The following is a 57,671-nucleotide window of genomic DNA, read 5'->3' as shown; positions in this document are numbered from 1 at the left end:
CCCACGCGTTCGCTGATGATCCGGGCAAGATCCCCGACAGGCGGCGCAACTTTCTCCGAACGGGCCACGACGAAAACGACAATGCCCTGACCCTTCAGATCGTGACTGATCCCGACAGCCGCCGCTTCCGCGATGGAATGATCGGTCGCGACCGCATCCTCGATCTCGGCCGTGCCGATGCGATGCCCGGAGACATTGATCACATCGTCCATGCGGCCGGTAATCATCAGATTGCCGTATTCATCGCGGCGCGCGCCGTCACCGGAGAAATAACGGCCGGGGCTGAAGGTGAAATAGGTTTCGCGAAATCTTTTGTGATCGCCCCAGATTGTCCGCGCCTGTCCCGGCCAGGAGCTGTCGAAGCACAGACAGCCTTCCGCCTCACCTTCCGGGGTCACAACCTCGCCTTTTTCATTCGTGATCGAGGCGAAAAGACCGGGGATTGGTGTCGTGGCCCAGCCGGGCTTCAGAGGCTGCGCCCCGGCAATGGCGCTCAGCATGGGGCCTGCGGTTTCGGTCTGCCACCACATATCGATGACCGGGCAGCGTTTCTGACCGATTTCCTCATAAAACCATAGCCAGGCGTCGGCGCTGATCGGTTCGCCCGCCGACGCCAGACGGCGCAGGGAGGCGAGGGAGTAACGACGCGGCAGATCGTCGCCATCCCGCATCAGGGAACGGATGGCGGTCGGCGCGGTGAAAAAACTCGAGACGTTGTAACGGTCGATGATATCCCACCAGCGGCCGGCCTGAGGCCAGCCGGGCAGACCTTCGTAAATAAGGGTTGTGGTGCCGTTCGAAAGCGGACCGTAAACGACGAAGGTATGTCCGGTGATCCACGCGACGTCAGCCGTGCACCAGTGCGTGGTGTCCGGTTCGGAAGGGAAGGTGACGTCAACGGTGTAGGTGGCCCAGACCATGTAGCCACCGGTGGTATGGACGATAGCTTTCGGTTTTCCTGTGCTGCCGGATGTATAAAGCAGGAAAAGCGGATCTTCGGCCCGCATGATTTCCGGAACGCACTCAGGAGAAGCCTGTGCGACAAGCGCCGTGTAATCGTGATCGCGGCCCTCCTTCATCGGCACATCATCGCCGGTGACCCGCACGACGATGACATTCCGGACCGCTCCGATCGTACCCGCATGGCTCAGAGCGGCGTCAATCGTCTCCTTGTGCGGCACGCGTTTTGCGCCGCGCCGCGCGGTGTCGCAGGTGACAACGGCCACCGCGCCGCTGTCGATCAGACGTTCTCCGATCCCCTCAGGCGAGAACCCGCCGAACAGTACGACATGAACCGCACCAATGCGGGCGCAGGCCAGCATGGCGACGAACCCTTCCGTGACCATGGGCAGATGAATAGCCACACGGTCACCACGTCTGACGCCGAGACCGCACAGAACATTGGCGAAGCGGCAGACTTCCGAGTGCAGTTCACGAAATGTCAGTTTCCGGGAGATGGCGGCGTCATCCCCCTGCCAGATCAGCGCGGTCTGATCGCCACGCGTGGCCAGATGCCGGTCGAGACAGCTGACGGAGGCATTCAGAGTCCCGTCCTCATACCAGCGGATGGAGACATCGCCATCGAAACTGGTGTTGCAGGCGACAGTGGGAAACGTGTCCCATGCGATGCGTTTCGCCTGATCCAGCCAGAAACGATCCGGATCTGTGGCGACCTGTCTTCGCATGGCGGCAACCGCACGGGCCTTATCCGGGTCAACGCCTGTGATGTCCCAGAGTGTGGTGCGCTCCATCGTGTCGGACACTGGTCTGTTCTCCTGAAAACGGTCCGCGCGGCCTGTGAGGCCGCGCGGTGATCTGTACGGGTTTTTCCGGACTTTGCTGTTCTTATGTGTTTTCCGGAAAGACGCTGTTTTTATCTGTCGATCGTGGGCAGGACGGTTTCGACAATGCCGCGATCCAGCGCCTCGTATTCATGGTAGCGAAGCGTGCGGTAAAGCTCCTCCCGCGTCTGCATGCGGTCCACCATGCCTTCCGTGCTGTCATAGCGTTTCAGCGTGGCATAAAGCTCAGCCTGAGCCTTGTTGGCAACACGCAGGGAACTGACAGGCCAGATCACCATGCTGTAGCCCATGGACTCGAACTCACTGGCAGTGAAGAACGGCGTGCGTCCGAATTCGGTCATGTTGGCGAGCAGTTTCACGCCAGGCATGCGGCGGGCAAATTCGCGGAACATGTCCGCCGTGGTCAGAGCCTCGGGAAAAATCGCATCCGCCCCGGCCGCAACATAGGCTTTCGCGCGGGCGACAGCACCGTCGATCCCTTCGCTCGCCGCGGCGTCGGTCCGGGCGATGATGACGATATCGCGGGAAGCGCGCCGCGCGGCATCGACCTTCATCGCCATGTCATGAGCCGAAGCAAGCTTCTTGTCGTTCAGATGGCCGCATTTCTTGGGCAGAAGCTGGTCTTCGAGATGAACCGCGCCGGCGCCTGCATCCTCGAAAACGCGAACCATGTTCATGACATTCAGGATTTCTCCATATCCCGTATCGCCATCCACGAGCAGAGGCAGACCCGTCGCATGCACGATCTGCCGGATGAAGAACGCCACCTGATCAATGGTGATGATCCCGAGATCCGGCAGGCCCATGCTGGCCGTCATGGCCGCACCCGACAGATAAAGCGCCTCGAACCCGGCATCTTTCGCCTGCAGACCGGCCTGACCATTATGGGCGCCGGGCAGCCGGAGAATGCCCGGCCGTTCAAGAAGCGCCCTGAACCGCTGACCAGCGGGAAGATTCGGGCAGTCAGCCCCGACGAGATAGGTCATGCTGCTTCCTCCAGAGCGCTGCCGCGCTGATGCATGGGAACAAAGGCCCGGTCTTCGGGGCCAGTATATTCGGCTGACGGACGAATGATTTTTCCGTTTTCGCGCTGTTCGATGACATGCGCGCACCAGCCGGCGCTGCGGGCGATGACGAAAACCGGCGTGAACATCGCTGTCGGAATCCGCATCATGTTGTAAGAAACGGCGCTGAACCAGTCGAGATTGGGAAACATCTTCTTGGTGTCGGCCATGACGGTTTCAAGGCGAGCGGCGACGTTATAAAGCCGCATCGAACCGGCACGGCGCGACAGCGCATGTGCGGTGCGTTTGATGATCTCGTTGCGCGGATCAGCAATGGTGTAGACCGGATGCCCAAACCCGATGATGACCTCGCGGTTTTCGATGCGGCGACGGATATCCGCCTCCGCCGCATCCGGGGTGAGGTAACGCTGCTGAATTTCCAGCGCCACCTCATTCGCGCCGCCATGCTTCGGCCCGCGCAGAGCGCCGATGCCGGCGCAGAGAGCGGAATACATGTCCGACCCGGTTCCGGCGACAACACGACAGGCGAAGGTGGATGCGTTGAACTCATGTTCCGCGTAAAGGATCAGGGAGACATGCATCGCCCGGACCCATTCATCCGGCGGGGCCTCTCCATGCAGCAGGTGGAGAAAATGCCCGCCGATGCTGTCATCATCGGTTTCCACGTTGATGCGTTTGCCGTTGGTCGCGAAATGATACCAGTACAGCAGGATCGATCCGAGAGAAGCGATGCTGCGATCAGCGATTTCCCGCGCACCCACCGGGGTCATGTCACGGCGTTCGGGCAGAATGCAGCCAAAGGCGGACATGGCGGTGCGCATTACATCCATGGGATGCGCGGCGGCGGGAATATCCTCCAGCACACGCTTCACACCTTCCGGCAGACCGCGCAGGGAACGGAGATGGGCCTTGTACGCCGCAAGCTCCGCCGCGTCGGGCAGATGGCCGTGGATGAGAAGATGCGCCACCTCCTCATACTCGCAGTGCTCCGCAAGATCTTTGATGTCATAGCCGCGATAGTGCAGGTCGTTTCCGCTGTGGCCGACCGTGCACAGTTCCGTGGTCCCCGCCGCCACGCCGGAAAGCGCGACGGACTTCTTCGGGCGTTTGTCGTGAGAGGTATATGTCATCTGACGGCTCCTCTTTCTCGTTCTTCTGTCTCAGGATTCCGCCCCGAACCCCGCGAGAGGGCGCGGCCCCTTCAATCCCGGCCTGGTCAATAAACCGAGGTGCAGAAGGCGCGCCTTCTGCCGGAGGATGGGGCAGAGCCCCGTTGCTGTGGCGGCTCTGAACGCTGTGCTTACTGTCCGTATCCGAAGATTCCGGTATTGGAATTTTTCTTCAGTTCACCGGCAGGAAGCGCGATTTCAAGCCCGCACAGTTCCTCCGCCGTCAGCTCAGGCAGACGCTGGACAAGGGCAAGGAAGCGATCGGCCTCTTTCGGATCGATGATCCCTTCCGTCAGCGTGCGGAACTTTCTGATATAATCCGGGCGTGTCCAGGACGTTGCGCCAAGTGGATGAGCATTCGCGACAGCGAGTTCATCGGCGATGACGGAACCATCGTTCATCGTGATGGTGATGCGACCGCCAAAGGCTTTCACAGCCGGATCGGTCGCATGATAACGCTCCGTCCAGGCCGGGTCCTCGATCGTGTGGATTTTCTTCCACAGACGAACGGTGTCCGCGCGATGCGCTCTTTCAGGCGCATAGGATTTCACATGGTGCCAGGAGCCGTCCTGCAGAGCGACCGCGACAATATACATGATCGAGTGATCCAGCGTCTCGCGCGAGGCGTCCGGATCGAATTTCTGCGGATCGTTCGAGCCGGTGCCGATGACGTAATGCGTGTGATGGCTGGTCTCGATCAGAACATCCTTCACGTCGTCCCAGTTTTTCACCTGTTTACCCAGCCGGAAAGCCAGATCGATCAGAGCCTGGCTCTGATATTCCGCCGAATGCTCTTTCGTGTAGCTGTCCAGAATGGCGCGCTTCGGCTCACCGGCTTCCGGAAGACGGACGAAATAGCGCGCGTCTTTCCCATCCAGCATCCATGCGATGACGCCGTCCTCACCTTCATAGATCGGCGCAGGCGACGTTTCGCCGAGCATGGCGCGGTCCACCGCCTCGACCGCCAGCTTGCCCGCATGCGCCGGCGCATACGCTTTCCAGGAGGAAATCTCGCCTTTGCGGCTTTGGCGCGTCGCCGTCGTCACATGCAGCGCATGCTGAATGGACTGCAGGATCGTCTCCGCCGGCAGATCAAGCAGCGTGCCGATCCCGGCGGCGACGGACGGGCCGAGATGAGCGACATGGTCGATCTTGTGGGCATGCAGGCAGATGCCGCGCACAAGGTCGATCTGAATCTCATAGCCCGTGGCGATGCCCCGGATGAGATCTTTTCCGGATCGTCTGCACTGCTGGGCCACCGCGAGGATGGCGGGAATGTTATCGCCGGGATGCGAGTATTCCGCCGCAAGAAAGGTATCGTGGAAATCCAGCTCGCGCACGGCGGTTCCGTTGGCCCAGGCGGCCCATTCGGCATGAACGCGGATATCCGGACCGCAGCCGAAAAGCGTCGCGCCGCCGGGGCGGGCATGGGCAATGGCTTCGGCGCGGGCGGTGGTGACGGTGTGGCGGTTGACGGAGGCGATGGCGACGGAGGCGTTGTCGATGATCCGGTTGATGATCATCTCTGTGACGGCGGGTTCGACGGCGACGGGATCGGCGGCGACCTCCGCGATATACCAGGCGAGCTGCTTCTCGCGGGGAAGGCGGTCTTTTTCCGGATGAACCCTGATTTCGTAAGTCTGCATAGCGATGACGCCCTGTTCCTGAATACAGACCGGAGTATGACGGAGTTTGCGGCGCGGACTATGGTCAGTCGGGCGAATTCGAGCGAGTGTAACGACTGTTTTTGCGAAGGTTGCGAAGATGTCGAAACGTGCGGGAAAGGTGTTTGCGGGCTCCCGGATTCGCGAGCTTCGCAGTCGTGGCGGCCAGACACAGCAGGCGCTGGCGGCTGAGCTTGGACTGTCTCCGAGCTATCTCAATCAGATCGAAAATGACCAGCGGCCCGTTCCGGCACCATTAATGGTAAAACTTTGCAATCTGTTCGGTGTCTCCGCCGCCTGGTTCGGCGACAGCGATGAAATCCGTCAGATTCAGGCGCTTCGCGAGATTCTGGGCGATCCGCTTTTTCGTTCGGCCTCCCTGCGTCCGACGGATCTGCAGGCGGCGATCCGTGCGGCCCCGGCGCTCGCGGAATGTTTCGCGACGCTTTACCATGCGTATCGTGCCGCCCGTCATACCGGACATTCAGGTGCAGAGAGTCGCGTTTTCTCAGAAGCAGCGCGGGGAGCGGCAGGATTGCCTCCGGAAGAGCGGCCGGGTGCGGGACAGGTGCCGGTCGCGCCCTATGACGCCGTGGGTGACTGGGTTCAGCGCGAGAATAACTATTTCGATGAAATCGACCGCTGTGCGGAGGAACTTTACGAATCCGAGATGCTGCGGGAGGGAATTCTGGCCGCCAGTCTGGTGCGGTATCTGAGCGACCGGCATGGCATCCGCGTCGTGACCGATCCGGATCTGGACAGCCGGGCGGTGATCTGGCGTTTCGACCGCCGGGGCCGGCGTCTGCTGATGGCCGACGGCGTTCCGTCCGAAAGCAGCGTGTTCTGCATGGGGCAGGTGATCGGGCGCCTCGACTATGCGCGTCAGCTGGACCGGGCGGTCAGGCGCTCCGGGCTGGCGACGGCGGATGCGCGCGATCTGGCGCGTGTGGGGATGGGGAACTACTTTGCCGGCGCGCTTCTGCTGCCCTACCGCCGTTTCCGGCAGGCCGCCCGTGACCGGAAGCACGATCTCGATCAGCTTCAGCGCCAGTTCGGCGTGAGTTTCGAACAGGTCTGTCACCGCCTTTCGACCATGCAGCGACCGGGCGAGGAAGGCATCCCGTTCTATTTCATCAAAACGGATATTGCGGGCAATATTCTCAAAAGTCACAGCGCAACCCGATTCAGCCTGCCGCGCTTCGGCGGATTATGTTCGCTGTGGAATGTGTTCCGGGCATTTTCCGCCCCAGGACAGCTTCACGTGCAGGTGTCGCGCACGACGGATGACGCGGTGTTCCTGAACGTCGCCCGCACGGTCGGACATGCCGGTGTGTCGTATTTCGATCGCCCCCGCAGTGTCGCTGTCGTTCTGGGTTGTTCGGTCGCGCACGCGCCGGAACTGGTTTATTCAGCCGGGCTGGATCTGTCCGATGAGCGGATGATCATCCCGATCGGACCGGGTTGCCGGGCCTGCATCCGGACAGACTGTCGCCACCGCGCGATCCCGGCGGCCGGATTTCAGATCGATGCCGGCGGCGAGGAGCGCGGTGTTGTGCCTTACCATATGGCGCCCGCGCCGGGCTGACGGATGATGACCCGAAAGACGGCAGGACACTGAAGATCGTCAGCACCCGGCCAGGAGCGGGATGGTTGCCGTAAAGCCACACTGTGCCGGAGAAGGTGCGAATGTTCTCACTTCGGATTGATACGAAACCGGACGTTGTGTAGTTTTTGAGCCGTTGTGTTTCAGACTCCCGGGTATTTCTGAGGGGGGACGCCCGGGATGAAGAGGCACGGGTATTCGGGCATTTCTGCTCCTGGGGGGGGTCATGGCTGCTGTAAATTCGGTTCGTCGCCGGCGCATTCGTATGCGCTCGCTGCTCAGATGTTCGACGGGGCTTGCCTGTGCGGCCAGTCTCGTGTGGGCGGCCTCTTCGGCCTCCGCCGCCACGAAACCGGACACTTCGAAGCAGCCGCATCGTGTCGGTCATCATCCGGCGCAGGCATCCGGTAAGAATGTCCCGATGAAAGGGGCGCCTTCCGCCGTCCGGCATCGTCCGGACCATGTCGAATCGCAGGGCTCCGAGGATGTGACCGTCAGCATTTCCCGCCATGCGCGGGAAGGCGGCGGCGGTATGATGCGGGTGGAAACGGCGCCGCACAACGTCCAGACGATCTCGAAAGCCTATATCAACATGCAGAGCCCGACGAGCACCGTGCTCGATCTGGCGAAGCTTTCGCCCAGCATGAACGCCATCAACGCCGACAGCTCCGGAATGCAGGGCGGCGCGATCGAAATCCGCAGCCTGACGGATCTCGACATGGGCCTGATGCTCAACGGCGCGCCGACGACGAACGCCAATTACATCAACGAGACGGCCGATTCCGAGGATGTCGAGAGCGTCACGGTCACGCCGGGCAGTTCCTCTGTCGATCTGCCGACAACCTCCGCCGCCGCCGGCGTGATGGACGAACGGACCCACACGCCGGACGCAAAGGCCGGCGGGATGATGGATTTCTCGTACGGAAGCAATAATCTTTCCCGCGAATTCGTGCGGCTTGAGAGCGGCGAGATCGGCAATACGGGTGTCCGGAACTATCTGTCCTATTCCCACACGCATGCGCGTTCGTGGATGGGGGCAGGCAGCAACGAACGTCACCATATAGATTACGGACTGCAGAAGAACTGGGATAACGGATCTCAGAACAACTTCTTCATGTCCTGGAACTACGAAGACTTCACGATCGACAATTACCCGACAGCGGCCGAGTTCTACGATTACAAGCATACCGGTAATGGTTACGGCCGCAGTGCCGAACCCTCGAACAGCAATTACTGGAAGAACAATATCGACCACTGGAACCAGCTGTTCATTTCCGCGCCGCAGCATATCGTCATCTCGCGGCGCGTGACCTTCGACCTGACACCCTATTTCAACCTCGGTCGCGGCTGGGATGGCAGTCCGGCCGGTACGTCCACCGCCGCGGACGGCTATGTCAATTATCAGGGGAACGCGGTTGCCGCGGGCACGCCGCTGACATCCTATTACCAGCAGAATGCCGACACCATCGTCGGCGCGACAGCCAAACTTGGCGTCGATATCGACCGGCATAACCATTTCTTCCTTGGTTACTGGTATGAAAACAACGATTCCACCTTCAGCCTTCCGACCAGCCTGACCATGGCGAACGGAGCGAACCCGAGCCCGAACGCGCAGGCCTATCGCCTCTTCACGGTCGGCGCGAACGGATCGCTTCTGCCGGCGAACACCACAATTGACGGTGGTTATGAAATCCACTCCCTGTTCATCGGCGATACGGCGAAATACCTGAACGACAAACTGGTCGTCGACGCCGGCTTCAAATACGCGATGACGAATTACTGGGAAAAGACGAACTTCAACTCCGGAAGCGGCGGCGTCAGCGGTAAGAGCCGTCTCAGCGAAAACAGCACGGCGCCTCTGCCGCATCTGTCGATCGCGTACCGGTTCAATGACCAGCACCAGATCTACGTGAACGCGGAGGGCGATTTCCGCCAGCCCGATCCGACGAGCCTTGTCGGCAACAGCTCCGGACAGCTGCAGAAGAACCAGTATTCCATCAAGGAAGAAATCGGCTACCGGTATAACGGACCGATCGTGATCGCCGATCTGTCATTCTTCAACTACGCCATCACCAACCGCCTGCTGACCACCTATGTCGGCGCGAACCAGACCGGCCTGATCAATGCCGGTAACCAGACGGCGCGTGGTTTCGATCTCCAGTTCAGCACGCATCCGTGGCATCACTGGGCGCCGTTCTTCGGCTTCGAGTATCTCGATGCGCATATGGACTCGAACGTCCCGTATTCCTACGAAAACGCAGCCGGCCAGACGGTCAACACCTACATGCACACCAAAGGCAAGCAGGCCGTCATGGCGCCGAAAGTGTCCGCGTCGTTCAACCTTGCCTACGATGACAGCCATTTCTTCGGCAATGTCGGCATTAAGTATATCGGCCCGCAGTCGGTCACCATGGTTGGCGATGAGCGGATGCCCGGCTTCGTGTCGGACAGCATCGCAATCGGCTATCACTTCAGACCGTTCGGCTTCCTCAAATCCCCGACCTTCCGCCTGAACTTCAACAACATCACAGGCTCGATCGTGCGGACCCTGCCGAAAGGCATCGCCACCAACCTGAACCCGACAATGCTGCTTGACGGCACCATGTCAGCGGCAGGAAGCGGTGCGCAGTTCTATGTGATGCCACGCTTCAACATGACGGGCACTGTCTCGACATCGTTCTGACTCTCATGAAGGCGGGAGAGCGCCGGCCCTGCTCTCCCGTTCCATCAGGCCGAACAGATTATCCACGATCACCGATGATTTTCCCGCCGCCGCCGCCAGTCCAAGGCTGGCCAGCGGCGCCGGAGGCCGGATCGGGCGATAAACCACACCAGCCAGATGCAGCTGTGTGATGGATTCCGGCACGACCGAAACACCAAGTCCTGCCGCAACCAGATTCACCACCGAAGAAATCTGTGGCGCTTCCTGCACGACCGTCGGTTCAAAACCGGCTTCCCGGCAGGCGGAAAGAATAGCATCGAACAGGCTCAGCCCGACAGCGCGTTCAAACAGGACAAATGGTTCCTTTGCAAGTAATGCCAGGGGAATACTGTCCCGGCTGTCAGCGCCCCTCACGAGGGGATGGCCGGCGGGAAGCACGGCGCGCATCGGCTCGCCGGAGAGGCGCAGCAGGCGTGTCTCATGCGGGTCGGCTGGCCCGGGGCGGATAAAAACGGCATCCGCCCGATCCTCGTGCAGGCGGCCGATCAGCTCCCGCGAGTTTCCCTCGTCGATCTGGAGGACCACGTCGGGCCAGAGGCGCCGAAAGCGCCGGATGGTGTCGCTGACCAGCGGATGCAGCGCGACGGAGGAAGCGTAGCCGAGGCGCAGGCGCCCGATCTGTCCCTGCTGAGCGAGCACGGCATTCATACGGGCGCGTTGCGCGGTTTCCAGGACGGAGCGGGCCTCACTGAGAAAGACGATGCCGGCGGGCGTGAGTTCGGCGCCCTGAGGGCGTCTGAGGAAGAGGGTGACGCCGAGTTCACGCTCCAGATCGCGGATCTGCTGGCTCAGCGGCGGCTGACCGATGCCAAGCCGGGCGGCGGCGCGGGTGAAGTTCCGCTCGTCGGCCACGGCGACGAAGTAACGGAGATGCCGCAGTTCCATTTCTGGTATCTCCGGAAGATATCGCAACGGGATATATTATATATTGGACAGATAGTCTCTGACAGAGCTAGCTCCGCGTTATGCGTATCAGCGCCGCCCTTGCAGACCGGACGCCGGCCCGTCCGGTGAGTCCTCCTGTGCCGTCTCACGGGACACCGCGCATGACGCGGGCCATGCCGGAATATCGTCGCGCCAGCCTGGCGCTGTTTCTGTCCGGCTTCGCGACATTCTCGCTGCTTTACTGCGTGCAGCCGCTTCTGCCCGTGTTCTCGGACGCGTTCGGGATCACACCCGCCTCCAGTTCGCTGTCCCTGTCGGTTTCGACGATCAGCCTTGCCATCGCCATTCTGTTCGCGGCGCCGCTGGCGGAACGGTTCGGGCGCCGCGAGCTGATATTCGCGGCACTGCTGGCGTCTTCCGTGCTCAATATCGCAGCCGGAATCGCGCCGGACTGGACGGTGATGCTGGTGCTGCGTGCGCTGGAGGGAGCCACGCTGGGCGGCGTTCCGGCAGTGGCCATGACCTATCTCGCGGAGGAGATCGAACCGGCGGAACTCGCGGCGGCGATGGGGCTCTACATCGCCGGCAACGCGCTGGGCGGCATGATCGGGCGGATCGGTTGCGGGGTTCTGACCGAGTATGTCGGCTGGCGGGCCGCAATGGGCCTGATGGGCGCGGTGGATCTGGCTGCGGCGGTGGCGTTCATTGTGCTGCTGCCCCGCTCCCGGCATTTCCTGCCGCGCGGGAGACTGGGCGCGCGCTATCATATGACGGCCTGGGCGAACCATCTGTTCCGCTCGGCGCTGCCGGCGGTGTATCTGACCGGCGCGCTGCTGATGGGAGCGTTTGTCACTATCTTCAATTACGCGGGATACCGGCTGACCGCGCCGCCGTTTGATTTCAGCCAGACCCAGCAGGGACTTCTGTTTTCGGTCTATATTTTCGGAGTCGGGGCATCGTCACTGGCGGGAATTCTGTCGGACAGGATCGGACGGCAGCGTGTGCTTCCGGCCGGGATCGTCACGATGATGACCGGGATTCTACTGACCATGACCGCCTCCGTGCCGGTGATCGTCATCGGGATCTCGCTGCTGACGATCGGGTTTTTCGCGTCTCATGCCGTCGCCAGCGGCTGGGTCGGACGTCTGGCGAAGACGGATCGTGGACACGCCTCGTCGCTTTATCTGCTCTGTTATTACATGGGGGCGGGCATCGCGGGTTCAGCGGGTGGCTGGTTCTGGAGCTCATGGCGCTGGCCGGGAATTACAGGCTTCACGCTGGCGATGCTGACGGTTGCGATGGGTGCCGCTCTGTGGCTTGCAGAGCGGGTGCGACGGGCGGCGTAAGATTCGTCTCACAGGCCTGGGAAATATAACGGAACAGGCTGTTTTCTCAGGTGATTTAGTAGTTGCGGGGCAGGAGGCTGAGCAGGGCGCTGCCCTGCACCCGGAAGGGGGCGCGGCCCCCTTCACCCCTTTTGCCTAACAAAACCGGGATTAAAGGGACCCGTCCCTTTGTGGGGCTCGGGGCAAAACTCCGAAACCAGCTTCACACCCGCCCCACAAGACGGAATCAGAGCCTGTCTGACCGGTCCGCATCAGGCTTCAGAGCGGCCGGGCCACGGTCGACAGCCGGGATCAGGTCCGGATGCCGCGTTGCTCCGGAAGGCGCTGCCATCTCAGGGATGTTACGCCCCGACATGATCTTCCCGCAGCGATCCGCGCTTCCGGTAGCGGATACGTGGACGACCGGCGCGGCATTGCCGTTTTGCGACTGCGTGACGGTCTGCGCGCAGGTTGCGCCGTTACCGCTCCAGCTGACCATGGTGACGGACTGATAAACGCTGCCACCGGGAGCGGCACGGCCATGCACTGAATTCACATCAAGAGCATGCGTCGCGGCGGCGGCCTGATTCACTGATCCCTGCTTCATCAGGGCGATCATTTGCTTCTGCTCTTCTTCCATAGCAGCCATCTGACGCGCCATCATGCGGTCAAGCGCCTCAAAACCCGCCACAGGAGAGGCGAAGCCGGATGGAAGAGCCGCAGCACCCGGCGTTTTCAGCAGAACGCCGACAGGACGGCCCTGACTGTCGACCACCTGAATGACGGCCTGTGCCCGCGCCGGAGCAGGCAGTGCGGCACCGCCGGCCAGAGCGGCCGTCAGAAGGCCTGCCGCGATGGCGCCTGATTTAAGAGGCAATGCCGCTTTCACGATCTTTCCGAAGAAACGCATCTTCCTAATCCTCCGTCAGGAAAATCTGTCTTTACGCGTCGTAAACCAACACTGGTTGCCAATGTGTTTATTCATCGCCGGTTACGCAAGCGTCTTTTACGTGTGTCCGGGCGTGGAACCCTCTATATCTGTAACACGTTGTATCTTCGTATAACGGCAAACAGGAGAAGGGGTGATGTCCGGCGTTATCACGTATTTCCAGCTTATGGCCTGGCAACAGCATCTCGGGCGGGATCTTATGCCACCGTCAGGTCGTGATGATCCGGACAGACCTGCTCAAAGGCGCCTGTCATCCAAGAATGTCGTGGTTCCCCTCCGGTCGGGCATTGTCGTTCCCCTTTCCGCCGCCCCCCTGACCGGAAGCGAACAGGTCAGGCCCGGCCCGTTCAGACGGTTTTTCGCACGGCTGACCGGTCTTTCCGGACCCGGCGAACTTCCGGTCTGATATAACCGGCGCTCTGATATAACGGGCGTTCCGCCGTTCCGGCTGATGCGCTAGACTTCGCGCATGATAACGATTTCACAGTGTGGCGCATCATGAGCCGTGTTTCCGTAGAACTCGTCGCCCGTGACGAGGAGACGATCCGGCGCGAGGCCGCCGAACTGCGTGACTGCCTGCCCGCCGTCAGCATGATCAATATCCCTGATATTATACGTTTCGATCTGCGCAGCTGGGAGGCCGCGCGAATGGTCGCCGGTCAGTTCAGTTCCGTCGTTCCGCATATCCGCGCCATCGATATTGACCCGAACGGACCGCTTCCGGGTCTCGATGTGCCGGGACTGACCGAAATTCTCGTGATTCAGGGCGACCCCCCGGCGGATCTGGGACACCGCACCTGGCCAAACACGTCGGAAAGTGTGATCCGGCGCTATCGGCGGGAAGCACCGCATCTCGCTGTTTATGCGGCTTTCGATCCCTATCGTCGGGCGCCCTACAGGGAGCTTGAAGACGTGGCGCGAAAGAAGGATGCGGGAGCCTGCGGATTTTTCACGCAGCCCGTCTTCGACAGCCGGATGCTGGATCTCTGCCGGGACTGGCTTCGGGACGAGACAGTTTTCTGGGGGTTCTCGCCGGTGATCGGCCCGAAGTCACGTTCGTACTGGGAGACGACCAATCACATCGTTTTTCCACGTGATTTTGAGCCGACCCTGGACGCCAATATCGCGTTCGCCGAGCGGGCTGTCCGCGAGATCCGTGAAGAGGGCGGAAATGTCTATCTGATGCCGGTGCGGATCAGGCTGGCGAGTTATCTTGCACCACTGGCCGGGGTGCTGGGGCAAAAAGCATAACAGGCGGCCCGATAGATGCCTCTGGATAAAAAACTAAGTAAATCATCAGAAATATCCAGAGCATTTCGCCATCCGGATTCCCCGGAACGCACCCCGCGTCTTTCCGAAAAATCCGCTTAACGCCCCTTCTGCTCGGAGGCATTTCCCCGAAACAGCCGCATCAGCCCCGCTTCCAGAGAAATCGGCATCACACCGAGAGTGTCCACCATCGGAGTGATGCTGAACGCCTTGTCCTCCAGCAGCCGGCGAATTTCCGCCGGACCGATATCGGGCAGACCGGGAATGACCCGGGTGAGCGTGGCTGCCGCGATCAGCGGCGCGACAGGAACGGACATGACGGGACGGATCGCAAGACCGGCGGCCCGTGCAACCAGATGCACGAAATCCCGGTAGGCGACGGGGGCAGCGCCGGCGATGACGAGGCTGTGCGGGCCGTCCCATGGTTTGCCGATCGCGGCAAGAAGGCTGGCTGTCACGTCGCTCTGATGGATCGGCTGGACGAGCGCGCGACCCCCGCCGGGCAGGGGAACAACCGGCAGCCGGCGCAGGAGCGCGGCAAGGCGCCGGACATTGTTTTCGCCCTCAGCGCCGTAAATCATCGTCGGATGCAGGATGACGCCGTTGCGCCCCGATGTCAGCAAAGCGTGTTCGCCCTGAAGCACGCCGTTTCCATGCGCGTCCGGCCAGCGGGTGAATTTGCGGGTGCTGCCCAGCGCGATCAGGGTCGCACGGGCCGGAGCCGCGACCAGCACTGCGGGAATATTGCGCGCATGAGTCGTGCAGACGACGACCGAGGCGTCCTCAAGTGCGCCGCGCAGCCCGGACACCGGCCCCGCAAGGTCCGCGAGACGTGGTTCGGCGAGAACACCGTTTTCCGGTGCCTGCCCGCCAGATGCAAGACCATCAGAGATAAGACCGGCCGGGGAAAGACCCGCCCGGGTGAGACCCGCCTGGTAACGGTCGCGATCGCGGATGACGGGCACGACATTCCTGCCGCTGGCCAGCAGAGCGCGGCAGAGCGCCGCGCCCGACCGTCCGCCGGCGCCGATGACATGAACGGTCGCTGTCACGGGTGCGAAGGGCCTGGGGCCTGTGACGGAGCAGGCGTCGGAACGGGCGCCGGAACCGGCGCGGCGGAAGGTTTGTCAGGCGCAGGAGCGGAAGGCTGCGCGGGAGACGCGCCGGGCAGAGGCTGGTTCGGCGGCGGCGCTTTGAGGATATCAGGATCGACCGGCTCGTCCGTCGTCATGTCGGGATCAGGCGCGGGCCCCGGTGTTCCGGCGGCCGCCCCCGGCGCGCGCAGGGTCAGACCGATCACTCCGGCGAAGCCCTGGCGGGTCGCCATCGACAGAAGCGAAATGACCGCCGGCAGCGGCATGGGCTGCGGAGGAGCGATCGTGGCTATGAGCGGGCCGGAATCCGGACTGACGATATAATTGCCGAGCTGGGCGCCGACGCTGTCCGGCGGCGTGCCCGGTGGCGCGAAAGAGCGCTGCAGGAGCGGGACATAGGCGTCCGGATCGACGCCCTGGGCGATAGCCGAGTTCTTCAGGATGCGACCGACGAGACCGCCGTCCCGCCAAGTGATATCCAGATGGGTGACGTTCGGGGGCGGCGTGCTTCCGGTCAGCACGTCTTCAGTCGAGCCCGGAACATTGACCAGATCGCCGGACAGATCGAGACGACCAAACCCCGGAGCGTTGAGGTCGAACTGCGACACATGCATGGCTCCGGCGCTGCGATCCATCAGACCGGTCAGCACGACGGAGGAATCGAACCGGCTGTAGCCCAGCGTCTGGAGGATCTGCAGCTGCGGGCCGGAGGGCCAGATGCGGAAATGCGTGAGGCTGACGGCAAGCTGGCTTTTCTGATCCGAGATGTTGCTGAAGCTCGTCAGGCGCTCGATGCCGAAAATGGGAACGACCGGGCTGCCGGGATTGCCGACCACACCGCTGAGCGAGAATTTATCGAGCCGGATATTCTCCGTGCCGTCCCGCTCGGGTACGGCTTCGCCATGCAGACGCCCGAGGATGCGGGAAGCGAGGTCACTGCCATCCAGAGAGAAGCGGTCGGCGGCGACGGTGCGGGCCGGGTGGGCGTCGCCTTTCAGAGCGAACTGCTGCACGACCAGCCGGGAAGGGCGGCCGATCCCGTACTGATCCAGCGTCGCGGAACCGGCCGTGAGGGTAATCTGCATCTGTGGCGCATGAGCAGAGAGACCGGCGAGTTCCCCGTGATCAATCGCCAGAGCGGCGGTCTGGCTGGAATCGCCGGGCAGGGTGAGGCCATCCAGAGCCAGACGCCGGATATCGACGTCGCCTGACGCGACGTTCACATGCAGCGTATGGGCAAGCACGTGATCGAACTGAAGCAGAGGCCTGCCCGGATGATCCGCCGCTGCGGCTTTCTGATGGGCGCCGACGAGTTCCAGGGCCGCCGCCGTGATGGTGCCCATCGGCTGCTTAAGCGTCACATCCATCAGCCGCGCACCATGACTGACCGGCATAGCGACGGCGCGGCGCCAGGTGAATTCCGTGCCTGGCGGCAGCTGGCTGCGCAGCTGTGTGAGCTGCGCCGTCAGTTCGTCATCCGCTTTCCTGTGCATCCAGACCCAGCCGGCTCCTCCGAGACCAATAAGGGCCGTGGCTGACAGAAGGGCGGTGATCAGGAGTCTGGTGTTCAGGACTTTGCGGCTGGTCATATGGGTGCGGGTCTCTCGGATCGGTGATCGTCCGTCTTTCCTAACAGGAACAGGGCGGAGGAGCACCATGCCAGTGTAAGGCGCCAGAATGCGGTGCCCATATGCGGCGCAATTTTTCCCTGTGTTTTTCAGGCGTTTCGCCGAGCGCCGGGAGAGGCATTTCCGCACGGCGAAAAATTGCGGTAATATGTTACCGTAGCAAAAACGACAGAAAAAATGGCAAAAAACGTCAGAACCCCGTGTTTAAGGTGCGATTGCGCTTGACGTTCCTCACCCGGATGAGCATAAGGCGCCACCCAAACCGCTCAAGATTTCTGGACGGACTGAAGAGAAATGAAGACCACGCTCTCGCTTAAACCGGCGGAGGTGACGAAGAACTGGATCCTGATCGACGCCGAAGGCATCGTTCTTGGCCGCCTCGCCACCATCATCGCCCAGCGCCTCCGCGGCAAGCACAAGCCGCAGTTTACTCCGCATGTCGATTGCGGCGACCACGTCGTCGTCGTCAACGCGGAGAAGATCAAGCTGACCGGCAACAAGGTCGGCCAGAAGCTGTTCCATTACCACACCGGCTATCCGGGCGGCATCAAGGAGCGCACGATCACCCAGCGCCTCACGGGCAAGAACCCGGGCGAAGTGGTCGAGAAGGCTGTCGAGCGTATGATCACGCGCGGCCCGCTGCAGCGCGCCCAGATGCGTAACCTGCATGTCTATGCCGGCCCGGCTCACCCGCATGACGGGCAGGCTCCGGTGAAACTGGATGTCGCGGCCATGAACCGTAAAAACACCGCCATCGCGAAGAGTGGGGTCTGATAACCATGTCTGAAACCCTGGAACGCACAGGCACACTGGCTGACCTGAAAGACGTCGCCCCGGCGACTCTGGCTCCGGAAGCGCCTGTCTATGAAGTAAAGCGCGACGCGCAGGGCCGCTCCTATGCGACAGGCCGTCGTAAGGAATCGGTCGCCCGCGTGTGGATCAAGCCCGGCAAAGGCGACATCAGCGTGAACGGCCGTCCGGTCGGCACCTATTTCGCCCGCCCGGTTCTGCGCATGCTGCTGACCCAGCCTTTCCTCGTGGCTGACCGCTACAACCAGTTCGACGTCGTCTGCACGGTGACGGGCGGCGGTCTGTCCGGTCAGGCCGGTGCGGTTCGTCACGGCATCAGCCGCGCGCTGACGCATTACGAGCCGGGCCTGCGCAGCATCCTGAAGGCAGCCGGGTTCCTGACCCGTGACTCCCGTCAGGTCGAGCGTAAGAAATACGGTAAGGCCAAGGCCCGTCGTTCGTTCCAGTTCAGCAAGCGCTGAGTCCGGAACGCCTGCTCCCTCCAGAGCCGGGTTTTGCAAAAAAGCCGCCAGCCTCCGGGCCGGTGGCTTTTTTTGCGATCATATCCTGCGCGGAGACGGCTGCTTTTCCGGAAGCAAACCACCTTAACATTCCGAAACGGCCGGCCGGCAGGAAGACGCATCTTTACCCGAAGCCTGCTGCGGCGCATCAGACGTTCTGTAACCAGAACATCTGCCCGACAGGAGCCTCATGGTCAGAGTCAGCGTGTCAGCCATTCAGACCCACCCACGCGGACTTCGCTATCTGTTCCTGACGGAAGCATGGGAGAGATTCAGCTATTACGGCATGACCTCGCTCGTCATGCTCTACATGGTCAGACGCATACTCCTTCCCGGAAACATCGATGCCGTGACCGGCATGCACGGCATGCGCGCGGCGCTGGAACTGCTGACCGGACCGCTGACGCCCAGGGCGCTCGCCGCGCAGATCTTCGGGCTTTACACCGCCTTCGTCTATTTCACTCCTGTGCTGGGTGGTCTTCTCGCCGATCACGTGCTGGGCGTCCGGCGCACCGTCCTGCTGGGCGGACTGCTGCTGGCGGCAGGACACTTCGCCATGGCGTTCGACACCAGTTTCCTGATCGCTCTTCTGCTACTGGTCTGCGGTACCGGCTGCCTCAAAGGCAATATCTCCGCCCAGGTCGGCACCCTCTACCCGCCTGAGGACGAGGAACGACGCACCCGCGGCTATGTCATCTTCTACACCGGCATCAATGTCGGCGCGACGCTCGGCCCGCTTGTCTGCGGCGCGCTGGCGCAGTTTTACGGATGGCACGCCGGCTTTGCTCTGTCGGGCGCCCTCATGCTGCTGAGCATCGGCTGCTACCTCGCCGGTTTCCGGTATTTCCCTGCCGATCCGCCGGTGCGCCGCAATCGCACCACCCTCCCGCCCGTGTCGCCGGCGTCGCGCGCCGCGTTGCGGGCGCTGGTGCCGGTCGTGCTGATCACCATCTTTCAGACCATCGCCTATTATCAGTGCTTCGCGGCTGGCCAGATCTGGATCAGCGAACGGGTGAGACTCACGACCCCGTTCGGCCACATCCCGGCGCCATGGTTCAACTCGGTCGACGCGCTGATCAGCGTGCTGTCCGTCCCGCCGCTGCTCGCCTTCTGGCGGTGGCAGGCGGCGCAGGGCAGGGAGCCGGACGCAGTCGGCAAGATCCGGACCGGCGCAGGCCTCGCCACGGCCTGTTCGCTGCTGCTGTGTCTGGGCGACGTCACGGCGGGCTCCGCGCTCGTCAGCCCACTCATCCCGCTGGCAGCCATCGCAGGCTTCGGCGTCGCGCTGAATTTCTACTGGCCACCCACCCTGGCGCTGGTCTCACGGGCCTCCCCGCTCAGGCTTCGTTCAACTGCCATGGGCGTCGCCTATATGAGCTATTTCGTCGCCAATCTGTGCAAGGGATGGCTGGGCACCCTGTACGAGCCCCTGGGTCCGGCCCGCTTCTGGCTGCTCAACACCGGTGTCGCAGCAACAGGATTTGTTTTGCTGCTCTGTTTCGGCCGTTTACTCAGCAACCGTATAGAAAGCGCGATCCTTGCGGCGACAGAACAGCCCGACACCATCCGTAAACTGAAATGATGGCGAATAGCTGGGCCGTTGTACAGACCACCGGAACGGTAAAGCGGCCGCCAGATGCCTGTGCCAGATCTGATGAGACAGCCTGAGTGCAAAGCACGTTTTACATCGGTAAGGATTCAGGGGATGACCTGCGCCGCCTGACTGCCTTCCCGGCCATCGAGCTCGCCGCAACCGGCATATTCCGGCTATCAGTCCTGAGTTTGAACCTGAGACGGGCTCGTACGATCCTGAACACTGCTTACAAACTGTTCCGTAATAGCAAGGAACTCTTTCGGTTTCTGCGCATGCAGCCAGTGGCCGGCGCCCGGTATCACTTCAAGCCGGTAATGCGGGAAAAGCCGGCGCATTTCAGGATAGTTTTCCGGCTGGATGTAACGGGACTCACCGCCGGCGACGAAGAGGGTCGGACCATCATAATGCGTGCCCTGCGGAAGTGCCGGCCAGCCGACAATCGTGTCCAGCGCATCGCGGATTTCCCGCAGGCCGATCCGCCAGCGCGGATGCTCTCCAAGCTGCAGATTCTGAATCATAAGGTCGCGCACGGCCTTGTCTCTGACGACAGGCGCCATCCAGGCGGCCGCGCCTGACAGATCGAGAGACGCGGGCATCGGCAGGGCCACGAGGCCCTGGGCAATGTCCTGGGTATGCGCGAGGCCGCCTTCTCCCGGAGCGATATCGGCGACCATGAGGGCCACAACATCCGCGGGAGCGGTAAGAGCGAGCATCATCGCCGTTTTGCCGCCCATCGAATGGCCGATTACGATAGCGGGCAGGGCGTTGTGAGCGGCGAGCGTTTCGCGAACATCGGCGGCGAGTGTCGGATAATCCATCGGCCCATGCGGGCTGTCGCCGTGATTGCGCAGATCCAGGGCGAGCGTGCGGTATGTGGCGGAAAGGCTGCGCTGGAAAAATCCAAAATTACGCCCTCGTCCGAACAGACCGTGCAAAAACACAACGGGAGGACGGCCACTGGCGGACCCTTCCGGGCCACGTTCAATCACATTCAGAAGCACGGTGCCTGGAAACCTCTCAGATCTGACAGCGATGGCGGAAATCATATCGCCGGATAGCCGCACGGTCCGCATCATAATGCCGGGAGCAGGGTCTTATTCGTGTCCTTATGGAGACGTGACGGGCGGTTTCAGGAAGCGCGCTTCCTGAAACTGTTTCAAAAGCCCTGAAAGCACAAAATTTCATAACAAACTGAAAGCGTTATGTTTTTTTTAGCTTCCGGCCTTCTGTCCGCCTCACCCGGACTCAAAGAGCATCTCCCGACAACTCTTTAAAAACAATAAAAGTTTTTGGCACCGCCTTTTTTCAAAAAGGCGGTATTCCCCGAAACTGTCCAAACAAAGCTTCATCAGAAACATCTCTGTAAATTAAAGGGAATTTTATAAACAGACGTTTGAAACAGCCTCTCTCCCGGCACCCCGCTCCATCAGTCATAACGGACGTGCCGATGTCGCCGCGACGAGAAGGTCCACGAGCCAGTCCGCGAAAACCTGGAGACGCGCGGAAAGATGGCGGCGGTGCGGGTAAAGCAGCGTGATCGGCAGCGGTTCGGCACGGTAAGCCGGAAGAATCCGGATCAGCGTGCCGGCATCGAGATGCGGCCTCACATCATAGGCGGGAATCTGGATCAGCCCCGTTCCGGCGAGGGCGCAGGCAATCAGGGCTTCCGCGCTGGTGACCGTCACGCGGCCGGACACAGGCAGCGTATGGAGCTGCCCGCCTTCCACCCATTCCCACTCCTCCACGCGACCAGTGGACGGGGAAGCGTAGCGAACCGCCAGATGCCGGGCCAGATCTTCGGGTGAGGCCGGTGTCCCATATTCCGCGAGATAAGCGGGGCTGGCGACACTGATCAGCTCCAGCATGCCGATCTTTCGCGCGATCAGACTGGAATCCGGGAGTGGCCCGACACGGACAACGCAGTCCACGCCATCCTCGATAAGATTTACCGCGCGGTCGGTCACGCCGAGTTCAATATCGATTTCCGGATAGCGCGACAGAAACTCCGGCAGTGCCGGGGCCACGATCAGCCTGCCGATACGGCCAGGCATATCGACACGCAACGTTCCGCGAGGCGACGCACGATCCCGCCGGAAGAGAGATTCCGCTTCCTCGATATCGGCGATCAGACGGCTGGCGTGATCGTAGAACGCCCGTCCGTCCGGCGTCGGCGCGACGGACCGGGTGGTGCGGGCCAGCAGGCGCGTGCCGAGGCGGGATTCCAGCTCCTGCACGGCGGTGGAAACCGAGGATCGCGGCATGCTCAGCGAGGCAGCGGCACGCGAGAAACTGGCGGTGTCAACGACACGAACGAAAATCCGGAACAGATCGATACGGTCCACGCTGCGTTCCTGTCAGTGATGGCTCTGTTCAGCGGCGCTCCTGTCGGACTGTTCGTAAAATCTGACAGGTGTTGTCTGACAATAGCGGATTTATTGGCAAATAACGAACGATAATGTGGCAGGATCAAAGGGTGGCCGGATGCCGCCCGGAACCCGGAGGGAAGCAGACATGGCCGATCATAGTCTCAAAGGAAAAACAGCGCTGATCACAGGCGGCGCGAAGAATCTCGGCGCATTGATTGCACACGATCTTGCCGATAACGGTGTCGCAGCGATCGCCATCCACCATCATGGCGACGAAACGAAAGCGGAAGCCGGGAAGGTTGTGGCGGCGCTCACGGAGAAAGGGGTAAAGGCCGTGGCCCTGCAGGGCGATCTCACCACGGCGTCCGCGAATACGAAACTGTTCGTGGACGCGATCGCGGCTGTCGGCAAACCCGATATCGCCATCAACACGGTGGGCAAAGTGCTGAAAAAACCGATCCTCGAGACGACGGAGGATGAGTTCGACAGCATGTTCGCCATCAACACGAAGGCGGCCTATTTCTTTATCAAGGAGGCCGGTAAACATCTGAACGATAACGGTAAGCTCGTCACCGTCGTGACCTCCCTGCTCGGAGCCTACACGCCGTTCTATTCGACCTATGCCGGCTCGAAATCACCCGTGGAACATTTTACCCGCGCGGCCTCGAAGGAATTTGGCGAGCGGGGCATTTCGGTGAACGCCATCGGACCGGGACCGATGGATACGCCGTTTTTCTACGGTCAGGAAGGCGCGGACGCGGTGGCCTATCACAAATCGGCGGCGGCGCTTTCGCCATTCAGCCGGACCGGCCTGACCGATATCGAGGATATCGCGCCCTATATCCGGTTCATGGTTTCCGAAGGCTGGTGGATGACGGGCCAGACCATTCTTGTGAATGGCGGCTATACGACGAAGTAAGAGACTGTTTAAAAGCCTTGAATGCCCATAACAGATTGATGATGTTATGTTTTTCTGAATTCAGGCCCTCTGTCCGCCTCAGAGAGGCCTCCACGATAAATCTTTGAAAAAAACATAAAAGTTTCTGGGTGCCGCCTTTTTGAAAGGAGGCGGCGTTTCCTGAAGCTTTCCGGAAAAAGCGTCACCAGAAACGTCTTCATAATTGTCCGGCAGTTTCACGAGCAGGCTTTTGAAGCAGTCCCTAAGCCTGTTCCGCCCGGCTTTTACGTATTTCGCAAACAGGAGACAAAGCAGGGCTCTGTCCTTCACCCGTTTATTTCAACAAACCGGGATCAAAGGGGCTGTATTCCTTTGCAGAGTTCGGGGTCAGGTCACCTCGCCTGTCTCTGCAAAGTATACAAACGCCTTTTGTTTCGTCCCGTGACGGGCAGAATGCGCGGAATTTGCTATAAGCCCTGAGATCCGGCCCGCGATCGCTGCGGGCCGTTTTTATGCGCCTTTCGCGATTTTCTCTGGCCGGAGTTTTCATGAGCACGAATGTCGTCGGGTTTCATCCACTGCTGCGCAGACGGGACGGCCGGCACGCGCCGGTCACGAACGAAGAGCTTTTCTTTGACCTGGTCTACGTGTTCGCCATCACGCAGATCAGTCACGGCCTGCTGCATCACCTGACGCCCATCGGTGCCCTGCAGACAGCCATACTCTGGTTCGCGGCCTGGCTCGGCTGGCAATATGCGGCCTGGGTGACGAACTGGTTCGACCCCCGCACACCGGCGATCCGCGGACTGATTTTCGCAACGATGGCGCTGGCCCTGCTGGTGGGAGCCTCCGCTCCCGAAGCCTGGGCGGAGCGCGGTCTCGAATTCGCGCTGTGTTATGCCGGGATGCAGGTCGGCCGGGCGGCGTTCATCGTCTTTCAGCTCCCGGCCTCTCATCCGCTGGCGCCGAATTACCGCCGTATCCTCGGATGGATGTGCATTGCCGCCTGCTTCTGGATCGCCGGCGGCCTGGCAGCGCCGGCCTGGCGGCTGTCATTGTGGAGCATCGCCGTGCTTTGCGAGTATGTCTCCCCGATGTTCGGCTTTCCGCTGCCCGGACTGGGCCGGTCGCGGACGCGGGACTGGACGATCGACGGCGGACATCTGGTGGAACGCTGCCAGCTTTTCACGATCGTGGCGCTGGGCGAGACGATCATGGCCTCCGGGCTGTCGATGGCGGAGGCGAAGACCTGGTCCCTTCCGGTCCTTGGCGCATTCGCCGTGAGTTTTCTCTGCACGATCGCCATGTGGTGGCTGTATTTCGGCACGTCCGTCGAGGACGCGGAGCGTGCCATTACGCGTTCGGACGATCCGGGCCGCATCGGCGCGTATTTCCACTACATCCATGCCGTTCTGATCAGCGGCATTATCGTCACGGCCGTCGGCACCGATCTGCTGCTTGAAAATCCGATGGAGCCGGCGGAAGGATCGCATACCGTCGTCATGATTGCGGGGCCGGCGATCTACCTTCTGGCCAGTGCCGTCTATAAACGCGTAGCCTGCGGACGTTTTCCGCGTTCGCATTTTCTCGGGACCGCACTTCTCGCGATTCCGGCCCTGGCCGGACCGCATCTTTCGATGCTGGCCGTCGCGGCGCTGGTGACGCTTGTTCTGCTGAGTGTGGGAGCCGGAGAAAAGGCGGGACGAGAGCGCAGTCTGCTGTGACGGGACGCTCTGTCCCGATCAGTCGTTTTCAAAAGCATTTGTATATTTGCGGATACGGGCACGGTGGCTTTTCGGTGCTTTGCCCCGAACCCCACAAAAGGACGCGGTCCCTTTGATCCCGGTTTGTTAAGAGACTGCTTCAAAGGGACAAAACCTTTCATAACGAACTGATGATGTTATGTTTTTTGTTCTGTCCCTCGGCCCGACTCAGCCAGCTTGCAAAAAGCACCTCTCGACAAACCTTTGATCAAAAACAATAAAAAGTTTTTGGGTGCCGCCTTTTTTTAAAAAGGTGGTGTCTTCCGAAGCTTTCCTGAAAATCTTCACCAGAAACATCCTGACATTTAAAGCAGACTTCACAGGAATTCTTTTGAGCCAGTCCCGAAAATAAACAGGCGTCGTACGCAGCACGCTTCGCGTAAAGACCTCGTTCCCAGGGCGGAGCAAAATCCTGCTCTGTCCCCGGTTTGCACCATACAAAAAGCGACACGAACAGCCCGGACTGTGCCCCTCCGTCAGCCAGCCGGTCTGAACGTGAAACGGATCAGAGGATCGTCATCCCGATGTCATGATCCGGAGCTTTCAGAAATAAGCCGTGCAAGAAAGGCCTGCATCGCCGGCACCTTGTCATGTTTCGCCGGCCAGAAATGGACAAACCCGCGGCCCTGAACCGGCATGTCCGGAGCCCAGACCCGTGTGCAGCGCGTGATCGGATCTTCCGTGAACAGATCGAAACGGCGCAGCACATAGTTGAAAATACTCTGATCGCTGAACGGAATGCTCTCACGTCCGCTCGTGCCCAGATATGTCCGGAGAGCCTCATGCATGGCCTGAAAAACCGGCCGGAACCGGCGTGCTGACGGCACGGTAAACAGACCGGAACAGAAACCGTGCACGTCTTCTCCGACCGGAAAAGGAACTTCCTCATAAAGCGTGCCACCAACCGAATAATCCCGCCGGAATGCTGTGTGCAGCTCAAGCTGGGCGCTGATGCCATGTGAGCGACGCGCCTCGACAAGAATATCGCCGACCGGCCGGTCGAAGATCACATCGGCATCGGCGTAGAGAACAGGAGCGAACTCATCCAGCATACCGGAAGAGAGGGCATAGAACCGGGCGGCGACGCAGTCTGTCGCGTCCACGGCGCCCATCTGAAGGAAGCGGACATTTCTGATCCCGCATTCCTGACAGAGACGGTTCATGAGCTGCAGATCGTTATTGGTCATGACGACGACAGTTCCGTCATACTGGTCGCCGTACTGGCCAGATTGCCTCAGGCTGGTCAGCGAGGCACGGAACTGATCCAGCACATTGCCCTGCCAGAAGACGACGAAGAATATGGCGGGGCTGAACACCACGGCCCGGTTCGGAAGCCAGCCGTTGAAGAAGACAAACTCCTCCGGCAGATTTCCCGGCATATCCCGGGGCAGCTCATCAGATGAGGCCAGGATATCCTCGATCGGAATATCATAATGACCGAAGCGGAGTTTTCTGTTCCCTGAGCCACCGGCCGAAAAACGGGACGGAGTTGTCTCATTGTTGATCAGCAGAGCCTGGCGGGACAGCGTCACCAGGGTCCGGAGCGCCGCCGGAGCAAGCCGCCGAAGGACCCCGCTTTCATCGCCGGGCTCCAGGATGCTGAAAGCCGGATTGGCTCCGGCCAGCGATCCGGGCGGGACGTGAAGTGTCTCGCCGGAGATACTCAGACGCAGAAAGTCGCGGTCTTTTTCCTGCGTCACGGTGATGGCGCCGCAGGGCAGGGTCCGCCCGAACCCACGGGTCGCGGGATCAAAGATCAGCCGGGCCGATGCGCCGACCATGAGGTCGGTACGGTTCCCGGTCTCATGCAGCGTGATCAGCCGCCTCAGATCACTGGCCTCCTGCAGAGGAATCTGGATCAGCCCGCGATCGGAAACGGCGAGAATGTGCCCCGGAGCGGTCATCAGATAGCTGAAATCTTCCGGCTTCCGGGTCCCGTGGACTGTCATCTTCGCTCCGGTCTGTCTGCAAGGCGGTTACGCCAGGATGGCTCCGTCCGGGATGGAGACGGAACCTGTGCCGCCGCAGGTCAGGCGGACAGTGCTCTCTGTAGCATCTCACCTTTTTTCGTTAACCAGGCGTTGCCGGACGGACCGCGAAACCCTGCCAGACCCGAAGATCAGACCCGGGACGGATCAGGAGCCTGTCACGCCGTCCACCAGAACCATCGGGTCTCCTTCGGGGCTGCGCTCCACGCGGGCCTTTACGCCGAACGCGGCGGCGAGGACTGCCGGAGTGACAACATCTCCGACCGGGCCGGAGCCGATCATGCGCCCGTCATGGAGCATCACGGCGGAGTCCGCGCGGCGCAGAGCCATTCCGAGATCGTGCAGCACCAGGACCGTCACCATGCCGCGTGTCTCGGTTTCCCGGCGGAGAAAAGCCATCACCTCGAACTGATGCCGCAGATCCAGGGCGCTGAGCGGTTCGTCGAGCAGCAGCAGGGCAGGGGAGCGGGCCAGCGCCTGGGCGAGTCCGACGAGCTGGCGCTGGCCACCGGACAACTCATCGAGAAATCGCAGCGCCAGATCGGCGATCCCGAGCCGCTCCAGCACACCGAGAGCGGTGCCGATGGCCTCGTCGCCACCAAAACGGGCGCCGCCGGACCCGCCTCCGGCCCGCATCGAGACCATTACGGTCTCAATGGCCTGCATGTGGATCGGGGGCGGCAGGGTCTGCGGCATATAGGCGCAGTAGCGGGCGCGTTCCGGCGCGCGCATGGCGGCGAGATCGTGCGGGCCGAGCCAGACCGGTCCATCGACAGGAAAAAGACCGGCCAGAGCGCGGAGCAGAGTCGATTTGCCGCTGCCATTCGCGCCCAGCAGCGCAGTGATCGTACCAGAGGCGAGCGGGCCGGGTTCGACACGATCCAGTACGATCCGCCTGCCACGCCGGCCCGTCAGCGGCCCGGCCCGCAGAGCCATCGCATCGTCCCGCTGGCCGCGCTCCAGACTCATGGCAGCCTGCTCTGGCGAAGGACGATGATCAGAAAGAACGGGATGCCGACAAGGGCCGTAACGATCCCAACCGGCAGCACCGCGCCCGTAACGAGATTTTTAGCCGCGATGGAGGCTGCGGACATGATCAGCCCGCCGGTCAGCGCGCTTCCGGGCAGGAAGACACGGTGATCTTCTCCGAGCAGACGACGCGCGATATGGGGCGCGACCAGTCCGACAAAGGCGATCGTGCCGGAAAAAGCCACGGCCAGGGCGGCGAGGATGCTGACACGCAGAAGGGAGGCGAGCCGTATGCGGGGCACATCGACCCCGAGACTGGCGGCCCGGTCCTCGCCCATCCGCAGCGCGGTCAGCGCCCAGGCCGAGCGCAGGGACCAGGGCAGGATCACGGCGCAGGCCGTCGCCAGCACCGCGACCTTCGGCCAGGAAGCGCGGGTGACGCTGCCCATGGTCCAGAAGACGAGTTCCTGCAGGGCGTCCTCCGTCGCGACGAACTGGAGCAGCGCGACGAGCGCCTGGAAAGTAAAAACCAGCGCGATTCCGAACAGCACCACCGTGCCGGTCGCCGCGCCGCGCCAGCGTGCGACGAGGTCGAGCAGCAGGGCGGCTCCGATGGCGAAGACGAAGGCGTTGACCGCGACGATCCATTCATTGCCGGAATACGGGCCGAAAAATGAGACCGGGAAATGCCAGCCAAGCACGATCGCCAGCGACGCGCCGAAAGCGGAGGCGGCGGAAAGCCCGAGCGTGAAAGGGCTGGCCAGCGGATTGTCGAGAACGGTCTGCATTTCCGCTCCGGCCAGTCCGAGCGCGACGCCGGTCAGAATGGCCATCACCGCAAAGGGCAGGCGCAGATTCCACATCACGATGGAGGCCGGACTGCCGTCATTGCCGCTGAGCATGGTGTGAATCATAACGGAGAACGACAGATGCGCCGGGCCGAGCGAGAGATCGATCAGAAAACTCGTGAGCAGCAGGGCAGCCAGCCCGGCAAGAACGCAGATGCGTCGCCACGTCAGCGCGGCATAGGCGCGGCGTGCTTCCGCGAGACCGGGCGGGCTGATCTGCTGCATGGACGTTACTGGCCGCAGAATCTGCATCTGCCGCGGGAGCGGAGCCGCGTCATCGCCGTGCGCCCGAGCGCCGGCGCAGCAGGACGCGAACCGCGCCGCGATTGGCGTCATGCGCATGGGTGACGGCGAGAACCAGCCGGCGCAGATCGTCCCGGCCGAGCCAGAACGGCAGTTCGCGACGCAGAATTCCGCCCTCCGGACCAGAACCGAGGCCCGTCACGATCTCGACGCAGCGCACGCCCTCCCGATGCGATACGGTGAGAAATTCACGCAGCCGCAGAAAGGCGGCCTGGGCTGTCATGCCATGCAGGTCGAGGCGGCGTTCCACCTGGGTCTGGCCACGTGACAGACGCTTCCAGCTTCCGGTGTCGAGCCCGGCCTGCGGCGATCCGATCTGCAGCGCCTCCGATGGTAACGCTTTACGCCTGCGCTGCACCACCCGTTTCCGGAGATGCGCGGCAACGGCGATTTCGCCGGCAGTCAGACCGGCAGTCAGAAAAGACATGGTACCGCCAGAGAGCGCGACAGGCGCGGACTGCTGCCGGTCCGCGCGACGTTCAGGAACACGTGCCGCCGGCGCGAAGCCCGCTGCGGAATCCGGTCCGGAAATCAACCCGGAACCTGACGGAACCACCGCGTCCTGCCGGGCAGGGGGCGTGGTTGTCGCGGGAGGAATCTTCGGCGCGCCCGCCTGCACGAGCGGCTTCACACCGCGGGCGAACCGCGCCCACAGTTCCCGCTCTTCCTCGCGCATGGTTCTGCGCCGCACAGGCCAGTCCCCTCATCATTCCGCTGCCGGCCCGAACCTGTGCGTGCCTGTAGCGCCATGATGCGTCGGTCAGCCATGTGCCCGCAAGCTCTTCATCCGGTTCATGTGTCGCCGACGGGTCTGACGCCGGAAAACACCAGGTCCGGGATGGCCCGGCAGACGCTCTGACAGGAGTTTTCATTCGTAAGACATTCGCGGGCCGGATCGAAACCGGCGAGCACCCGGGTTCCGGCTGATGCTGCCCGGATTTACAGGCGGCGCAGCAGCTTCAGGAAAAGCAGGCAGCTTTCTGTATGGCGCAATGTGCAACGATTATATTTATTACGGGCAGGGCTCTGCACCCGGAATGGGACGTCACGCGAAGGCGTGCTGCACACGACAACCCCTTCACCCCTTTTGATTTAACAAACCGGGATCAAAGGGACGGCGTCCCTTTGTGGGGTTCGGGGCAAAGCCCCGAATAATCCCGCTTTCACATCCGCCCGACTGACGACCCGCCCTAAAAATCCAGATTTCCGTAATAACTCGGCGGATTGATGCCGGGCACACGGTCGTTCAGCAGCGCCCGGAAGCAGGGGCGCGATTTGATCCGGGCATACCAGTCGCGGGCAGCCGGGGATTTGCTCCAGTCGATCTCGCCAAGGAAGTCCAGGCAGGAAAGATGAGCGGCGGCGGCGAAATCCGCGAGAGACAGAAAGCCACCGGCCAGCCAGGTTCTGGCTTCGGCAAGCTGACCGATATAGTCCAGATGCGGGCGGATATTGGCGTAGCCGACGCGGAGCGCATTGCCGTCCGGATTGCCGCGCCCGCTCAGCCGCTTGAAGACTTTCTCGCCGAGAATGTTGCTGGTGACGTCGCGGGCGAATTTATGGTCGAACCAGGCTTCCAGACGCCGGACCTCGACGCGCTCGGCCAGGGTGCGGCCCAGCAGGCAGGGGTCCGCATAGGCTTCCTCAAGATACTCGCAGATGACGTTCGAGTCCGGGATCGTCAGACCGTTATCCTCGACCAGAACAGGCACCTCGCGCGCCGGATTGATCCGCGCGAATTCGGGCCGCTGCTCCCAGAACCGCTCCGTCAGCGGCTCATAGGGCAGGCGCTTCTCGCCCAGTGTCAGCCGGACTTTGCGACAATAAGGGGAAAGAGGAAAATGATGGAGTATCCGCATGAGTACCGATTTAAGCGATCCGCAGAGTCTGCGCCAGCCCGTATGAAGGAGCGCATGCGTACCATAATCGCGATCAGGATTAATGTACCGTAAGGATGATGCTCGACAGCCGGTTTTCCCCGGTATACGACCGTAACGGAGCAACGATGTCCGTCTCCGGCGGCGTCGCAAACGTGATGAAAGAGCGTCCGAACCGTGAGTGCCCCGACAGCGAACTCGTCCTCTGCAACCGCGGATCCGGGGACCCTGCCAAGAATCAGGGCAGGGGGGCGTTCATTTCTCGCCCTGGTCCTGACCCCCGAGGCTCCGCTGGATGTCTGGCTGGAAGCGCTGGATGTCCAGGTCAGCCGCTCGGCCGGCTTTTTTGCCGGCAAGCCCATCATCCTCGACCTCAGCCTCGTCGCGCCCGACACGGAGGGACTGGCGGATTTCCTGCCGGCGCTGACGGGCCGGGGCATTCATGTCATCGGCATCGAAGGGGCGGACCGGGAGGAACCGGTCTTCGCGTCCTGGGACTGGCCGGAGGGTTTCGCGGGGGGGCGGATCTCACCGGAGGCCGATATTCCCGATGATTCCGTTGAGCCGCCGCCACTGGCGCCCGGATCGCTGGTCATCGAGGAGCCGGTCCGTTCCGGCCAGCAGATCGTCTGGGCGGAGGGAGATGTCATCGTGCTGGGCTCGGTCGCCTCCGGCGCGGAAGTCTCGGCGGGCGGGTCGATCCATGTTTACGGCACATTGCGGGGACGGGCGATCGCGGGGATTGTCGGCCGGCCCGATGCGCGGATCTTTGCCCGCGTGATGGAGCCCGAACTGCTGGCGATTGACGGGTTTTATGCGATCGCCGAGGAAATGCCCGCGGCGCTGACCGGCAAACCGGCCCAGGCCATGCTGGTCGACGAGACGCTGACCCTCCGGCCTCTGACATGAAGAACGTTCCGTGAATAACTTTCTGTAAGGTCTTCGGTTTTACATTGCCGGAGGCCTGAGGTCACATTACACAGCCAGATCAATTGCTCTCGCCGGGCGTACATTGAAAAAAGCATAAGGACGAATGATTTATGGCGCAGGTTCTCGTCGTTACATCGGGTAAGGGCGGTGTGGGAAAGACAACCACGACTGCGGCACTCGGTGCGGCACTGGCCAAAACCGGAAAGTCCGTCGTCGTTGTCGATTTCGATGTCGGTCTGCGGAACCTCGATCTTGTCATGGGCGCCGAACGGCGGGTTGTCTTCGATCTGGTCAATGTCATTCAGGGTGACGCGAAACTCGCCCAGGCGCTGATCAAGGACAAACGGCTCGAAAATCTGTCCCTGCTTCCGGCTTCCCAGACCCGCGACAAGGACGCGCTCACAGCGGAAGGCGTGGCGAAAGTCATGGCCGAGCTGAAAGAGAAGTTCGACTGGGTGGTCTGTGACAGCCCGGCCGGCATCGAGCGCGGCGCGCAGCTCGCCATGGCGCATGCCGACCAGGCCGTGATCGTCACCAACCCGGAAGTCTCCTCCGTGCGTGACAGCGACCGCATCATCGGCATGCTCGACAGCACCACAGAGAAGGCGAAGGCCGGCGAGAAGATGCCCAAGCATCTGCTGCTGACCCGTTATGACCCGGCCCGCGCCGCACGCGGCGAGATGCTCAGCGTCGATGACGTGCTTGAGATCCTCTCCATTCCGCTGATCGGCATCATTCCAGAGAGCCAGGAAGTCCTCAGCGCCTCGAATGTCGGCGCACCGGTCACGCTTGCGGCTCCTGACAGCGCCCCGGCCCGTGCCTATATGGAAGCAGCGCGGCGTCTGATCGGCGAAAAAATCGACGTCACGGTCCCGACGGAAAAGAAGGGCCTGTTTGACTGGCTCTTCAAAAGAGGTGCGGCATGAGCTTCCTCTCCAGCCTTTTTCAGAAAAAATCATCGGCTCCGGTCGCGCGCGACCGCCTGCAGATCCTGCTCGCGCATGAGCGCACCAGCGTCGGTGAGGGCAAGTCGGACCTTCTGCTCCAGCTCCAGAAGGAGATCATGGAAGTTATCCGCAAACACGTCTCGGTCGATCAGGACAAGGTCCAGGTCAAACTGGATCGCGGCGCAAGCTGCTCAATGCTCGAAATCGACATTGAAGTGCCAGGACTGACGGACGGAAAACCGGAAAAAGCCTGATCCGCGCTGTCTTGCAGACGCGGAAAAACCGGCCGGACGCGCAGCCCGGCCGGAGACAGCCCCCGGATTACGAACGCAGCTTTTACCGTTCCCCATGAACCCGGAAGCGGCATCAGCCGAAGAAAAAACCATCCGCTGAACAGGCGGAGCCGTTACTGACACCGGAAATCGCGGCAGACATCAGCATTGCACCCGTTGGCGTGTCATATCTCTCCAGCCATCTGATGTGCCAAAAATCTGAACGTCCATCCGGCGGAACAGACGTCCACGCCGGAAATCACCGGCGAACGACCGGCACCGGAAAAGACAACCGGACAAACAGGCTCACCTGAAAACAACGCTGGCGCTTCATACCGCTCTGCCAGCGGTCTTTTCACCCGCCGGCAGAGCCACAGGCATCAGCTTTCCAGCTGCAGCGCCGCAGTCGTCTCCTCATGAATCTTCGCGCAGAAAGCCGGATTATCCGCGAGCCTGGTCCCATAGGACGGGACCATCTCCTTCAGCTTCGCTTCCCAGCCCGGAAGCTGCTGCGGGAAGCATTTCTTCAGAACCGTCAGCATGATCGGCGCTGCTGTCGAAGCCCCCGGCGACGCGCCGAGCAGAGCGGCGACACTGCCATCGGCGGAGCTGATAACTTCCGTTCCGAACTGCAGCACGCCACCCTTCTTCGGATCGGCCTTGATGACCTGCACACGCTGGCCGGCGACAATCAGCTCCCAGTCCTCATCACGCGCATCCGGCACAAAGTCACGCAGCGCCCGCATGCGGTCAGCGTTGCTCTGCATGACCTGCTGGATCAGATATTTCGTCAGCGGCCAGTTGCTGCGGGCCACGGCCATGATGGCCCCGATATTGTTGCCACGGATGGAGAGCGGCAGATCGAACAGCGATCCTTTCTTGAGGAAGCGCGTGGAGAAACCGGCGTACGGGCCGAACAGCAGCGACGCCTGACCGTTAATCACGCGGGTATCGAGATGCGGGACCGACATCGGCGGCGCGCCCACTGAGGCTTTGCCGTAAACCTTGGCGCGGTGAGCCGCGATAACGTCCGGGTTCTTGCAGCGCAGGAACTGGCCGCTGACCGGGAAGCCGCCAACTCCATGCGATTCAGGGATGCCGGTTTTCTGAAGAAGCGGGAGAGCCGCGCCGCCGGCGCCGATAAAGACGAAACGCGTGCTGATCGTCCGGCTCTGACCGGTGCTCAGCGTTTTGACCTTAATCTCCCAGCGCCCGTCCGGACCGCGTCTGATGTCCTCAACCTCGTGGCCGGTATGCAGAGCGATGCCGGGCTTTTTCTTCAGAGAACCGAACAGAATGTGGGTGAGGGCACCGAAATTGACGTCCGAGCCCGACGGAATCCACGTCGCGGCCAGCTTCTGACCGGGAATCCGGTCCCGCATCACCAGCGGCATCCACTGCTTCAGCTGCTCCGGATCTTCCGAGTAACGCATGCCGGCGAAAAGCGGATGGTCTTTCAGGGCTTCGTAGCGGCGGCGCAGGAAATCGACATTCGCATTGCCCCAGACGAAGCTCATATGAGGCACGGGCGTGATGAAATCGCGCGGATTGGGGATTTCGCCACTTTTTACCAGAAAGGACCAGAACTGGCGGGAAACCTGGAACTGCTCGTTGACGTTGACGGCCTTGCTGATGTCGATGCTGCCGTCTTTGTTCTCGGTGGTGTAGTTCAGCTCGCACAGAGCGGAATGGCCTGTTCCGGCGTTGTTCCACGCATTCGAGCTTTCCTGTGCCACGTCGTCCAGGCGCTCGAACATGTCGATTGTCCAGTCCGGCTGCAGCGTGTTGAGGAAGGTGCCGAGCGTGGCACTCATTACTCCTCCGCCGATCAGGACAACGTCCGTCGAGGAACGGACTTCGGTCGTGGCAGCACTCATGAGACTCTCCGGACAGGTAAGGCGCGACAGGCTGTGGAGCAAAACCCCGCAGGACCGGATAATGGCCCGGCAGGGGCGACCGGAACAGGCATGCCGGACACGGAAATCCCTCGTCGCACACCGGCCGGGCCGGGCGACGGGCATGTTCCGCGAGGCAGGCATGAACCGTGCATGGGCTCCGGTATGCACGCGAATGCCATTTTTCACGACATCATCTCTTTGCGAGCGGACCGCAGGCAGACCCGTGCGCGAGGGCTGCCTTTCGCTCTCGTCAGATCTGCGCCGGCAACCCCGGCCCCCTTGCCGGCGTTTCATCCCGAGGCCAGAAATCAACAGAGACAGGAATTCCGGAGACCATAATTCCGGTTACTGACAGGAGAACGGACCATGACCATCAAAAAATTCGGCACCGCGCACTGGGAGGGCACCATCAAAGAAGGAAAGGGCCTGATCTCGACCGAGAGCGGCGCTCTGAAAGACCAGCCCTACGGATTCAACACGCGGTTCGAAGGCAAACCGGGCTCCAATCCGGAGGAACTGATCGGAGCCGCCCATGCCGCCTGCTTCACGATGGCGCTTTCGCTGATTCTGGGCGAGGCCGGTCTCACGGCCACCGCGCTCGACACGAAGGCGACGGTTTCCCTGGAAAAGCAGGAAGGAGGATTTGCCATTCCAGCGATCCATCTGGCGCTGACGGGAACGGTTCCGGGCGCGACCCAGGAGAAATTCGCCGAACTGGCGGCAAAGGCCAAAGCCGGCTGCCCGGTTTCAAAACTGTTTAAAGCAGAGATCACACTGGACGCGACGCTGAACGCGTAAGTATCACCCGGTCCCGGCCTGCAACGCCTGGACCGGGCCAGCGCAGAACCGGACGGGCGCGCGGACCCCATCACCCCTTTTGATTTAACAAACGGGGATCAAAGGGACCGCGTCCCCTTGTGGGGTCCGGGGCAAAGCCCCGAAAAACCACAGCGCCTCATTTGTAAAATATACAAACGCCTTGCCTTAAAAACGATCGGAACGTTCGGCCTGACCGGTCTCAGCCTGGCTCTGACACACGGGCAATGACCACATGCGAACCGGCCCGTTCGTCCGCGGCAGGTTCAGGAAGCCCGAAACGCCGGTTCATCGCCGCCTTGTCGAGATCCTGCATAATGGTGAGCCCGTGCCGGGCAAGCAGCGCCCGCATGTCATCGGGAGAGAACCGGCTGACCCAGGCCTCGCCGCGCTCTGCCACACTGCGCGCCCGCTCTTCGACATTGCGCCGTGTCGCATCGGAAAAACTCTCCAGCGGGACGCTGTAATCGAAGACGATTTCGCTGCCAGGAATGGCCGCCACGCAGGCAAGCGTGGCGTCGATCGCGGCTTGATCGAGATAGATCATCACCCCAAGCCAGATGAAAAACACCGGCTGCGTAAGATCCACACCGCCAGCCCCCAGCGTATCCCGCAGCGTTCCGAGCGTGAAATCCGTGGCGATGAACCTGAGCATCTCCGGCTCGTCCAGCCCGGCGGCGGCGATCCGGTCCCGTTTGAAGCCCTGCATTTCCGCCCGGTCAACCTCAAAGACCCGGACCTCCGGAAAGGGATTGCGCAGGCCGAACGTGTCCAGCCCCGCGCCGAGAATGACGACCTGACGCACCCCCCGCTGCACAGCGGCGGCCAGCGCGTCCTCGGCGATCCGGCTGCGCGCGGCGATGAACAGGCGAAAAGGGGTCACGCGCTCCGGGTGTTCACGCGCACTCCGTTCATACTGCGCGGCCTGATGCCCGAGGATGCGCAAAGCCAGCGGGTCCTGAAAGATCGCGCCACCATCCACAACCTGATGCAACGCACGCAGCCGCGCCACACCGGCCGCCGTCGATGACCACAGAGGCGACTGTTCTGCTGTGACCTGCCGCATCGTCCTCTCCACGGTTCCCCCGTCGTAACGGAGTTTTGTCGCAAACAGCGTCGGCCAGCGTCCAGCCTGACAGGATCGCAGCAGCATTGCACCGGGTGAAAGAAGGCGCGGGCGCCGGAGTAAAGCCCGACAGTCTGTCACTGCATTCCTTCCGGCCCGGAAGAAGGCTTCAGAGAATCAGAGGTCTGCCACCCTGGCCACCCCTTTGAATCATTCCCGTGATCGTCTGCGGCTGCGTTCAGGCGTCGCTGACAACCGTAGTGCGCATGCCCAGCCTGTCGAGCAGCTTCCGGTCCCGCGTCGCGGCAGGATTGGGCGTGGTGAGCAGCCTTTCGCCATAGAAGATCGAATTGGCGCCGGCGAGGAAACACAGGGTCTGGGTCTCGTCGTTCATGTTCTCGCGTCCGGCGGCGAGGCGCACATGGCTGGCCGGCATCGTAATACGCGCGGCGGCGATGATCCGGACAAAGTCGATCGGATCGACCTCTTCCGCGTCGCTGAGCGGCGTGCCCGCGACACGGACCAGCAGATTGATCGGCACGCTTTCCGGGTGCTTCGGCATGGACGCCAGAGTTGCGATCATGCCCGCCCGGTCGCCTTCGCCTTCCCCCATGCCGACAATGCCGCCGCAACAGACATTGATTCCGGCATCCCGGACGTTTTCCAGCGTGTCCAGGCGGTCCTGCCAGGTGCGGGTGGAGATGATCTCACCGTAATATTCCGGCGAGGTATCAATGTTGTGGTTGTAATAATCGAGCCCCGCATCGCGCAGACGGTGCGCCTGCCTCGTGTCCAGCATACCGAGCGTAACGCAGGTTTCGAGACCGAGGCCCTTCACGCCCTCAATCATCGCGCAGACCGTCTCCAGATCGTGGTCTTTCGGCGAGCGCCAGGCCGCGCCCATGCAGAAACGGGCCGCCCCGGCGTCCTTCGCGCGCTTCGCCTCGATGAGCACGCGGTCGACAGCCATCAGCCTTTCCGCCTTCACGCTCTGCTCGTGACGGGAGCTCTGCGGGCAGTAGGCGCAGTCTTCCGGGCAGCCGCCGGTCTTGATCGACAGCAGGGTCGAAATCTGGACCTCGGCCGGGTCGAAATGCGCGCGGTGAGCGGTCTGCGCCCGGTAGAGCAGTTCGGGAAACGGCAGATCCAGAAGCGCCTGCACGTCCTCACGCGTCCAGTCATGGCGCAGCGCGTCCGGCCGGGAGGCGTCATGACGGGGGGCGCCGTTCCGGTTCACGGGAGAAGGGGCGCTGAAAGGGCTGCCATCGGCCATGCAAGCATTCCTGTTGTCTGCGTGTCTTTAATCTGCGGGTCGTCGGTGTCTGGCACGGAATCGCCCTGATTCACAGCCCGATTTAAAGGGGGAGCACCGGAATGAGGTCATACAGGGACGCCATATAAATTAAACTCTCATTATTCTCTTTTGGGCAAAGTCAGGCCGAAACGTTTTTTTGCGCGGAGACCATGGCGGCCGACGGTGAGATCAAATCGGGTACAGCCACGGACCGTAAGCTGGAGCAGCTTGCCGCGCTGGCTTTCGCCGCTGCGGACGTCCTGTTCGAGGTGGATCGTGCCTTTCGCATCCGTCACGTTGGCGGAGCGATCCAGAAACTGACCGGTCATCAGCAGAAGGCAGTGCGCGGTCTTTCCGTGTTCGATCTGCTCGTTCCGGCCGACCGGGTTTATTTTCGCCGCGCGGTCGAGGAATTCGACAACACCGGCAAAATGAACCGCATCACGGTCCGTTTCCTGCGCGGAGAAACCGAGACCACCACCGCCGTTCTCGGCATGTCCACCACACCCGGCGAACGCGTGGTCACGGCCACGATCATGGACCGGGCCTTCGTCGTCTGCCCCGAGAGTGACGGCCTGCTCGAACGCAGCGCCTTCATCGATTTTGCCCGCCGTCTGACGCCGCAGGCCGGAGATCCCTCCCGGTTCAGCATCACCATGGTGTCCCTGCCACAGCTGGTGAAATCAGCGGCCCCGCATGACAGCGTGCTCGCCCGCGCCTTTCTCGCCGAGGTGGAAGGCATCCTCAGAACGCACAGCGAGGGCGGCGCCGTCACCCGGCTCAATGACGGCGCGTTCGCCTATATCTGGGATGAAAGCAAATCGCCCGGCATCGTCGAACGCGAAATCGCCTCGGCGGCGGATTCGCTTCTCGCCTCGACCTATACCCGCTCGCTGCCGCTCGATTCGTCGCTGATGGAACCGAAGGAGATCGAATCCGCGCTCGATTTCGCTCTCACGGCTTTCGCGAAAGACGCAACCGACACCTTCACCTTCGAAAACCTGCCGGAATGTCTCGCCGCATCGATCTCGCGTGACCGCGGTCTCGCCGCGGCCTGTCGCAACATCATCGAGGACGACACGTTCTTTCAGGTGCTGCAGCCGATCATCGCGCTCAAGACCGGCGCCATTCAGCATTATGAGGTTCTGACCCGTTTCGCGCAGGGCGTGGCGCGCGGCATCTCCAATACCGGTGAATTCATCAAAATCGCCGAGCAGATCGGCATGATCAACACATTCGATCTGCTCAACTGCATCAAGACGATCCGGCTGCTGCAGAAAATGCCGCCTGGCGTCCGCGTGGCGCTCAACATTTCCGGCCGCTCCGTGCAGTCGCCTGAGTTCGCCGACCGCCTGCTGAATCTGCTCGATGCGCCGGACGCGAAGGTCGCGCCCTCGCGGCTTCTGATCGAAATCACGGAAACACGGGGCATCACGGATTTCGAGCGTCCGGCGGCGCTGCTGCAGAAACTGTTCCGGCGCGGGCACCGGATCTGTCTCGATGATTTCGGGGCAGGGGCCATGAGCTTCGAGTATCTGCGCCGTTTCCCGGTCAATTACATCAAGATAGATGGCGATTTCTTCCGTAACTCCATGACCAGCGGCCGCGACCGGATCCTCATCCGCGCGATTGCCCGCTGCGGTTTCGAACTGGGTTGCCGCACGGTCGCCGAGATGATCGAAACCGACGTCGAGGCCGCGCTGGCGCGGGATCTCGGGATCGAATGCGGACAGGGATGGCTCTTCGGGAAACCGGTCACGACCGATGCGCTGTTCGCAGCCCTCAACCGGACCAGAGGCGCGTCCGCGCCGTCTCAGAATTCTCCGGCCCAGGCGCAGCTTCAGGCCCGGAGCCGGGCGCGCCGGACATCACCGCCGTCTGCGGCGCCCCCGCCACAGACGGCCCCCGCCGCCGCGGAGCATCCCGTGCGAAACGTGGCCCGCGTCATGACCAGCGGCAACACCTGACCACAGCGATGCGTTAGTAACCGGAAGCGGCTTGACGGGCCGGTGTGGCGCCGTGTCTTTCTTGACGCCGCGCGCATTTGGAGGCAGGCGGAGAGCCGGAATCACGCCGGGCGGCCGCCTGTCGTCCGGCCGGGCCTGTGTGCGGCCCCGGATGAAGACCACCATGATGAGCGATCATCGGGCGTGCGTGAGCGTGGTTAACGCAGGGACAAAGCGGAATGAAGCACTGGCACATCGATCAGCTGAACTGGGACGGTTTCGACCCCGCGCATGTCGACCCGGATGTGGTCGCCATCGTAAAGGCCGCTGCTGTCGTGGAACGCAACGGTGTGGACTATGCCGTCTATCTGAACCGCGTGTTCGCCGACGATGAGGCGTTTCAGGCGGCGGCCGATAACTGGGCGATCGAGGAGGTCCAGCATGGCGACGCGCTCGGCCGCTGGGCGATGCTGGCCGATCCCGCCTGGGATTACCCCGCCGCTTTCGAACGCTACCGGTCCAGCTATCACATCGATCTGAACGCGACCGCCTCCGTCCGGGGTTCGCGCACCGGCGAACTGATCGCGCGCTGCATGGTGGAGACCGGCACCTCCTCCTTCTATTCCGCCCTCGCGGATGCAACCGAAGAACCGCTCCTGAAAGCCATCTGCAAGCAGATCGCCGCCGACGAATACCGGCATTTCAAGCTGTTCTACGACCATATGCACCGTTATCTGAAGCGTGAGCGGCTCGGCCCCTGGACCCGCGCCCGCATCGCCATCGGACGTGTCACCGAGAGCGAGGACGACGAACTCGCCTCCGCCTTTTACACAACCAACGAGTCCCCTTCGGTGCCCTATGACCGCCGCCGCTGCATCGCCGGCTACATGTCGCGCGCGCTCCGGGCCTATCGTCAGAAACATATCGACCGGGTGACCGGCATGATCCTGAAAACGATCGGTTTCCGGCCCCATGGCCGCGTCCATGCCATCGCTTCGAAAATTGTCTATGCGCTGATCCGGCAGCGGCAAAAGAGCATGGCGAAAGTCGCCATGGCCGCCGGCGTCTGAGCCGGCCTGTCTGACCCGTTTCGTCTGACCCGTCCCATCCGATCGGCCCATCTGGCCCGATTCGTCTGATTCCGGATCGTCGGTTCCCTGATATCGCTTCCTGACATCCGGCCCTGGAAGAATCTGTGCCGGCCCTCTTTGCCCCGGCAGCGACCTGACTTATGCATAACTGTAACAAATAAACGCGTGGCGGCAGCGCTGGCCGGCCACCATCATCCTGTCGGGGATCTCAGCCGAATGCTATCCGGAAAATTCAGTCCTGCTGCGATGCGCCAGACGGCCTTTCGTGGCCTGATGCTGGCAACCTGTTTCTCTTCTTTTCTCTTTGTCACATCCGCACCCGCGGCCCCTGTCGCGACGGCGCAGACGCAGGGCGTCGCCATCGGGCCATGGGGTTTTGATCTTCCCGGTCGCGATACGGCCGTTCGCCCCGGCGACAATTTTTTCGAGTATGCGAACGGTAAGGCCGTCCAGGCCCTCGTCATCCCCGCCGACCGCACCTCGTTCGGAGCCTTCGACAAACTGCGCGAACTCTCGCAGCAGCGCGTCCGGGACATTCTGACCAGCCTGCCGAAACCGGCCACCGACACACCGCAGACCAGCGACGAGAAACTCGCCGCCTTCTACACGACCTTCATGGATGAGGGCGCGATCGAGAAACTCGGCGCAACGCCGCTCAAGGCAGATCTCGATGCCATCCGCGCCGTCCGGACCCCGGCCGACTTCGCCCGTCTTCTCGGCACCGGTCAGACAACGTTCCGGCCAACCGGCTTTGCGCTGGGCATCATGCCGGATGCGAAGGATCCGACGCGTTTCGCCGTGTATGTGGATCAGGCCGGTCTCGGAATGCCTGACCGGGATTACTATCTGAAGCCGCAGTTCGCCGCGAAGAAACAGGCCTATCAGGCCTATATCACGAAGATGCTCGGTCTGGCCGGCTGGCCGGACGCCGCCGCCTGCGCCGCCGATATCGTCGCGCTGGAGACCTCCATCGCCAACGTTCACTGGGCGCGCGCCGACATGCGCGACCCCGAGAAAACCTACAACGCCCGCTCGGTCGCCGAACTGGTCTCTCAGGCTCCCGGCTTCGACTGGGTCTCATGGCTTTCCGGCGCCGGCATCAGCACGCAGCAGGCCGATGCCGCGAAGCTGATCGTCGGCGAGCCGTCCGCGATCATCGGGCAGGCGAAGATCTTCGGCGCGGCGAAGATGCCGGTGCTGCAGGCATGGATGGCCTTCCACCTCGCGAACAGCGCCTCGACCTACCTCTCATCGCCCTTCGTGAACGCGTCCTACGACTTCAACCGCAAAACCCTGGCCGGACAGCCGCAGCTCGCGGTCCGCTGGAAGCGCGGCGCGGACGTCACGGAAAACGCCATGGGCTGGGCGCTCGGCAAAATCTACGTCGATCGTTATTTCCCGCCTGAGAGCAAGGCGAAGATGGATGCGCTGACAAAGCAGCTGAAAGCCGCGTTCCGCATCCGTCTGGAGAACAACAGCTGGATGGAGCCCGCGACGAAACAGCACGCCATCGCCAAGCTCGACAATTTCGAAATCCAGATCGGGTATCCGAAGAAATGGCGCGGCTATGACGGGCTGACCATCCAGGCCGGCGACGCTTACGGAAACGCGGCCCGCGCCGGCGGCTTTGAGTGGACCTACTGGCTCGGCCATCTCGGAAAGCCCGTCGACCGTGACGAATGGGATATGACCCCGCAGACCGTCAACGCCTATAACAATCCGGTCTTCAACGAGGTCGTCTTCCCGGCCTCGATCCTGCAGCCGCCTTTCTTCGATCCGAATGCGGATACGGCGGTCAATTACGGCGCCATCGGCGGTGTCATCGGTCACGAAATGACCCACGGCTTCGACGACGAGGGCCGTAAATTCGACGAGCACGGCCGCCTCAGCGACTGGTGGACCAAAGCGGACGCCGAGCGGTTCGAAAAGCTCGGCGCCCGTTTCGGCGCCCAGTACGACGCCTTTGAGGTTCTGCCGGGCGTCCATCTGAACGGCAAACTCACCATGGGCGAGAACATCGCCGATCTGGGCGGCCTCACCCTGGCGCTCGACGCCTATCACGCCTCGCTGAACGGCAAACCGGGAGAAATCCGGAACGGGCTGACCGGCGAGCAGCGCGTCTTCCTCGGCTGGGCGCAGGTCTGGCGCATGAAGGTACGGGAAGACCGGGCGCGTCAGCTCGCCACGATCGACCCGCATTCAGCCCCGGCGGCGCGCGTCAACCTGCCCATGCACAACATCGATGCCTGGTATAAGGCGTGGAACGTGAAACCTGGCCAGTCTCTCTACCTTGCCCCGGACGCGCGCGTAAAAATCTGGTAACGTACGGGTTTGAGCAGGACGCCGGACCGCCTTCGAACGGGGCGGGACGGCGCGGAAAAGGACGTCTCTCGATGACAACGCTGACTCTCGCCTACAGGAATACCCCGCTGCACGCCGCTGTCGCGGCCGCCGTGGCGCGTGTTCTCGAAGCGTATGAAATCGAGCCGGATTATATCACCGGGTCCGCCGAAGACCTCGCGCGCATGCTCGCCAGCAGCGAGATCGATCTGTTCGCCACGGCCTGGCACCCGGCGGAGGACACCATTTTCGACTCTGACGCCGTCGAACCGCTGGGCAATCTCTACCGCCCGGCATTCGGATTCTTCGTCGCCGATCGCCCGGACAGCCCGCTGGCCGGACTGCAGTCAATGGCGGATCTCGCCGGCTCCGACGCCGCCCGCCACCTGCTGACACCGGAATCCCTTATCCCCCGCGTGCGTCAGATGGTGGCGGGATATCGTCTGACCGAGGCCGGCTTCACCATCGAATCCCTGCCCGATGATGAGGCCTTCGCGGCGATCGCCGAGGCCATCGATGCCGGTGAGCCCGTTGTGGCGCCGCTTTTCACGCCAAACTATTTGATTCACCGGGTTCCGATGCGCCCGCTCGCGGACCCGCAGGGAGCGGCGGGCAGGGAGCTGACCGCCCGGCTGCTGTTCAGCAAAACAGCCCGTGAAGAGGCGGATACCGACATGCTCGACGAACTCGACGAACTGACACTTGGCAACAAGGTCGTCAGCGCGCTTGAGGACGCCGTCCGCAACGAGGGCATGACACCCGACGACGCGGCCGAGTCCTGGCAGCGCGGAAAGCTGCTGCCGCGCTGAGGCTTCGGCTTCCTGAGCGCTGACCACCGCCTGATTCATCCGCCGGGGACACCGTTCGCACGATGTCTCCGGCGGTCTTTAACAGCCGTCTTTATGCCGTAAACGAACCAGCCCGCAGCCCTGTCGTGCAAATGATGGCTGTCATCCGGATGATGTCGCATTTTTCGGTTTGACACGATTATGTTCTGATGACACATCTGTGTCACAACTGCATGTGTGTGTCAGATGCTCCGTGACGAATACGCCACCCAGACCCGGCAGCGCATTATCGAAAGTTTCATTGCTCTTCTCGAGGAAAGCGATGATGCCGCTGTCTCCACCGCGACTCTTGCAAAGAAGGCCGGAGTCTCGCTCAGGACCGTCTACCGGCATTTCCCGTCACGGGATGATCTTCTCAGCGCAACAGCGGACTGGCTGAACACGGAAGTGTTCGGACTCGTCGCCGGCGAAAATGCCAGGGAACTGGTGGAAGGCTTCCGGGTCGCCGCCGCGAAATTCGATACCCGGCCCAGCCTCGCCCGCATCCTGGCCGTCACACGGGTCGGACGCTCGATGCGGAGCACGTTCCGTAACCGGCTGGCGTTTCAGAGACGCAGAACCCTGTGGCTCGATGCGCCGGACGTGTCCGCCCCGGACCGGCTTCGCGCGGAGGCGGCCATCGCCTGTCTGGACAATGTCCTGTCCTGGCTCACGCTCCGGGAGGAGTTCGGGATGGACGGGAAGGAGGCCGGCAAAGTCATCAGCTGGGCGATCGAAGTGATCCTGCGGGAAACCTGCGGACCGGACCCGGCCGACGACAATGAGGAGCCATGCCGGAGAGGAACTGCATTTCCGCCCACTGAAAAGGAATAATGACAGTGAATAATGATGAGATCATCAGGAAAATTCCGAAAATCGATCTGCACTGCCACCTGGCCGGTTCAGTGCGCGCGGAAACGGTGATGTCTCTGGCGGCGAAGAACGGGGTCGCCCTTCCCGTGACGGACCCCGATGCGTTCTACAGGTTTTCGGATTTCTATGACTTCCTGTCCCGTCTGGAGGTGATCGGAGCATGCATGATCACGCGGGATGATTTCGCGCGTGTCTCACGGGAGGCTCTGGAAGACGGATACAGAAAGGGAAACCTGCGCTACGCCGAATTTTTCTTCAGTCCGGACTACCATTATCCTCACGGTGTCGATTACGCGACAATGGTCGACGGATTTATCGATGGTCTCCGTGCGGCGAAGGAGGAGTTCGGAATCACCGGCCGACTGATCCCGGCTGTCAACCGCGAACTCGGACCGGATGTCGCGCTGGCGATGGTCAGGGACGTCATCGCCCATCCGCGTGACGAAGTGATCGGGATCGGGATGGACTGCGCGGAGTTCAGAGGACCGCCGGAACTGTTTCGGGAAGCCTTTGCCCTGGCCCGCTCGTCCGGGCTCCGGTGCACGGCGCATGCCTGCGAGGACAATCAGACGCCCGAACAGGCGCCGCCGCGAAATGTCGAAACCTGCCTGGATGTGCTTGGCTGCGACCGGATCGATCATGGCTACAATCTTATGGCGGACCCCGCCCTTGTCTGCCGCTGCCGGGAACGGGGTGTTCCGTTTACGGTCTGTCCGCAGACCTGCGTGCCGGAGCGTCTGGAAAAGCGGTGGACCACACTGAGAGCGATGCGGGATGCCGGACTGTTTCTGGTTCCCTGCACCGACGATCCGCCCATGTTCGGGACCGATATCGGCGCGGCTTATGTCACGATGGCCAGAGAACTCTCGATGGGCGTGAAGGAGATCGCGGCGATGTCGCTGCGGGCGATCGACGCAACATGGCTGCCGGAGCTGGAGAAGATCAGCATGAAAGAGGATTTCCGCCAGGAGATCACCGCTCTGACGACGGCAGCGGAGTGAAGAAACCGAAGCTTTATCCACCTGATCCCGGCGCTTGCATGACGCGGCCGCTGAACGCTTAACTGCGGCCCATGCAAATGCCCGCTGACCCCCTGAACCCCGCCACGATTCCCCGCCTGAACGGCACTGACGGCATCGCGCTCGCCATGGCCATGACCGCGACACATGATCTGCGACTGGAAAATGACCGGATTGTCCGGCTGCCGCCACAGGCGCGCGGCATCTTTCCGCTGATCGACGGGAAGAACACGGTCGCGGATCTGGCCGCCCGGCTTGAAACACGGGGCGTCGGCGCGGATCAGTTCCGCGCGGTCTGGCGGGAAACCGTCGAAACTCTCACGCCGACCGGCCTGCTGAGTTTCACAGCCGGACCATCGTGACGCAGCCTTTCCCAGTCATCATCTTCGGCGCGGCCCTGAACGGGGACGGAACCCCCGCGCCGGTGCTGATCAGGCGCCTTGCCGCCGCGCTTCGCTTCGGGCAGCGCGGGACGGTCCGGCCGCTTTATATCCCGACAGGCGGCGTCCCGCAGGCCGGCCGCACGGAAGCCGAAATCATGACGGCGCTCCTCCGCGACGCGGGCGTTCCGGATACCGCCATTCTCCCCGAGCCCCTGGCGTCCGACACCTGCGACTCTGCCATCATCTGCACCCGCATTCTCCGCGCGCGGGGCTGGACCGGTCCCGTCGGACTCGTGACCAGCGATTTTCACATGATGCGCTGTGTCGCCATGATGCGCGCGCTCGGCTGGTCCGTGGTGAAAATCCCGGCGCTGGCGGAGACGGGGCTGCCTGCGCCGGTGCTGCTCTGGCAATGGCTGCGCGAGGCGCCGGCGACACTCTGGGACGTGCTTCTGGTGCTTCTCTGGCGCCTGCGCCATCCGGGATGACGATTCTGCCCCCGCGACCGCAAAGCGCGCCCGGCAGATCCCACCCCGGACGGCTCCCGGCCAGCCTGACCAGCGCCCGCACCCATGCCTGCCCCCGTAACTCCGCACGCACCTGCCCGGCCCCTTCCAGACCCCTGCATTGACATTCCGCCGGTATTTTCTTTCATCTCGCCCGAAATCATCGCCCGGATCGCGTCTTTCGATGCGCCCGATGCCCGCCCGACAAACGGGCCAGCCTTCCGCGACAGGCCGGAAGGCCGCATACTCAGGAGAGTCTGATGCCAGTCTACGCTTTCGTTTTCCCGGGTCAGGGAAGCCAGTTTCCCGGCATGGGACAGGATCTCGCCGACGCCTTTCCGGCCGCGCGGGAGGTCTTTCAGGAAGTCGATGATGCTCTGGGCGAGCATCTCTCGAAAATCATCTTCGAGGGACCAGCGGACACGCTCACCAGCACGGAAAACGCCCAGCCGGCGCTGATGGCGGTCTCGCTGGCCGTCATCCGGGTTCTCGAACGGGAAGGCGGACTCGATCCCGCTCAGACAGCCACGCTGATGGCGGGACATTCACTCGGCGAATACTCCGCGCTGGCCGCCGCCCGCAGCTTCGGTGTGGCCGAAACCGCGAAACTGCTCCGCCTGCGTGGTCGCGCCATGCAGCGCGCGGTTCCGGCCGGGGAGGGCGGCATGGCGGCGCTGATCGGCGTCACACCGGAAAAAGCTGCTGAAATCTGCGAGGCCGCGGCAGTGGTGAAGACAGAGGGCGAGCCCGACCGTCGGGAAATCATCGAGCTGGCAAATGACAATGGCGGCGGCCAGATCGTCGTTTCCGGCCAGATCGGAGCGATTGACCGCGCCATCGTCATCGCAAAGGAAGCGGGCGTCAAACGGGCGGTGAAGCTGCCGGTCTCAGCCCCGTTCCACAGCTCGCTGATGCGTCCGGCAGCCGATGAAATGGCGGAAGCGCTCGACAGGGCTGATATCAGGGAGCCGGTCGTGCCGGTCGTCGCCAATGTCACGGCGGCGAAGGTGACGTCCCCGGACGCGATCCGCGATCTTCTCGTCCGCCAGATCTGCGGCACGGTTCGCTGGCGTGAGAGCGTCGCGGCGATGACGACAATGGGGATCGACAGCTTTGTCGAACTCGGCGCCGGCAAGGTTCTGACCGGGCTGATTCGCCGGATCGCACCCGATGCGAAGACGCAGGCGGTCGGCACGGTGCCGGATATCGAGACTTTTCTGCAGAGTCTCTGAAATCTCGCGACAGAAATTTTGATCGCGGATAAGGCGTGTCAGAGCATTGTTCCCGACACGCCGCCGGAGACTGTGGATCTAAGAAAACCGTTTCTTCTCAATAGCTTATTCCTGCCGGTTTTCCGATCCTCCCGCCAGAAACGGGCAGGGAGCCATGCTTCCCCCTGACCGGCCTCTGTCTGCTATACCCCCGCCACACAGTTCAGCACTGACAGGATTCAACCAGCCAGAATGTTCAGTCTCACTTCCAGAGTCGCTCTCGTCACCGGTGCGACTGGCGGCATCGGCGCCGCCATTGCCCGCCAGCTCCATCAGCAGGGCGCCACCGTCGTCATCACCGGCACACGCGAATCCGTTCTGAACGAACTCGCGGCGGAACTCGGCAATGAGCGCGTGCATGCCGTCACTGCAGATCTGTCCGATCCGGCGAGCGCCGATCAGCTTATCGCACGGGCCGAGGAAGCCGCCGGCGCGCCGCTCGATATTCTGGTCAACAACGCAGGCCTCACCCGTGACATGCTAGCCATCCGGATGAAGGACGAGGACTGGGACAAGGTTCTCAATGTCGACCTGTCCTCGCCTTTCCGCCTCTGCCGCGCCGCCCTGAAAGGCATGCTGCGCCGCCGCGCCGGCCGGATCATCAACATCGCCTCGGTGGTGGGGTCCACCGGCAATGCGGGTCAGGCCAATTACACGGCCGCGAAGGCCGGTCTCGTCGGCATGACCAAATCCCTCGCCCAGGAAGCCGGCCCGCGCGGCGTCACGCTGAACGTCGTGGCCCCCGGCTTTATCGCCACGCCGATGACCGACGTGCTGCCCGAGGCGCAGAAAGAAAAGCTGGTCGGCTCAATTCCGCTGGGCCGGATGGGCACACCGGAGGACGTGGCCTCCGCCGTGCTGTATCTGGCGTCGGACGAGGCCGCCTGGGTCACCGGCAGCACCCTGCACGTCAATGGCGGGATGGCGATGATCTGAGAACAGGACAGCAAATTCGTGGTTCCGCGGCCGTTTTCCGATATGATCCGGACTACCATGCGGAGCCGTTGCGTGGCAGGATTGAAACCATGTTCCGGGTGTCGCCGGAGGAGCGAAGCATCAGCGGATTATTCTATCGCCTTGGCGATGGTAAGAAAACCGTGCTAAGCGCCCCGGCAGCCTCGTTGGGCACACATGGGTTGCCGTGCCTGGCGGCCTGAACTGGCGGACAGCCAGGCAGAACGAGCGCCAGCCAATCGCCCGTATCCCCTGGGCATACAGGAAGCAGAGACAGATGAGCGAAATCGCTGACAAGGTTAAGAAAATCGTTGTCGAACACCTCGGCGTCGAAGAAAGCAAGGTTACGCCGGAAGCGTCGTTCATCGACGATCTGGGCGCCGACAGCCTCGACACCGTCGAGCTGGTGATGGCGTTTGAAGAAGCTTTCAATGTTGAGATCCCGGAAGACGCGGCTGAGAAAATCGCCACCGTCAAGGACGCGGTCGACTACATCGAGGCACAGAAGGCCGCCTGAGGCGGTCTTGTCCGAAAGGGTCCAGGCATCAGTTGCGGATCCGGATTAACGCGTGAACAGGGAGCGGGCTAGCTTGCTGCAGTCGGCTGGATCAGATTTGGGCCGGAGACGCGTCGTCGTCACCGGCATGGGGATGGTGACTCCCCTCGGGCTCGGCACCGGGAATGTCTGGAAGCGCCTCGTCGCAGGTGAGAGCGGTATCGACCGCATCCACACCTTCGATCCGAGCGATCTTGCAGCGCATGTCGCCGGTGAAGTGCCGGAAGGCCCGACGGCCGAGGGGAAGCTGACTATCTCTGACTGGATTCCGGTCAAAGACCAGAAGAAGATGGACCGCTTTATCCATCTCGGAATGATCGCGGCGGCGGAAGCCGTCGAGGATTCCGGCTGGAAACCCGAATCGGAAGAAGATCGCTGCGCCACCGGCGTGATGATCGGCTCCGGTATCGGTGGCCTCCAGACCATCTACGAGGCATCGATCACGGTCTATGAGGGCCGGGCGAAGCGTCTTTCGCCTTTCTTCATCCCGTCCGCCCTGACCAATCTCGTATCGGGCAATGTCTCGATCAAATATGGATTCAAGGGGCCGAACCATTCCGCGGTGACGGCCTGCGCCACAGGCGTTCACGCCATCGGCGACGCGGCGCGCCTCATCATGCTCGGCGACGCCGACGTCATGATCGCGGGCGGCGCGGAAGCAACGGTCTGCAAACTCGGCATCGCCGGTTTCTGCTCGGCCCGCGCGCTGTCCACCTCCTTCAATGACACGCCGCAGAAGGCCTCGCGCCCCTGGGACCGTGACCGTGACGGCTTCGTCATGGGTGAAGGAGCGGGCATCGTCGTGCTTGAGGAATACGAGCACGCCAAAGCACGCGGTGCGAAGATTTACGGTGAGATCATCGGCTACGGCATGTCCGGTGACGCCCATCACATCACCGCTCCCGCCGAAGGGCATGAAGGCGCGTTCCGCGCCATGAACACCGCCCTGAAAAGCGCAGGCGTCACACCCGCGGATGTCGGCTACGTCAATGCGCACGGCACATCGACCATGGCGGACGACCTTGAGCTTGAGGCCGTAGAGCGCCTGTTTGGCGACGATGCCGGCAAGCTCGCCATGTCGTCCACCAAATCGGCGATCGGGCATCTGCTCGGCGCCGCAGGCGCCGTGGAGGCGATGTTCTCCATGCTCGCGATTCGCGACAAGGTTGTGCCGCCGACACTCAATCTCGACAATCCGTCGCGTGAGAGCGCAATCGACCGTGTCGCGCACGAGGCGCAGGAGCGTGACGTCAAGGTCGCGCTCTCCAACAGTTTCGGCTTTGGCGGCACCAACGCCAGCATCGTCGTCCGCGGCGTCTGAGACCAGAGGCCCGGTAACAGGGACCCGGCCGCCCATATCAGCGGGCCGGCCGCTACGACATAAGGCCGGCCGGTCCGTGCTGACCGTCCGGCCCGTCCAGAAACAGGACAGACTTTCTCATGAGCGAAACCACAACCACTCCTCCCGACCGTCTCTCCGTCGATCCCGACAGCCCGTTTTACAACGAGGCGCTGCTGGAACGCGGCATCGGCGTCCGCTTCAAGGGCGTGGAAAAAACCAATGTCGAGGAATACTGCATCAGCGAAGGCTGGGTTCGCGTCGCCGTCGGCAAGACGCTGGATCGTCGCGGCAAGCCGATGGCGATGAAGATCAAAGGACCGGTCGAGGTCTGGTTCAAAGACGCCGAATAAGACCCGCCCCTTCCCCTCATATTAAAACAAACCAGGATCAAAGGGGCCGCGCCCCTTTGTGGGTTTCAGGGCAAAGCCCTGAGTAGCAGCCCCTGATCCCTCTCAAAACACCACAACCGGACCGAAGCGCAGCCCCCTGCCGGGTCCCGGATGCCCTCCGGCCCGACAGGTCAACAACCAGATCTTACCCGTGCGTCGGCATCACAAACTCCGCGCCTGACCGGATGCCCTCCGGCCAGCGCGTGGTCACCGCCTTCATTCGCGTAAAGAACCGCACGCCCTCCGGCCCGTGCATGTGATGATCTCCGAACAGCGAATCCTTCCAGCCGCCGAAAGAATGGAACGCCATCGGCACAGGGATCGGCACATTCACCCCGACCATGCCCGCCTGAACCCCATGCGTGAACGCCCGCGCCGTGTCGCCGTCACGCGTGAAAATTGCCGTGCCGTTGCCGAAAGGACTCTCGTTCACGAGCTTCAGCGCCGTGTTGAAATCAGGCGCGCGCATCACACACAGAACCGGCCCGAAAATCTCCTCCCGGTAAATCTGCATCTCCGGCGTCACATGATCGAACAGCGATCCGCCAATGAAAAATCCCTTTTCATGACCCGAAACAACATGATCGCGCCCGTCCACCACCAGCGTCGCGCCCTGCTCGACACCGGAATCCACCAGCCCGCGCACACGCGCCAGATGCTGCCCGGTCACCAGCGGCCCCATCTCGTTACTGTTGTCGGTGCCGGCACCGATTTTCAGAGACCGAGCCCGCTCCGCCAGCCGCTTCACCAGCGGATCAGCAACCGGGCCTACCGCAACAGCCACCGAAATCGCCATGCAGCGCTCTCCGGCCGAGCCGTAAGCCGCCCCGATCAGCGCATCCACCGTCTTGTCCAGATCGCAGTCCGGCATGACGATGGCATGGTTCTTCGCGCCACCCAGTGCCTGAACCCGCTTCCCGTGCGCCGTGCCGGTGGCGTAAACATGTTTTGCGATCGGCGTGGAGCCGACAAAACTGACCGCCTGAATGGCCGGATGCTCAAGAATGGCGTTCACCATGTCCTTGTCGCCATGCACGACCTGAAACACCCCGTCAGGCAGACCTGCTTCCTTAAAAATATCCGCCAGCATCACGGACGCTGAAGGATCACGCTCCGACGGTTTGAGAATGAAACAGTTGCCCGTCGCAATCGCCATCGGCGCCATCCACAGCGGCACCATCACCGGGAAATTGAACGGCGTGATTCCCGCGGCAATCCCCAGCGGCTGACGCATCGTGTAGGCGTCGACACCCCGGCTGACCTGTTCGGTGAACTCGCCTTTCAGAATCTCCGGCGCCGCCGTTGCAAATTCCACAACCTCCAGACCGCGCGTGACCTCACCCTTCGCATCCGAATGGATCTTGCCATGCTCGGCGGAGATCATGGCGGCCAGTTCGTCCTGACGCTGTTCGATCAGATCGCGCGCCCGGAACAGAATGCGGGCGCGGGTGAGGGGAGGCGTCTCCGCCCAGGCAGGGAACGCTTTCTGCGCAGCAGTAATGGCCGCTTCCAGATCGCTCTGCCCGCCAAGCGCGACCTGAGCCTGGACCTCTCCTGTGGCCGGATTGAACACATCCGACCGCCGCGCACTCTGGCCTGCGGTATGAGCGCCACCGATAACATGAGGAATAATCTTCATTGTTCTTATCCTGTTGTGAAAACTGCCAGACGGCAAAATGCCAGACGAAGAAAGCCAGACGGGAAACCGTCAGGCAGCGGAATCCGTCTGCGGCGTGAAACCGCCGGAAGAGAGAGACACGGCCGCGCGTTCCGTGCCGGTTCCGCTCCGCATCAGCGTTTCCGGAACAAAGAGGAGCGTGACGACGAAGCCCACGGCGCAGATGAGCACCGGATAGAGCAGACCGGCGAACACATTCCCCGTCTGCGATACCAGACTCAGGCTGATGAGCGGCAGGAAGCCTCCGAAAATCCCGTTGCCAATATGGTAGGGAATGGAAATCGACGTGTAGCGAACGCGGGCCGGAAAGCTCTCGACGATAAAGGCGCCGTAAGGGCCGTAAATCAGGGCGGCGATGACAACGAGCGCGAAAACCGTCGCCGCGACCGCGAAGGAATCAATCCCGTCCGGATGCACGGAAGATTTCAGCACCATGAACAGCGGCAGATAAAGCAGAACCGCCGCCGCCATGCCGGTCAGCGCCAGGCGTTTTCTTCCGATGCGATCCGAAAGAGTGCCGAAAATGACGAAGAAAGGCAGCCCGCAGACCGAACCCGCCGCAACGGCGAGCGTCGCCGGCAGAAACGCGACCTTCATCACGCTTTGCAGAAAATACAGCGCGTAGAACTGGGCTGTGTAGAACGTCACCGCCTGGGCACAGGCGACGCCGAAGAGAAACATCATGATCCGCCGCGCATTGCCCGGAATGGCGAAGGTGTCGCGGACCGGCGATGCGGAAAGCTGCTGATTTTCCTGCATCTCGAGAAAGACCGGCGATTCATGCAGTCTCAGCCTGATACGAAACGAAACGGCAACCAGAACGATGGAGACGAGGAACGGCAGCCGCCAGCCCCAGGACGTGAACTGCTCCTCCCCCAGCCCGAGGCGCAGACTCAGCACGATGCCAAGAGACAGAACAAACCCCCCGGACGCCATCGCCTGAATATAGCTCGCCCATTTTCCACGTTCATGCGCGGGAGCGTGCTCAGCGACATAGGTCGCCGCCCCGCCATATTCCCCGCCCAGCGCCAGACCCTGAATGATCCGCAGCGTAATCAGCAAAACCGGCGCGACATAGCCGGCCGTTGCGAAGGTCGGCAGAAACCCGATCGCCGCCGTCGAGCAGCCCATGATCAGCAGCGTGGCAAGAAAAGTCACCTTCCGCCCCAGCCGGTCCCCGAGATGCCCGAACACCAGACTACCCAGCGGACGGACAGCAAAGCCGGTCGCGAACGTCGCCACACTGATCAGCGTCGCCGCCACCCCGTCGCCGGGCGGATAGAACATATGGGCGAAAAAGATCGCCAGGCTGCCGTAAAGAAAGAAATCATACCACTCAATGATGGTGCCGACACTGGAGGCAAAGACCAGACCATGCATGGAGCGGCCGGAAGCAGGTGTATGTGCCATCAGACAAGTCCTCCGGTTTCAGGCCCAGACGCGGCGATAAAGCGCTACAACTTCTTCCGCCGTCGGAACGCGCGGATTGTTCGCCGGAGAACCGGACGCCAGCGCCTGCTCCGCCATCAGTGGCAGCAGATTGTCCCAGCGGGCGACGTTCAGCCCGTAGGCCTGCGGCGTCGGCACCCCGATCTCGCGGTTCCGTTCCCGCAGCGCCTCAACCAGCGCCTCGCCCGCCGCCGCGTCGGACGCACCCTCCGCCACAACTCCCATCACGCGGGCCGCCGTCGCATAACGGTCCGGCGCGCCGGACAACGACCACGCCGTAATCTCCGGCAGCAGCATCGCGTTCGACAGACCATGCGGCACATGAAAATGCGCGCCGATCGGCCGGCTCATCCCATGCACCAGCGCGACCGACGCGTTCGAGAACGCCATGCCCGCCTCGAACGCCCCCTGCATCACCGCCTCCCGCGCCGCCCGGTTGCCCGGGTCGGAACAGGCCGTCGGCAGATGCGCCCATATCCGCTTCATCGCCGTCAGCGCCAGCGCATCCGTGAACGGCGACGCCTTTTTCGACACCCAGGCCTCAAGCGCATGCGTCAGCGCATCCGTCCCGGTATCCGCCGTCAGACGGGCAGGCATCGTCAGGGTCAGCTCGTAATCGACGATCGCAATGCGCGGCTGATAGGCCGCGCCCATGCAGAGCATCTTCTCATCCGACACCTCGTCGGTGATCACCGTCACCCGCGTCGCCTCAGACCCCGTGCCCGCCGTGGTCGGAATGGCGATCACCGGCAGACCCGGCTCATCCTGCACATGCGGCACCTTCAGCGCCGCCGGCGTCGTGTCATGCACGGCCAGAACCGCGACCATCTTCGCCGTATCGATCGGACTGCCGCCACCAAGCCCGATCACGCAGTCATGCCGCCCGTCGCGCAGCGCGGCCAGCGCCGCATTCACGCACGCAACCGTCGGATCGGGAACGGTCTCCGTGAACGCCCGCACATCGAAGCCGTCATCATGCAGAAGCCCGCTGACACGCTCCAGAACCCCGGAAGCCGCCATGAACGGATCGGTAATGAGAAACGGCGCCCGCAGACCGGCCTGCCGCAGAGCAGCAGGCAGTTCGCCGAGCGCGCCGCCCCCCAGACGAACAAAAGGTGGAAGAACGAGTGCTGTCATCGGATATCCCCTTTGTGGTTCCGACTCAGGGGCGGAGTTCCAGGCTCTGGCCCTGCTCCGCCTCTTTTGTTGGTATGCTTGCGGCACTAGCGCGGTGACCGGTCATCGAAAATCTGGCGTTTTCGCCCACGACATGTGCAAATATGCACAGAGCGCCTGTCTGAAACGGAGGCGCAACAAAAGCAGAGGCAGGAGGCCGGCATGACGAAACGCGGCCTGGACTGGCGCGATCTTCAGTATTTTCTGGCCGTTTCCCGCGGCGGATCACTCTCCGTCGCCGCCCGCGCCCTCGGCGTCGAGCACACAACGGTCGCCCGCCACATCCATTCTCTCGAACAGGCGACAGGCGCCACGCTGTTCGAACGCCACCCGCGCGGTTACGTCCTCACACGGCAAGGTGAACAGCTCGTCGCCACCGTGGAATCGATGGAGCGGGAAGCGCGCCGGGTTTCGGAAAGCACGGGCGGCGGCCTCTCCGGCACGGTCCGGATCAGCGCCCTCGAAGGATTCGGAAACTTTTTTCTCGCCCCGCGCATCGGAACCCTGCTCGATTCCAACCCGGATCTCACGGTCGAGATGGTGACCATCCAGCAGATCCTGTCGCTGTCCCGCCGTCAGGCCGATCTCGCCATCAGCCTGACCCCACCTTCGGGCGATCGCCTCCGGGCCGAACCGCTGACCGATTACCGTCTGTTCATTTATGCAAGCCCGGACTATCTGGCCCGGCACGCCCCCATTACCGGGCGCGATGATCTCGCCAGCCATATCTTCGCCGGTTATGTCGACGAACTCGTCTTCACGCGCGCGCTCGATTATCTCGGAGACCTCGGCATCGACTCCCGCTCGGTCCGCATTCAGAACTCCAGCATCCAGGCGCAGAAAGCAGCGGTCGCCGCCGGACTGTGTCTTGCCGTCCTCCCCGCCTTCGTAGCCGAATCAACCCCCGGCCTCGTGCGCGTTCTGCCGGAAACCACGAATCTGCGGCGCACCTACTGGCTGATCACCCGCGCCGATGAAGGCCGCTCCTCCCGTATCCGCCACCTCTGCGAAAATCTGCACCGGGAAACCGACGCGGCCAGAGCGCTTTTTCTTCCTGAGTGAGCCTACAGCCCGGATGCAGCCCGGATAAAGCGGAGCTTTTCCGTCAGGTGGTTGCCCCCGCCTGCGGATCGGCGCACCCTGCGCGCCATCGGTACAGCGTCGCCACGAGAAAGGAGATTTCCCCATGACCGAACCCGTATCCCGGCCACAGCCGGATCAGCAGTTCACCGTCCTGATCGTGGGTGGCGGCGCGGCCGGCATTTCGATCGCCGCGAAACTGCGCCGCGAACGCCCGGCGCTCTCCGTCGCCATCATCGACCCCGCGACAACCCACGCCTACCAGCCCGGCTGGACGCTCGTCGGCGCCGGCGTCATGACCCTGAAACAGACCTTGCGCCAGGAAGGCGGCCTCATCCCCGAAGGCGTCACCTGGTTCCGCGCCGCCGCCGCCTCGTTCCAGCCGGACGACAACATCGTCACACTGGATAACGGCAAACGCATCGGATACCGCCGCCTCGTCGTCTGCCCCGGCCTCCAGCTCGACTGGGACAAGATCGAGGGTCTCACCGACACGCTCGGTAAAAACGGCGTCTGC

At 62.3% G+C, this 57,671-nt stretch carries 51 protein-coding genes (2 of these 51 cut by a window edge); 29 read left to right on the top strand and 22 right to left on the bottom strand.

Annotation, left to right across the window (positions count from 1 at the left end; genetic code table 11):
• From acs to GOB93_RS08095, 4 genes are all read right to left on the bottom strand, one after another.
• Window positions 1-1,751, bottom strand: partial view of an acetate--CoA ligase gene (acs, locus tag GOB93_RS08110; RefSeq protein ID WP_173583037.1) — the 5' portion only. Its footprint begins 196 nt before the window's first position; the window shows 1,751 of its 1,947 coding nt (coding positions 1-1,751); it begins with the start codon at window positions 1,749-1,751; its stop codon lies beyond the left edge, outside the window.
• Between the two features lie 122 nt (window positions 1,752-1,873).
• Window positions 1,874-2,788, bottom strand: a complete 915-nt coding sequence (gene prpB, locus GOB93_RS08105; protein WP_173582996.1) for a methylisocitrate lyase — start codon at window positions 2,786-2,788, stop codon at window positions 1,874-1,876.
• On the bottom strand, window positions 2,785-3,957 hold the full coding sequence (prpC, locus tag GOB93_RS08100; RefSeq protein ID WP_173582995.1) for a bifunctional 2-methylcitrate synthase/citrate synthase: 1,173 nt from the start codon (window positions 3,955-3,957) through the stop codon (window positions 2,785-2,787). The genes prpB and prpC overlap by 4 nt, the downstream gene beginning before the upstream one ends.
• A 170-nt stretch (window positions 3,958-4,127) precedes the next feature.
• Window positions 4,128-5,642 (bottom strand): MmgE/PrpD family protein, encoded by a 1,515-nt coding sequence (locus GOB93_RS08095; protein WP_173582994.1) that lies wholly within the window; start codon window positions 5,640-5,642, stop codon window positions 4,128-4,130.
• 118 nt (window positions 5,643-5,760) lie between these two features.
• On the opposite strand from GOB93_RS08095, the gene GOB93_RS08090 reads away from it, so the two are divergent.
• Window positions 5,761-7,245 carry a helix-turn-helix domain-containing protein gene (locus tag GOB93_RS08090; RefSeq protein WP_173582993.1) on the top strand — a complete coding sequence of 495 codons (1,485 nt, stop codon included), beginning with the start codon at window positions 5,761-5,763 and terminating at the stop codon, window positions 7,243-7,245.
• 244 nt (window positions 7,246-7,489) lie between these two features.
• A complete protein-coding gene (locus GOB93_RS08085) occupies window positions 7,490-9,946 on the top strand; it encodes a TonB-dependent receptor (protein WP_242010626.1) in 2,457 nt (818 codons plus the stop codon).
• 3 nt (window positions 9,947-9,949) lie between these two features.
• On the opposite strand, the gene GOB93_RS08080 is transcribed toward GOB93_RS08085, so the two are convergent.
• Window positions 9,950-10,870, bottom strand: a complete 921-nt coding sequence (locus tag GOB93_RS08080; RefSeq protein WP_173582992.1) for a LysR family transcriptional regulator — start codon at window positions 10,868-10,870, stop codon at window positions 9,950-9,952.
• Window positions 10,871-11,031: 161 nt separating this feature from the next.
• On the opposite strand from GOB93_RS08080, the gene GOB93_RS08075 reads away from it, so the two are divergent.
• Window positions 11,032-12,216, top strand: coding sequence for an MFS transporter (locus GOB93_RS08075; protein WP_242010625.1), 1,185 nt, complete (start codon window positions 11,032-11,034; stop codon window positions 12,214-12,216).
• A 226-nt stretch (window positions 12,217-12,442) separates the two neighbouring features.
• Here the strand turns inward: GOB93_RS08075 and GOB93_RS08070 are convergent, their stop codons facing one another.
• On the bottom strand, window positions 12,443-13,105 hold the full coding sequence (locus tag GOB93_RS08070) for a hypothetical protein (protein ID WP_173582990.1): 663 nt from the start codon (window positions 13,103-13,105) through the stop codon (window positions 12,443-12,445).
• 175 nt (window positions 13,106-13,280) lie between these two features.
• On the opposite strand from GOB93_RS08070, the gene GOB93_RS08065 reads away from it, so the two are divergent.
• Together GOB93_RS08065 and GOB93_RS08060 are read left to right on the top strand one after the other, a co-directional pair.
• Window positions 13,281-13,550 (top strand): hypothetical protein, encoded by a 270-nt coding sequence (locus tag GOB93_RS08065; RefSeq protein ID WP_173582989.1) that lies wholly within the window; start codon window positions 13,281-13,283, stop codon window positions 13,548-13,550.
• Between the two features lie 92 nt (window positions 13,551-13,642).
• A complete protein-coding gene (locus GOB93_RS08060; protein WP_173582988.1) occupies window positions 13,643-14,395 on the top strand; it encodes a methylenetetrahydrofolate reductase in 753 nt (250 codons plus the stop codon).
• 116 nt (window positions 14,396-14,511) lie between these two features.
• Here GOB93_RS08060 and GOB93_RS08055 read toward each other — a convergent pair whose 3' ends face one another.
• Window positions 14,512-15,465 (bottom strand): NADH-ubiquinone oxidoreductase, encoded by a 954-nt coding sequence (locus GOB93_RS08055; protein ID WP_173582987.1) that lies wholly within the window; start codon window positions 15,463-15,465, stop codon window positions 14,512-14,514.
• Window positions 15,462-17,096: a 3-demethylubiquinone-9 3-methyltransferase gene (locus GOB93_RS08050; protein ID WP_173582986.1), complete on the bottom strand. Its 1,635-nt coding sequence runs from the start codon at window positions 17,094-17,096 to the stop codon at window positions 15,462-15,464. The genes GOB93_RS08055 and GOB93_RS08050 overlap by 4 nt, the downstream gene beginning before the upstream one ends.
• A gap of 333 nt (window positions 17,097-17,429) precedes the next feature.
• Between GOB93_RS08050 and rplM the strand changes: the two genes are divergently transcribed.
• The 3 genes from rplM to GOB93_RS08035 all read left to right on the top strand — a co-directional run bounded on the left by rplM (window position 17,430) and on the right by GOB93_RS08035 (window position 20,027).
• Window positions 17,430-17,909 carry a 50S ribosomal protein L13 gene (rplM, locus tag GOB93_RS08045; RefSeq protein ID WP_173582985.1) on the top strand — a complete coding sequence of 160 codons (480 nt, stop codon included), beginning with the start codon at window positions 17,430-17,432 and terminating at the stop codon, window positions 17,907-17,909.
• 5 nt (window positions 17,910-17,914) lie between these two features.
• Window positions 17,915-18,406: a 30S ribosomal protein S9 gene (rpsI, locus tag GOB93_RS08040; RefSeq protein ID WP_173582984.1), complete on the top strand. Its 492-nt coding sequence runs from the start codon at window positions 17,915-17,917 to the stop codon at window positions 18,404-18,406.
• Between the two features lie 229 nt (window positions 18,407-18,635).
• Complete coding sequence (locus tag GOB93_RS08035; RefSeq protein WP_206752610.1) at window positions 18,636-20,027, top strand: peptide MFS transporter; 1,392 nt, start codon at window positions 18,636-18,638, stop codon at window positions 20,025-20,027.
• 188 nt (window positions 20,028-20,215) lie between these two features.
• Here GOB93_RS08035 and GOB93_RS08030 read toward each other — a convergent pair whose 3' ends face one another.
• Window positions 20,216-21,040: an alpha/beta fold hydrolase gene (locus GOB93_RS08030; RefSeq protein ID WP_173582982.1), complete on the bottom strand. Its 825-nt coding sequence runs from the start codon at window positions 21,038-21,040 to the stop codon at window positions 20,216-20,218.
• A 429-nt stretch (window positions 21,041-21,469) separates the two neighbouring features.
• On the bottom strand, window positions 21,470-22,381 hold the full coding sequence (locus GOB93_RS08025) for a LysR substrate-binding domain-containing protein (RefSeq protein WP_173582981.1): 912 nt from the start codon (window positions 22,379-22,381) through the stop codon (window positions 21,470-21,472).
• Window positions 22,382-22,550: 169 nt separating this feature from the next.
• Between GOB93_RS08025 and GOB93_RS08020 the strand changes: the two genes are divergently transcribed.
• Together GOB93_RS08020 and GOB93_RS08015 are read left to right on the top strand one after the other, a co-directional pair.
• Window positions 22,551-23,324 (top strand): SDR family oxidoreductase, encoded by a 774-nt coding sequence (locus GOB93_RS08020; RefSeq protein ID WP_173582980.1) that lies wholly within the window; start codon window positions 22,551-22,553, stop codon window positions 23,322-23,324.
• 527 nt (window positions 23,325-23,851) lie between these two features.
• Window positions 23,852-25,027 (top strand): low temperature requirement protein A, encoded by a 1,176-nt coding sequence (locus GOB93_RS08015; RefSeq protein ID WP_173582979.1) that lies wholly within the window; start codon window positions 23,852-23,854, stop codon window positions 25,025-25,027.
• 207 nt (window positions 25,028-25,234) lie between these two features.
• On the opposite strand, the gene GOB93_RS08010 is transcribed toward GOB93_RS08015, so the two are convergent.
• The 6 genes from GOB93_RS08010 to fzlA all read right to left on the bottom strand — a co-directional run bounded on the left by GOB93_RS08010 (window position 25,235) and on the right by fzlA (window position 31,033).
• On the bottom strand, window positions 25,235-25,438 hold the full coding sequence (locus GOB93_RS08010; protein ID WP_173582978.1) for a hypothetical protein: 204 nt from the start codon (window positions 25,436-25,438) through the stop codon (window positions 25,235-25,237).
• A gap of 155 nt (window positions 25,439-25,593) precedes the next feature.
• Window positions 25,594-27,015, bottom strand: coding sequence for a hypothetical protein (locus tag GOB93_RS08005; protein ID WP_173582977.1), 1,422 nt, complete (start codon window positions 27,013-27,015; stop codon window positions 25,594-25,596).
• A gap of 186 nt (window positions 27,016-27,201) precedes the next feature.
• A complete protein-coding gene (locus tag GOB93_RS08000) occupies window positions 27,202-28,023 on the bottom strand; it encodes an ABC transporter ATP-binding protein (protein ID WP_242010624.1) in 822 nt (273 codons plus the stop codon).
• Window positions 28,020-29,096, bottom strand: a complete 1,077-nt coding sequence (locus GOB93_RS07995) for a FecCD family ABC transporter permease (RefSeq protein ID WP_242010634.1) — start codon at window positions 29,094-29,096, stop codon at window positions 28,020-28,022. Before GOB93_RS07995 ends, GOB93_RS08000 begins: the two co-directional genes overlap by 4 nt.
• Window positions 29,097-29,145: 49 nt before the next feature.
• Entirely contained in the window at window positions 29,146-29,865 is a 720-nt protein-coding gene (locus GOB93_RS07990; RefSeq protein WP_338422322.1) for a Smr/MutS family protein, read from the bottom strand.
• Between the two features lie 499 nt (window positions 29,866-30,364).
• A complete protein-coding gene (fzlA, locus tag GOB93_RS07985; RefSeq protein WP_173582976.1) occupies window positions 30,365-31,033 on the bottom strand; it encodes an FtsZ-binding protein FzlA in 669 nt (222 codons plus the stop codon).
• Window positions 31,034-31,228: 195 nt separating this feature from the next.
• On the opposite strand from fzlA, the gene minC reads away from it, so the two are divergent.
• The 3 genes from minC to minE all read left to right on the top strand — a co-directional run bounded on the left by minC (window position 31,229) and on the right by minE (window position 33,182).
• Window positions 31,229-31,960, top strand: coding sequence for a septum site-determining protein MinC (minC, locus tag GOB93_RS07980; RefSeq protein WP_173582975.1), 732 nt, complete (start codon window positions 31,229-31,231; stop codon window positions 31,958-31,960).
• 131 nt (window positions 31,961-32,091) lie between these two features.
• Window positions 32,092-32,907, top strand: coding sequence for a septum site-determining protein MinD (gene minD / locus GOB93_RS07975; protein WP_173582974.1), 816 nt, complete (start codon window positions 32,092-32,094; stop codon window positions 32,905-32,907).
• Complete coding sequence (gene minE / locus GOB93_RS07970) at window positions 32,904-33,182, top strand: cell division topological specificity factor MinE (RefSeq protein WP_173582973.1); 279 nt, start codon at window positions 32,904-32,906, stop codon at window positions 33,180-33,182. Before minD ends, minE begins: the two co-directional genes overlap by 4 nt.
• A gap of 398 nt (window positions 33,183-33,580) precedes the next feature.
• Here the strand turns inward: minE and GOB93_RS07965 are convergent, their stop codons facing one another.
• Window positions 33,581-35,077 (bottom strand): malate:quinone oxidoreductase, encoded by a 1,497-nt coding sequence (locus GOB93_RS07965; protein ID WP_173582972.1) that lies wholly within the window; start codon window positions 35,075-35,077, stop codon window positions 33,581-33,583.
• Between the two features lie 387 nt (window positions 35,078-35,464).
• Between GOB93_RS07965 and GOB93_RS07960 the strand changes: the two genes are divergently transcribed.
• Window positions 35,465-35,896, top strand: coding sequence for an OsmC family protein (locus GOB93_RS07960; RefSeq protein ID WP_173582971.1), 432 nt, complete (start codon window positions 35,465-35,467; stop codon window positions 35,894-35,896).
• Between the two features lie 220 nt (window positions 35,897-36,116).
• Here the strand turns inward: GOB93_RS07960 and GOB93_RS07955 are convergent, their stop codons facing one another.
• Both GOB93_RS07955 and bioB read right to left on the bottom strand, forming a co-directional pair.
• Entirely contained in the window at window positions 36,117-36,980 is an 864-nt protein-coding gene (locus GOB93_RS07955; protein ID WP_173582970.1) for a class I SAM-dependent methyltransferase, read from the bottom strand.
• 238 nt (window positions 36,981-37,218) lie between these two features.
• Entirely contained in the window at window positions 37,219-38,253 is a 1,035-nt protein-coding gene (gene bioB / locus GOB93_RS07950) for a biotin synthase BioB (protein WP_173582969.1), read from the bottom strand.
• A 191-nt stretch (window positions 38,254-38,444) separates the two neighbouring features.
• On the opposite strand from bioB, the gene GOB93_RS07945 reads away from it, so the two are divergent.
• The 13 genes from GOB93_RS07945 to GOB93_RS07885 all read left to right on the top strand — a co-directional run bounded on the left by GOB93_RS07945 (window position 38,445) and on the right by GOB93_RS07885 (window position 51,732).
• Window positions 38,445-40,241 (top strand): sensor domain-containing phosphodiesterase, encoded by a 1,797-nt coding sequence (locus tag GOB93_RS07945; RefSeq protein ID WP_242010623.1) that lies wholly within the window; start codon window positions 38,445-38,447, stop codon window positions 40,239-40,241.
• A 218-nt stretch (window positions 40,242-40,459) separates the two neighbouring features.
• Entirely contained in the window at window positions 40,460-41,290 is an 831-nt protein-coding gene (locus GOB93_RS07940) for an acyl-ACP desaturase (RefSeq protein ID WP_173582968.1), read from the top strand.
• A 237-nt stretch (window positions 41,291-41,527) separates the two neighbouring features.
• Window positions 41,528-43,633 carry a M13 family metallopeptidase gene (locus tag GOB93_RS07935; RefSeq protein WP_408742371.1) on the top strand — a complete coding sequence of 702 codons (2,106 nt, stop codon included), beginning with the start codon at window positions 41,528-41,530 and terminating at the stop codon, window positions 43,631-43,633.
• A gap of 71 nt (window positions 43,634-43,704) precedes the next feature.
• Window positions 43,705-44,460, top strand: coding sequence for a glycine betaine ABC transporter substrate-binding protein (locus GOB93_RS07930; RefSeq protein ID WP_173582967.1), 756 nt, complete (start codon window positions 43,705-43,707; stop codon window positions 44,458-44,460).
• 225 nt (window positions 44,461-44,685) lie between these two features.
• A complete protein-coding gene (locus GOB93_RS07925) occupies window positions 44,686-45,312 on the top strand; it encodes a TetR/AcrR family transcriptional regulator (protein ID WP_173582966.1) in 627 nt (208 codons plus the stop codon).
• Window positions 45,312-46,352 carry an adenosine deaminase gene (gene add / locus GOB93_RS07920; protein ID WP_173582965.1) on the top strand — a complete coding sequence of 347 codons (1,041 nt, stop codon included), beginning with the start codon at window positions 45,312-45,314 and terminating at the stop codon, window positions 46,350-46,352. The genes GOB93_RS07925 and add overlap by 1 nt, the downstream gene beginning before the upstream one ends.
• A gap of 77 nt (window positions 46,353-46,429) precedes the next feature.
• On the top strand, window positions 46,430-46,732 hold the full coding sequence (locus tag GOB93_RS07915) for a hypothetical protein (RefSeq protein WP_242010622.1): 303 nt from the start codon (window positions 46,430-46,432) through the stop codon (window positions 46,730-46,732).
• The gene (locus tag GOB93_RS07910) at window positions 46,729-47,241 is read left to right on the top strand and encodes an ElyC/SanA/YdcF family protein (protein ID WP_173582964.1); all 513 of its coding nucleotides are present in this window, start codon (window positions 46,729-46,731) and stop codon (window positions 47,239-47,241) included. The genes GOB93_RS07915 and GOB93_RS07910 overlap by 4 nt, the downstream gene beginning before the upstream one ends.
• A 278-nt stretch (window positions 47,242-47,519) precedes the next feature.
• A complete protein-coding gene (gene fabD / locus GOB93_RS07905) occupies window positions 47,520-48,491 on the top strand; it encodes an ACP S-malonyltransferase (protein WP_173582963.1) in 972 nt (323 codons plus the stop codon).
• Between the two features lie 231 nt (window positions 48,492-48,722).
• Entirely contained in the window at window positions 48,723-49,466 is a 744-nt protein-coding gene (gene fabG / locus GOB93_RS07900; RefSeq protein ID WP_173582962.1) for a 3-oxoacyl-[acyl-carrier-protein] reductase, read from the top strand.
• 295 nt (window positions 49,467-49,761) lie between these two features.
• Complete coding sequence (locus GOB93_RS07895; protein WP_173582961.1) at window positions 49,762-50,001, top strand: acyl carrier protein; 240 nt, start codon at window positions 49,762-49,764, stop codon at window positions 49,999-50,001.
• A gap of 73 nt (window positions 50,002-50,074) precedes the next feature.
• The gene (gene fabF, locus GOB93_RS07890; protein ID WP_173582960.1) at window positions 50,075-51,361 is read left to right on the top strand and encodes a beta-ketoacyl-ACP synthase II; all 1,287 of its coding nucleotides are present in this window, start codon (window positions 50,075-50,077) and stop codon (window positions 51,359-51,361) included.
• A gap of 119 nt (window positions 51,362-51,480) precedes the next feature.
• Window positions 51,481-51,732, top strand: coding sequence for a DUF3297 family protein (locus tag GOB93_RS07885; protein ID WP_173582959.1), 252 nt, complete (start codon window positions 51,481-51,483; stop codon window positions 51,730-51,732).
• 184 nt (window positions 51,733-51,916) lie between these two features.
• On the opposite strand, the gene GOB93_RS07880 is transcribed toward GOB93_RS07885, so the two are convergent.
• The 3 genes from GOB93_RS07880 to GOB93_RS07870 form a co-directional block, all read right to left on the bottom strand.
• Window positions 51,917-53,410 carry a CoA-acylating methylmalonate-semialdehyde dehydrogenase gene (locus GOB93_RS07880; RefSeq protein WP_173582958.1) on the bottom strand — a complete coding sequence of 498 codons (1,494 nt, stop codon included), beginning with the start codon at window positions 53,408-53,410 and terminating at the stop codon, window positions 51,917-51,919.
• A gap of 69 nt (window positions 53,411-53,479) precedes the next feature.
• Window positions 53,480-54,859 (bottom strand): MFS transporter, encoded by a 1,380-nt coding sequence (locus GOB93_RS07875; protein WP_173582957.1) that lies wholly within the window; start codon window positions 54,857-54,859, stop codon window positions 53,480-53,482.
• An 18-nt stretch (window positions 54,860-54,877) separates the two neighbouring features.
• Entirely contained in the window at window positions 54,878-56,035 is a 1,158-nt protein-coding gene (locus GOB93_RS07870; RefSeq protein ID WP_173582956.1) for an iron-containing alcohol dehydrogenase, read from the bottom strand.
• A 201-nt stretch (window positions 56,036-56,236) separates the two neighbouring features.
• Between GOB93_RS07870 and GOB93_RS07865 the strand changes: the two genes are divergently transcribed.
• Complete coding sequence (locus GOB93_RS07865) at window positions 56,237-57,136, top strand: LysR family transcriptional regulator (protein ID WP_173582955.1); 900 nt, start codon at window positions 56,237-56,239, stop codon at window positions 57,134-57,136.
• A 124-nt stretch (window positions 57,137-57,260) separates the two neighbouring features.
• Window positions 57,261-57,671 carry the 5' portion of an NAD(P)/FAD-dependent oxidoreductase gene (locus GOB93_RS07860; RefSeq protein ID WP_173582954.1) on the top strand. The gene runs 855 nt beyond the window's last position, so only the first 411 of its 1,266 coding nucleotides appear in the window; its start codon is at window positions 57,261-57,263; the stop codon falls past the right edge of the window.

Source organism: Acetobacter musti (assembly GCF_011516835.1).
In the GTDB taxonomy this organism is placed as follows: Bacteria; Pseudomonadota; Alphaproteobacteria; order Acetobacterales; family Acetobacteraceae; genus Acetobacter; species Acetobacter musti.
This window is presented reverse-complemented; position numbering and strand designations above follow the sequence as displayed.

What these genes read in the sequence shown, in the direction of transcription:
- GOB93_RS07915 (WP_242010622.1), top strand. Translation starts at nt 46,430, where the DNA reads ATGCCCGCTGACCCCCTGAACCCCGCCACGATTCCCCGCCTGAACGGC.
- GOB93_RS07945 (WP_242010623.1), top strand. Translation starts at nt 38,445, where the DNA reads ATGGCGGCCGACGGTGAGATCAAATCGGGTACAGCCACGGACCGTAAG.
- GOB93_RS08090 (WP_173582993.1), top strand. Translation starts at nt 5,761, where the DNA reads ATGTCGAAACGTGCGGGAAAGGTGTTTGCGGGCTCCCGGATTCGCGAG.
- add (WP_173582965.1), top strand. Translation starts at nt 45,312, where the DNA reads ATGACAGTGAATAATGATGAGATCATCAGGAAAATTCCGAAAATCGAT.
- GOB93_RS08080 (WP_173582992.1), bottom strand. Translation starts at nt 10,870, where the DNA reads ATGGAACTGCGGCATCTCCGTTACTTCGTCGCCGTGGCCGACGAGCGG.
- GOB93_RS07865 (WP_173582955.1), top strand. Translation starts at nt 56,237, where the DNA reads ATGACGAAACGCGGCCTGGACTGGCGCGATCTTCAGTATTTTCTGGCC.
- GOB93_RS07895 (WP_173582961.1), top strand. Translation starts at nt 49,762, where the DNA reads ATGAGCGAAATCGCTGACAAGGTTAAGAAAATCGTTGTCGAACACCTC.
- GOB93_RS07965 (WP_173582972.1), bottom strand. Translation starts at nt 35,077, where the DNA reads ATGAGTGCTGCCACGACCGAAGTCCGTTCCTCGACGGACGTTGTCCTG.
- GOB93_RS07940 (WP_173582968.1), top strand. Translation starts at nt 40,460, where the DNA reads ATGAAGCACTGGCACATCGATCAGCTGAACTGGGACGGTTTCGACCCC.
- GOB93_RS07935 (WP_408742371.1), top strand. Translation starts at nt 41,528, where the DNA reads ATGCTATCCGGAAAATTCAGTCCTGCTGCGATGCGCCAGACGGCCTTT.
- fabD (WP_173582963.1), top strand. Translation starts at nt 47,520, where the DNA reads ATGCCAGTCTACGCTTTCGTTTTCCCGGGTCAGGGAAGCCAGTTTCCC.
- GOB93_RS08035 (WP_206752610.1), top strand. Translation starts at nt 18,636, where the DNA reads ATGGTCAGAGTCAGCGTGTCAGCCATTCAGACCCACCCACGCGGACTT.
- GOB93_RS07960 (WP_173582971.1), top strand. Translation starts at nt 35,465, where the DNA reads ATGACCATCAAAAAATTCGGCACCGCGCACTGGGAGGGCACCATCAAA.
- GOB93_RS07870 (WP_173582956.1), bottom strand. Translation starts at nt 56,035, where the DNA reads ATGACAGCACTCGTTCTTCCACCTTTTGTTCGTCTGGGGGGCGGCGCG.
- GOB93_RS08020 (WP_173582980.1), top strand. Translation starts at nt 22,551, where the DNA reads ATGGCCGATCATAGTCTCAAAGGAAAAACAGCGCTGATCACAGGCGGC.
- GOB93_RS07995 (WP_242010634.1), bottom strand. Translation starts at nt 29,096, where the DNA reads ATGCAGCAGATCAGCCCGCCCGGTCTCGCGGAAGCACGCCGCGCCTAT.
- rpsI (WP_173582984.1), top strand. Translation starts at nt 17,915, where the DNA reads ATGTCTGAAACCCTGGAACGCACAGGCACACTGGCTGACCTGAAAGAC.
- GOB93_RS08005 (WP_173582977.1), bottom strand. Translation starts at nt 27,015, where the DNA reads ATGACAGTCCACGGGACCCGGAAGCCGGAAGATTTCAGCTATCTGATG.
- GOB93_RS08050 (WP_173582986.1), bottom strand. Translation starts at nt 17,096, where the DNA reads ATGACCAGCCGCAAAGTCCTGAACACCAGACTCCTGATCACCGCCCTT.
- GOB93_RS08075 (WP_242010625.1), top strand. Translation starts at nt 11,032, where the DNA reads ATGACGCGGGCCATGCCGGAATATCGTCGCGCCAGCCTGGCGCTGTTT.
- GOB93_RS07955 (WP_173582970.1), bottom strand. Translation starts at nt 36,980, where the DNA reads ATGCGGCAGGTCACAGCAGAACAGTCGCCTCTGTGGTCATCGACGGCG.
- GOB93_RS08085 (WP_242010626.1), top strand. Translation starts at nt 7,490, where the DNA reads ATGGCTGCTGTAAATTCGGTTCGTCGCCGGCGCATTCGTATGCGCTCG.
- minD (WP_173582974.1), top strand. Translation starts at nt 32,092, where the DNA reads ATGGCGCAGGTTCTCGTCGTTACATCGGGTAAGGGCGGTGTGGGAAAG.
- GOB93_RS07875 (WP_173582957.1), bottom strand. Translation starts at nt 54,859, where the DNA reads ATGGCACATACACCTGCTTCCGGCCGCTCCATGCATGGTCTGGTCTTT.
- GOB93_RS07925 (WP_173582966.1), top strand. Translation starts at nt 44,686, where the DNA reads ATGCTCCGTGACGAATACGCCACCCAGACCCGGCAGCGCATTATCGAA.
- GOB93_RS08095 (WP_173582994.1), bottom strand. Translation starts at nt 5,642, where the DNA reads ATGCAGACTTACGAAATCAGGGTTCATCCGGAAAAAGACCGCCTTCCC.
- fzlA (WP_173582976.1), bottom strand. Translation starts at nt 31,033, where the DNA reads ATGCGGATACTCCATCATTTTCCTCTTTCCCCTTATTGTCGCAAAGTC.
- bioB (WP_173582969.1), bottom strand. Translation starts at nt 38,253, where the DNA reads ATGGCCGATGGCAGCCCTTTCAGCGCCCCTTCTCCCGTGAACCGGAAC.
- GOB93_RS07880 (WP_173582958.1), bottom strand. Translation starts at nt 53,410, where the DNA reads ATGAAGATTATTCCTCATGTTATCGGTGGCGCTCATACCGCAGGCCAG.
- GOB93_RS08070 (WP_173582990.1), bottom strand. Translation starts at nt 13,105, where the DNA reads ATGCGTTTCTTCGGAAAGATCGTGAAAGCGGCATTGCCTCTTAAATCA.
- minE (WP_173582973.1), top strand. Translation starts at nt 32,904, where the DNA reads ATGAGCTTCCTCTCCAGCCTTTTTCAGAAAAAATCATCGGCTCCGGTC.
- GOB93_RS07885 (WP_173582959.1), top strand. Translation starts at nt 51,481, where the DNA reads ATGAGCGAAACCACAACCACTCCTCCCGACCGTCTCTCCGTCGATCCC.
- prpC (WP_173582995.1), bottom strand. Translation starts at nt 3,957, where the DNA reads ATGACATATACCTCTCACGACAAACGCCCGAAGAAGTCCGTCGCGCTT.
- GOB93_RS07930 (WP_173582967.1), top strand. Translation starts at nt 43,705, where the DNA reads ATGACAACGCTGACTCTCGCCTACAGGAATACCCCGCTGCACGCCGCT.
- GOB93_RS08060 (WP_173582988.1), top strand. Translation starts at nt 13,643, where the DNA reads ATGAGCCGTGTTTCCGTAGAACTCGTCGCCCGTGACGAGGAGACGATC.
- prpB (WP_173582996.1), bottom strand. Translation starts at nt 2,788, where the DNA reads ATGACCTATCTCGTCGGGGCTGACTGCCCGAATCTTCCCGCTGGTCAG.
- fabG (WP_173582962.1), top strand. Translation starts at nt 48,723, where the DNA reads ATGTTCAGTCTCACTTCCAGAGTCGCTCTCGTCACCGGTGCGACTGGC.
- GOB93_RS08000 (WP_242010624.1), bottom strand. Translation starts at nt 28,023, where the DNA reads ATGAGTCTGGAGCGCGGCCAGCGGGACGATGCGATGGCTCTGCGGGCC.
- GOB93_RS08065 (WP_173582989.1), top strand. Translation starts at nt 13,281, where the DNA reads ATGTCCGGCGTTATCACGTATTTCCAGCTTATGGCCTGGCAACAGCAT.
- rplM (WP_173582985.1), top strand. Translation starts at nt 17,430, where the DNA reads ATGAAGACCACGCTCTCGCTTAAACCGGCGGAGGTGACGAAGAACTGG.
- GOB93_RS08015 (WP_173582979.1), top strand. Translation starts at nt 23,852, where the DNA reads ATGAGCACGAATGTCGTCGGGTTTCATCCACTGCTGCGCAGACGGGAC.